40 protein-coding genes and 1 pseudogene are annotated in these 57,671 nt (G+C 71.1%); 17 read left to right on the top strand and 24 right to left on the bottom strand.

What is annotated here, in order from left to right; all coding sequences use genetic code 11:
• Positions 1-87: 87 nt before the first annotated feature.
• On the bottom strand, positions 88-1,392 hold the full coding sequence (locus tag LNK82_RS21925) for an ABC transporter substrate-binding protein (RefSeq protein WP_230568909.1): 1,305 nt from the start codon (positions 1,390-1,392) through the stop codon (positions 88-90).
• A gap of 62 nt (positions 1,393-1,454) precedes the next feature.
• Complete coding sequence (locus tag LNK82_RS21930; RefSeq protein ID WP_230568910.1) at positions 1,455-3,416, bottom strand: DUF2264 domain-containing protein; 1,962 nt, start codon at positions 3,414-3,416, stop codon at positions 1,455-1,457.
• Positions 3,417-3,778: 362 nt separating this feature from the next.
• On the opposite strand from LNK82_RS21930, the gene LNK82_RS21935 reads away from it, so the two are divergent.
• Complete coding sequence (locus LNK82_RS21935) at positions 3,779-4,888, top strand: substrate-binding domain-containing protein (protein ID WP_230568911.1); 1,110 nt, start codon at positions 3,779-3,781, stop codon at positions 4,886-4,888.
• Between the two features lie 6 nt (positions 4,889-4,894).
• On the opposite strand, the gene LNK82_RS21940 is transcribed toward LNK82_RS21935, so the two are convergent.
• Both LNK82_RS21940 and kduI read right to left on the bottom strand, forming a co-directional pair.
• On the bottom strand, positions 4,895-5,665 hold the full coding sequence (locus LNK82_RS21940) for an SDR family oxidoreductase (RefSeq protein ID WP_230568912.1): 771 nt from the start codon (positions 5,663-5,665) through the stop codon (positions 4,895-4,897).
• Positions 5,662-6,492, bottom strand: coding sequence for a 5-dehydro-4-deoxy-D-glucuronate isomerase (gene kduI / locus LNK82_RS21945; protein WP_230568913.1), 831 nt, complete (start codon positions 6,490-6,492; stop codon positions 5,662-5,664). Before kduI ends, LNK82_RS21940 begins: the two co-directional genes overlap by 4 nt.
• A gap of 139 nt (positions 6,493-6,631) precedes the next feature.
• Between kduI and LNK82_RS21950 the strand changes: the two genes are divergently transcribed.
• A complete protein-coding gene (locus LNK82_RS21950) occupies positions 6,632-7,753 on the top strand; it encodes a LacI family DNA-binding transcriptional regulator (RefSeq protein ID WP_230568914.1) in 1,122 nt (373 codons plus the stop codon).
• 185 nt (positions 7,754-7,938) lie between these two features.
• Here LNK82_RS21950 and LNK82_RS21955 read toward each other — a convergent pair whose 3' ends face one another.
• The gene (locus LNK82_RS21955; RefSeq protein WP_308257250.1) at positions 7,939-8,889 is read right to left on the bottom strand and encodes a sugar kinase; all 951 of its coding nucleotides are present in this window, start codon (positions 8,887-8,889) and stop codon (positions 7,939-7,941) included.
• 164 nt (positions 8,890-9,053) lie between these two features.
• Between LNK82_RS21955 and LNK82_RS21960 the strand changes: the two genes are divergently transcribed.
• Positions 9,054-10,397: a BNR repeat-containing protein gene (locus LNK82_RS21960; protein ID WP_230568915.1), complete on the top strand. Its 1,344-nt coding sequence runs from the start codon at positions 9,054-9,056 to the stop codon at positions 10,395-10,397.
• Positions 10,398-10,433: 36 nt separating this feature from the next.
• Here LNK82_RS21960 and LNK82_RS21965 read toward each other — a convergent pair whose 3' ends face one another.
• On the bottom strand, positions 10,434-11,846 hold the full coding sequence (locus tag LNK82_RS21965) for a ricin-type beta-trefoil lectin domain protein (RefSeq protein WP_230568916.1): 1,413 nt from the start codon (positions 11,844-11,846) through the stop codon (positions 10,434-10,436).
• A gap of 243 nt (positions 11,847-12,089) precedes the next feature.
• On the opposite strand from LNK82_RS21965, the gene LNK82_RS21970 reads away from it, so the two are divergent.
• From LNK82_RS21970 to LNK82_RS21990, 5 genes are all read left to right on the top strand, one after another.
• Positions 12,090-13,028 carry a carbohydrate ABC transporter permease gene (locus tag LNK82_RS21970; RefSeq protein ID WP_230568917.1) on the top strand — a complete coding sequence of 313 codons (939 nt, stop codon included), beginning with the start codon at positions 12,090-12,092 and terminating at the stop codon, positions 13,026-13,028.
• Between the two features lie 56 nt (positions 13,029-13,084).
• Positions 13,085-13,894, top strand: a complete 810-nt coding sequence (locus tag LNK82_RS21975) for a carbohydrate ABC transporter permease (protein ID WP_230568953.1) — start codon at positions 13,085-13,087, stop codon at positions 13,892-13,894.
• Positions 13,895-13,927: 33 nt separating this feature from the next.
• Complete coding sequence (locus tag LNK82_RS21980) at positions 13,928-15,274, top strand: ABC transporter substrate-binding protein (RefSeq protein WP_230568918.1); 1,347 nt, start codon at positions 13,928-13,930, stop codon at positions 15,272-15,274.
• 82 nt (positions 15,275-15,356) lie between these two features.
• Positions 15,357-17,117 carry a glycoside hydrolase family 35 protein gene (locus LNK82_RS21985; RefSeq protein ID WP_230568919.1) on the top strand — a complete coding sequence of 587 codons (1,761 nt, stop codon included), beginning with the start codon at positions 15,357-15,359 and terminating at the stop codon, positions 17,115-17,117.
• Between the two features lie 92 nt (positions 17,118-17,209).
• Complete coding sequence (locus tag LNK82_RS21990; protein ID WP_230568920.1) at positions 17,210-18,259, top strand: LacI family DNA-binding transcriptional regulator; 1,050 nt, start codon at positions 17,210-17,212, stop codon at positions 18,257-18,259.
• Between the two features lie 9 nt (positions 18,260-18,268).
• On the opposite strand, the gene LNK82_RS21995 is transcribed toward LNK82_RS21990, so the two are convergent.
• Genes LNK82_RS21995 through LNK82_RS22005 form a run of 3 tightly spaced genes read right to left on the bottom strand, consistent with a single transcriptional unit; the run spans position 18,269 to position 22,784 of the window.
• A complete protein-coding gene (locus LNK82_RS21995; protein ID WP_230568921.1) occupies positions 18,269-19,981 on the bottom strand; it encodes an ABC transporter ATP-binding protein in 1,713 nt (570 codons plus the stop codon).
• On the bottom strand, positions 19,978-21,780 hold the full coding sequence (locus LNK82_RS22000; protein WP_230568922.1) for an ABC transporter ATP-binding protein: 1,803 nt from the start codon (positions 21,778-21,780) through the stop codon (positions 19,978-19,980). Before LNK82_RS22000 ends, LNK82_RS21995 begins: the two co-directional genes overlap by 4 nt.
• On the bottom strand, positions 21,777-22,784 hold the full coding sequence (locus tag LNK82_RS22005) for an alpha/beta hydrolase (protein ID WP_230568923.1): 1,008 nt from the start codon (positions 22,782-22,784) through the stop codon (positions 21,777-21,779). Before LNK82_RS22005 ends, LNK82_RS22000 begins: the two co-directional genes overlap by 4 nt.
• Positions 22,785-22,861: 77 nt before the next feature.
• On the opposite strand from LNK82_RS22005, the gene LNK82_RS22010 reads away from it, so the two are divergent.
• On the top strand, positions 22,862-23,434 hold the full coding sequence (locus LNK82_RS22010) for a TetR/AcrR family transcriptional regulator (protein ID WP_230568924.1): 573 nt from the start codon (positions 22,862-22,864) through the stop codon (positions 23,432-23,434).
• Positions 23,435-23,598: 164 nt separating this feature from the next.
• Positions 23,599-26,757 (top strand): S8 family serine peptidase, encoded by a 3,159-nt coding sequence (locus LNK82_RS22015; protein ID WP_230568925.1) that lies wholly within the window; start codon positions 23,599-23,601, stop codon positions 26,755-26,757.
• Positions 26,758-26,806: 49 nt separating this feature from the next.
• Here LNK82_RS22015 and LNK82_RS22020 read toward each other — a convergent pair whose 3' ends face one another.
• A complete protein-coding gene (locus LNK82_RS22020; protein WP_230568926.1) occupies positions 26,807-29,491 on the bottom strand; it encodes an nSTAND1 domain-containing NTPase in 2,685 nt (894 codons plus the stop codon).
• Positions 29,492-29,858: 367 nt separating this feature from the next.
• Here LNK82_RS22020 and LNK82_RS47830 point away from each other — a divergent pair, with 367 nt between their 5' ends.
• Positions 29,859-30,905, top strand: coding sequence for a lytic polysaccharide monooxygenase auxiliary activity family 9 protein (locus LNK82_RS47830; protein WP_308257248.1), 1,047 nt, complete (start codon positions 29,859-29,861; stop codon positions 30,903-30,905).
• 155 nt (positions 30,906-31,060) lie between these two features.
• Here the strand turns inward: LNK82_RS47830 and LNK82_RS22035 are convergent, their stop codons facing one another.
• The gene (locus LNK82_RS22035; protein ID WP_230568927.1) at positions 31,061-31,885 is read right to left on the bottom strand and encodes an SDR family NAD(P)-dependent oxidoreductase; all 825 of its coding nucleotides are present in this window, start codon (positions 31,883-31,885) and stop codon (positions 31,061-31,063) included.
• Positions 31,886-31,995: 110 nt separating this feature from the next.
• Between LNK82_RS22035 and LNK82_RS22040 the strand changes: the two genes are divergently transcribed.
• The 3 genes from LNK82_RS22040 (at position 31,996) to LNK82_RS22050 (ending at position 34,047) form a co-directional block, all read left to right on the top strand.
• On the top strand, positions 31,996-32,595 hold the full coding sequence (locus LNK82_RS22040; protein WP_230568928.1) for a TetR/AcrR family transcriptional regulator: 600 nt from the start codon (positions 31,996-31,998) through the stop codon (positions 32,593-32,595).
• 559 nt (positions 32,596-33,154) lie between these two features.
• Positions 33,155-33,484 (top strand): hypothetical protein, encoded by a 330-nt coding sequence (locus tag LNK82_RS22045; protein ID WP_230568929.1) that lies wholly within the window; start codon positions 33,155-33,157, stop codon positions 33,482-33,484.
• A 227-nt stretch (positions 33,485-33,711) separates the two neighbouring features.
• Positions 33,712-34,047, top strand: coding sequence for a hypothetical protein (locus LNK82_RS22050; RefSeq protein WP_230568930.1), 336 nt, complete (start codon positions 33,712-33,714; stop codon positions 34,045-34,047).
• Between the two features lie 519 nt (positions 34,048-34,566).
• Here LNK82_RS22050 and LNK82_RS22055 read toward each other — a convergent pair.
• The 3 genes and pseudogenes from LNK82_RS22055 to LNK82_RS22065 form a co-directional block, all read right to left on the bottom strand.
• Positions 34,567-34,784, bottom strand: a pseudogene (locus tag LNK82_RS22055) (transposase family protein); the annotation flags it as partial.
• A gap of 573 nt (positions 34,785-35,357) precedes the next feature.
• Positions 35,358-37,787 carry a type 1 periplasmic-binding domain-containing protein gene (locus LNK82_RS22060; protein ID WP_230568931.1) on the bottom strand — a complete coding sequence of 810 codons (2,430 nt, stop codon included), beginning with the start codon at positions 37,785-37,787 and terminating at the stop codon, positions 35,358-35,360.
• Positions 37,788-39,195: 1,408 nt separating this feature from the next.
• Positions 39,196-39,459, bottom strand: a complete 264-nt coding sequence (locus tag LNK82_RS22065; RefSeq protein ID WP_230568932.1) for a hypothetical protein — start codon at positions 39,457-39,459, stop codon at positions 39,196-39,198.
• Positions 39,460-40,514: 1,055 nt separating this feature from the next.
• On the opposite strand from LNK82_RS22065, the gene LNK82_RS22070 reads away from it, so the two are divergent.
• Positions 40,515-40,718 carry a hypothetical protein gene (locus tag LNK82_RS22070; RefSeq protein WP_230568933.1) on the top strand — a complete coding sequence of 68 codons (204 nt, stop codon included), beginning with the start codon at positions 40,515-40,517 and terminating at the stop codon, positions 40,716-40,718.
• 163 nt (positions 40,719-40,881) lie between these two features.
• Here LNK82_RS22070 and LNK82_RS22075 read toward each other — a convergent pair whose 3' ends face one another.
• The 5 genes from LNK82_RS22075 to LNK82_RS22095 form a co-directional block, all read right to left on the bottom strand.
• The gene (locus LNK82_RS22075) at positions 40,882-43,530 is read right to left on the bottom strand and encodes an ATP-binding protein (RefSeq protein ID WP_308257249.1); all 2,649 of its coding nucleotides are present in this window, start codon (positions 43,528-43,530) and stop codon (positions 40,882-40,884) included.
• Between the two features lie 333 nt (positions 43,531-43,863).
• Positions 43,864-44,256 carry a hypothetical protein gene (locus LNK82_RS22080; RefSeq protein ID WP_230568935.1) on the bottom strand — a complete coding sequence of 131 codons (393 nt, stop codon included), beginning with the start codon at positions 44,254-44,256 and terminating at the stop codon, positions 43,864-43,866.
• 112 nt (positions 44,257-44,368) lie between these two features.
• On the bottom strand, positions 44,369-44,875 hold the full coding sequence (locus tag LNK82_RS22085) for a hypothetical protein (RefSeq protein ID WP_230568936.1): 507 nt from the start codon (positions 44,873-44,875) through the stop codon (positions 44,369-44,371).
• Positions 44,872-45,042 (bottom strand): hypothetical protein, encoded by a 171-nt coding sequence (locus LNK82_RS22090; RefSeq protein ID WP_230568937.1) that lies wholly within the window; start codon positions 45,040-45,042, stop codon positions 44,872-44,874. The genes LNK82_RS22085 and LNK82_RS22090 overlap by 4 nt, the downstream gene beginning before the upstream one ends.
• A 623-nt stretch (positions 45,043-45,665) precedes the next feature.
• Positions 45,666-46,295, bottom strand: a complete 630-nt coding sequence (locus LNK82_RS22095) for a hypothetical protein (RefSeq protein WP_230568938.1) — start codon at positions 46,293-46,295, stop codon at positions 45,666-45,668.
• Positions 46,296-46,613: 318 nt separating this feature from the next.
• Between LNK82_RS22095 and LNK82_RS22100 the strand changes: the two genes are divergently transcribed.
• A complete protein-coding gene (locus LNK82_RS22100; RefSeq protein ID WP_230568939.1) occupies positions 46,614-47,852 on the top strand; it encodes a hypothetical protein in 1,239 nt (412 codons plus the stop codon).
• Between the two features lie 616 nt (positions 47,853-48,468).
• Positions 48,469-48,894, top strand: a complete 426-nt coding sequence (locus tag LNK82_RS22105; protein WP_230568940.1) for a hypothetical protein — start codon at positions 48,469-48,471, stop codon at positions 48,892-48,894.
• A 540-nt stretch (positions 48,895-49,434) separates the two neighbouring features.
• Here the strand turns inward: LNK82_RS22105 and LNK82_RS22110 are convergent.
• The 5 genes from LNK82_RS22110 to LNK82_RS22130 form a co-directional block, all read right to left on the bottom strand.
• Positions 49,435-53,937, bottom strand: a complete 4,503-nt coding sequence (locus LNK82_RS22110) for a P-loop NTPase family protein (protein ID WP_230568941.1) — start codon at positions 53,935-53,937, stop codon at positions 49,435-49,437.
• Positions 53,938-54,691: 754 nt separating this feature from the next.
• The gene (locus tag LNK82_RS22115) at positions 54,692-55,063 is read right to left on the bottom strand and encodes a hypothetical protein (RefSeq protein ID WP_230568942.1); all 372 of its coding nucleotides are present in this window, start codon (positions 55,061-55,063) and stop codon (positions 54,692-54,694) included.
• A 191-nt stretch (positions 55,064-55,254) separates the two neighbouring features.
• A complete protein-coding gene (locus LNK82_RS22120; protein ID WP_230568943.1) occupies positions 55,255-55,500 on the bottom strand; it encodes a hypothetical protein in 246 nt (81 codons plus the stop codon).
• 246 nt (positions 55,501-55,746) lie between these two features.
• Positions 55,747-56,997 carry a sensor histidine kinase gene (locus LNK82_RS22125; RefSeq protein WP_230568944.1) on the bottom strand — a complete coding sequence of 417 codons (1,251 nt, stop codon included), beginning with the start codon at positions 56,995-56,997 and terminating at the stop codon, positions 55,747-55,749.
• A 13-nt stretch (positions 56,998-57,010) separates the two neighbouring features.
• Entirely contained in the window at positions 57,011-57,559 is a 549-nt protein-coding gene (locus LNK82_RS22130; protein WP_230568945.1) for a hypothetical protein, read from the bottom strand.
• Positions 57,560-57,671: the final 112 nt, after the last annotated feature.

Here is a 57,671-nt window from a genome sequence, read left to right on the forward strand (position 1 = left end):
GGGCCTCTGGGGGTGTCTGGGGGGGGGGGGGGGTGGGGGGGGGGGCGGGGGGGGGCCCCCCCCCCCCCCCCCCCCCCCCCCGGGCCGTCACTTGGACTCGAGGACCTCGCTGCGGGCCCGTTCGCCCGCCTTGGTCAGCGCCTCGTCCACCGGCGTGCTCCCGGACATGATCGCCGAGTGGGTCTCCTGCAGGATGTTCTGCAACGCGGCGGTCTGCGCCGAGACGGGGTTCTCCGCACGGGTGTCGTGCGTGGTGAAGGTGAACTTGGACAGCTCGTCCGACGGCATGCCCTGCACGCCGAAGTACGCCTGGACCACCGGGTCGGTCAGCGTCGCGGGCGTGATGCCGATGGACGCGAGCGCGGTGGCCGCGCCCTCGCCCGCGGCGAAGGTAAGGAACGCCTTGGCCGCCTTGGTCTTGCCCTCGTCGATGGCGGCGTTGACGCCGATGCCGGTGGGGTCGCCGAACGTGATCGGCTTGTCCTTGGCGCCCGCGTCGGCCTGGGGCGCCGGCGCGAAGCCCCACTGGAACGACTGCGCGGCACCGGACTTCTGCTGCGCGAGCAGGGTCGCGACGTACCAGCTGCCCATCAGCATCATCGCGGCCTGCTGGGTGCCGAACTGCGCCTGGTACTGGAGGGTGTTGGTGGTGGCCGTGCCGTAGTCCACCTGCGCGCCGGCCTGCTGCTGCTCCAGCGCGCGCTTGTAGTAGGGCGCCAGGTAGCCGTAGTCACCGCTGCCCAGGTCGGCGCCCGACGTCTGGGCCAGCGCGAGGCCCTGCACCGTCGACTGCCAGACGTGTTGGTAGGCCGCCTTGGCCGGGGAACCCGCGGCCTTCAGGCCCGCCGCCAGGTCCGCCGAGGCCTTCTCGTACTCCGCCCACGTCCAGGTCTCGTCGGGCGGCGTCACGCCCGCCGCGGTGAAGAGGTCCTTGTTGTAGTAGAGGTACCAGGAGTCCTGGCGGTAGGGCACGGCGTAGGTGACGCCGTCCACCTTGTAGTTGCCGAGGCCGTTGACCTTGTCGCCGAGGCCGCCGGCCACGTCCGACACGTCGAGCAGCTGCTCGCCGGCCTGGTAGGTGATGAAGTTCTTGAGGTTCTTGAGGATGTAGAGGTCGGGCCCGCTGCCGGCGGCCAGGTCCGCGGTCAGCTGCGTGTCGTAGTTGGTGGCGTCGTACTCCTTGAACTCGATCTTCACGTCCGGGTTCTGCGCCTGGAACGACTCGGCGAGCTTCTTGAACTCGGGGGTGGAGTTCAGGCTCCACGCGCTCATCGTCAGCGTGACCGGGCCGCCGGTGTCGGCGGGTTCGTCGGCGCCGCAGGCGGTGGCGGTGAGCGAGAGGGCGGTGACGGCGGCCGCGATGGCGGTCCACTTGGGATGGCGGTGTCGCATGGTCCTTCACTTCCTGGTCGAGCCACGGGGAGAACGGGGAGCGCGGGTGGGGTGCCCGCCGGTCAGGACAGCGCGACGCGGGTGCGCGCGCCGTCGGGCCACCGGGTGGTGACCCAGGTCGTCGGCCCGGGGTCGAGCCGGACCTCGGGTTCGACGGGCCGGGAGCCGGCGCCGCGCGCCAGGTCCAGCAGGACGGCGAACCACTCGCCGGGCACGACCGGGAACTGGGCCCACGGGACCGCGGCGACCGGTCCCAGGGGGCTCGCGTCCTCGTGCGCGGACACACCCGAGTCGGTGGCCTGTCCCAAGAGGACGGTCAGCGTCGAGCGCGTGCCGTCGGCGCCTTGGACGCACGGCGGTTCGGTGGACCGGGTGTCGACGGCCCCACCCGTGACGGCCCACCCGGACAGCCGCAGGGCGACCGGCGGGCGGTCCTCGGCGACGGCGTCCACGCGGACCAGGCGGACCTCCCACGGACCGCGGACGAACGAGCGCACGGTGACGGTGCCCGCGTCGTGGTGGCGGCCCGACCAGCCGGATCCGTGGCCCTGCTGCGCCTGGTCGGGCTCCAACCAGCGCACGACACCGGACGAGGACCCGACGCCCACGACGAGGCCGTGCGCGTCGATCACCTCGATGGCGCCGACCGCCATGCCGGACCGGTGGGACGTCCGGCCTTCGGCGTCGACCAGCACGACGGCCTGGTCGTGCGGGTCGGTCCAGCTGTCGCGGTCGAGCAACGGGCTGGTCGCGGTGGAGTAGCCGAAGCGGGCGTAGAGCGGGGAGTCGCCCCTGGTGTCGCCGGGGACCGCGTGGTCCGTGCCGTGGTTGACGACCCGCACCACGCCGTCCGCGACCGTGCCGCTCACCAGCCAGCCCGGGGCCTTGATCGCCCGCACGTAGTCGCCGCGCTCGACCGGCAGCGGCAGCTCCTCGGCCAGCCACACCGGGTGGTCGGCGGGCAGGGCCAACCCGAGCATGCCCTTCACCGCCCAGTACGGCGAGCCCGGGCCCGAGTACGCCTGCGCGATGCGCGGCCACCGCCCGTGCCAGCCGAGGGACAGCAGGCCGTGCTCGTCGAGCGCGCCCCGGTCGACGAAGTGGCGCACGACGCTCGTCGCGGCCCGGCGCAGCACCCCGGGCGGCGTGGACGGCACCTCGGCGAGGGCGCCCGCCCAGAAGGGGGCGGCGGCGGCGAACCGGTAGGTCAGGCTGCGGCCCTGCACGAGCGGCGATCCGTCCGCGCCGACCAGGCTGACGGCGTCGATCAGGAAGCGGTCGAGCAGCGCCGTGTCCCGTTCACGGCGGGCCTCGGCGAAGCCGGCCGCGCCGGGCATCCGCGACCACAGCAGCGGGTAGACGTGCAGCGCCCAGCCGACGTAGTGGTCGAACGCGCGCTCGTGGCCGTCCGCCATCCAGGCGTCCTCGCGGAGGAAGCCGTCGTGGGTGGCGAGGTCCTCGGCGACGTCCTCGGGCGACCACGGACCGCCGACCGACCGCAGGAACGCCTGCACCACCAGCCGGAACCACACCCAGTTGATGCGCGGGTAGGTCGGGTCGCCCACGGCGGGCGCGAGGTAGGCGACGACCCGCTCCTGGACGGCCGGGTCGAGGCGGTCCCACAGCCACGGGCGGGTCAGGTCCAGCGCGAGCGCCAGCGAGGCGGCTTCGACCTTGGCCTGCGGGTGCTCGTCCAGGCGCACCCAGCGGTCCGGGGACGACGGGTCGGTGCCCGCCGCGATGCCCTCGGCGTAGAACTCGGCGAGGTTGCCCTGGTCGGCCCCGCGTTCGCCCGCGATCCGGAAAGCCGCGAGCAGGAACGTGCGGGCGAAGCCCTCCAGGCCGTCCACGTCGGTCCCGTAGCCGCCGGCCGGGCCGGGCAGGGTGATCCGCGCGTGACCGGGCGAGGCGAAGGGCCGGACGGCGCGCAGCATGGCGTCGGCCGTGCCCGCCCAGTCCTCGCGGGTCCACCCCGCGACCGGGGTCGGTGGTGCGGCGGCCCTCAACAGGGGTTCCGGCGGCATGTGACTCGTCCTTCAGCGTCGAAGGCGTTCGATCAAACGGTGCACAGTTACTTTCGTTTTTGATCGCTTTGCCTGTTAAGCAGTAAATATGTTCAGGAGCGATCGTGTCAAGACTCACATGAACGCTCTTCGCACGCATCCGCGCGGGCGCGTCGCGCGCGGACCGGCCGGTCGCCGTGGGGTGTCACGGCGAGCCGCCCACATAATTGGGGGTCACGATCAACGACGAGAGGACCTGCGGTGACGAAAGCGCGGATGGGGGACGGTGCGACCGGCGGGAAGCGGGTGACGGCCCGGCCGACCACAGGACGCGGGCTCCACGCCACGGCGCCGTCGCCACGCGCCACCGCGGCGGACGCGTCGTGAACCCCGAGGCCCGCACGCTCGCCGCCAAGAGGCACGCGTCGATCCTGGAGGCGCTGCGCCGCGACGGCGTGGTCCGGATCTCCGACCTCAGCGAGAAGATGGGCGTCACCGCCGTGACGCTGCGCCGCGACATCGCCCACCTCGACGGCGAGGGCCTCCTGCGCCGGGTGCACGGCGGGGCCACGCTCCCCACCGCCGAACTCCTGCCGCCCGCGGCCCAGCCGTCGGACGCCCCGGCCGAGCCCGCGCACTTCGGCGCCGCGGGGATGCTGGTCCCCTCGCTCGACTACTACTGGCCGGAGGTGGTCCGCGGCGCGGAGGAGGAGGCGTCCGCGAACGGGCTGCGGATCCTGCTCCGGGGCTCTTCCTACGAGAGCGCCGACGACCGACCCCAGCTGGAGCGGCTGCTGGACCACGAGGACGTGTGCGGGCTGATCGCCGCGCCCAGCCTGACCGCGCCGTCGGCCGCGGCCACGATCGAGTGGCTGAGCACCATCGACACCCCGGTCGTGCTCGTCGAGCGCGTCGCGACGGTCGGCCCGCGCCAGGCCGTCGTGGAGTCGGTGGTGTCCGACCACGCCCTGGGCGCGGCCATGGCCGTGCACCACCTCGTGTCCTTGGGCCATCGCAAGGTCGGCCTGGTGACCAGCAAGAACAGCCCGACCTCCCCGCACGTGCGCCGGGGCTGGCTCGACGCGTGCGCCGAGACCGACCTCGACCCGGCGTCCACCGTGGACACCTCGATCCCGGCGCCCGGCACGGCCGGGTGGGACACCGCGCTGGACGAGGTGCTCGACGGGGTGGCCGCGACCGGCACCACGGCGGTGCTCGTGCACGCCGACACCGAGGCGATGGCCCTGGTCCAGCGCGCCGAGCAGCGCGGCGTTCAGGTGCCGTCCGGGTTGTCGGTGGTGGCCTACGACGACGAAGTGGCGGCGCTGTTCACGCCGGCGCTCACCGCCGTGCGCCCGGCGCGGCGCTCCATCGGCCGGGCGGCCGTGTCGCTGCTGGCCGCACGGCTGCAGGACCCGGACCGACCGTCGCACCGGGTGGTGATCACCCCGTCCCTGCGCGTGCGCGGCTCGTCGGTCCCGCCACCCGGCTGACCGCACCTACCGCGCCAGCCAGCCGCCGTCGACCGGGAGGACGACGCCGTGGACGTAGTCGGCCGCGCGGGAGCACAGGAACAGCACCGCGCCCGCGATGTCCTCCGGTTCGGCCCAGCGGCCCGCCGGTATGCGTTCGAGGATGGACCGGTTGCGGTCCGGGTCCGAGCGCAGGGCGCCGGTGTTGTCGGTGGCGACGTAGCCCGGCGCGACGGCGTTGACGTTGACACCGCGCTGCGCCCACTCGTTGGCCAGGGCCTTGGTCAGGCCGGCCACCGCGGACTTCGACGCCGTGTAGCCGGGCACGGTGACACCGCCCTGGAAGCTCAGCATCGACGCGATGTTGACGATCCGGCCCGAGCCGCGGGCCAGCATCGCGCGGCCGACGTCCCGCGACAGCGTCCACGTGGCGCGCAGGTTGACGTCGATCACGTGGTCGAAGTCGGCGTCGCTGTGCTCGGCGGCGGGCGCGCGACGGATCGTGCCGCCGTTGTTGACCAGCACGTCCACGCCCCGGCCGGCCAGCAGCACGCCCAGCTCCGCCACCTGCGCGTGGTCGGCGAAGTCGGTCCGCACGGGGGTGAACACCCGGCCCTCGCCCTCGACCGCGGCCCGTGCCGGGCTGTCGCCCTCGGGCATGGACGCGCTGATGCCGATCACGTCCGCGCCCGCGGCGGCCAGCAGCCGTGCGACGGCGAGCCCGATGCCGCGCGTCGCACCGGTGACGGCGGCGGTCTTGCCGGTCAGGTCGAGCAGGCCGGCCACCTCCGGCGTCATCGCAGTGCCGCCGCGGGGTGCGGGTCCATGTCGTCGAACGCCTGGTTCTCGCCCGCCATGGCCCAGACGAAGCTGTACGCGGCGGTGCCGACCCCGCTGTGCACGGACCACGGCGGCGAGATCACCGCCTGGCGGTCGGCCACGACCAGGTGGCGGGTCTCGCTCGGCTCGCCGAGCAGGTGCACGACGCGGGCGTCCTCGGGCAGGCCGAAGTAGAGGTACACCTCCATGCGGCGTTCGTGCGTGTGCGCGGGCATGGTGTTCCACATGCTGCCGGGGTGCAGCGTCGTCACGCCCATCACGACCTGGCAGCTGCGGACGCCGTTCTCGTGGATGTACTGGGTCAGCGTCCGGCGGTTCGACGTCAGCGGGTCGCCCAGCTCGCGCACGGTGCCGGCGCCCGGCTCCACCAGCACGGTCGGGTAGGCCGTGTGCGCGGGCGCGGAGAACAGGTAGAAGACGGCGGGCGCGTCGGCGTCGTCGGAGGCGAACGACACCTCCTCGGCACCTCGGCCGACGTACAGGCAGGCGGTCGGCGCGAGCCGGTGCTCCTCGCCGTCGACGGTCACCGTGCCCGATCCGCCCACGTTGACGATCCCGGCTTCGCGGCGATCGAAGAACCGCTCCGACTTCAGCTCCGGGAACGCCGGCAGGTGCAACGGGCCGCCGCGCGGCAGCGCGCCCACCAGCACCACCCGGTCGTGGTGGCTGTAGACCGCGCGCACCTCGCCGTCGGCGAACAGGTCTTCGACCAGGTAGTGCCGCCGCAGGTCGTCCGTGGTCATGGCCGGGACCTGCTGCGGCGCGGTCGCGTAGCGCTGCTCCACGTTGCGTTGCCTTCCTTCGGATCGTTTCAGCCGGGTGAGGATCGGAAACAGTCAATCTCAGACACAAAGGAAGGGCAAGACTGTACAGTTTGCTTGTTACGATCAGTTTCGATCAGGACGACGAGGCGAGCAGGCGGTCATGGCGGACAAACCGGGTGCGGAGGCCAAGGGCGCGATGCTGCCCGCCGCCCGACGGCAGTGGCTGCTGGAGCACTTGGCGGGCCGGGGCGTCGTGCGCATCACGCACATCGCGCAGGCCATGGGCGTCACGCCGGTCACCGTGCGGCGGGACGTGAACGACCTGGCCGCCGAAGGCCTGGTGGAACGCGTGCACGGCGGCGTGAGGCTGGTCGCCGTGCGGGCTGAGGCGTCCGGCGAGGACCCGACGCCGGCGATCGGGATGGTCGTGCCGTCGCTGGACTACTACTGGCCCGAGGTCATCCGCGGCGCGCAGGAGACCGCCCACCAGAAGTGCGCGCGGCTTGTGCTGCGCGGGGCGTCCTACCAGGTCGACGACGTGCGGCACCAGGTCGAGTGGATGATCGGCAGCGGTGCGGTCGACGCGTTGCTCGTCGCACCGCCGACCCTGGGTCCCGGGGCCGAGGAGCTGATCGCGTGGCTGACGGCCCTGCCCGTGCCGGTGGTCCTGGTGGAGCGGTCGGCGGTGTCCGGCCCGTACCGGCAGCACGTCGAGTCCGTGCGCACCGATCACGCGGCCGGTGCGGAGCTCGCCGTCCGCCACCTGCACGGCCAGGGGCATCGCGGCATCGGGCTCGCGATCAGCGCGACCAGCCCGACGTCCGGCCAGGTCCGCGACGGCTGGCGCCACGCGATGACCGACCTCGGGCTGCGGCCGGCGCCGGAGGTCAGCGTCGCCGCCTACTACGAGCCGGGCTGGGCGGTCGACGTCGACCGGGTCCTGGACCTGTGCGCCGAGCACGGGGCCACCGCGCTGGTCGTGCACTCCGACCGCGAGGCGGTGTCGCTGGTGCAGCGCGCCGAGGAGCGCGGCGTCCGGGTGCCCGCCGACCTGTCAGTGGTCGCCTACGACGACGAGGTCGCCAGGTTCGCCCACCCACCGCTGACCGCGATGCGCCCGCCGAAGTACGCCGTGGGCAGCACCGCCGTGCACTTGGCGCTGGAACGCCTGGCCCAAGGCCCCGACCGGCCGGTGCGCCGGGTCGTCCTCAGTTCCGAACTGCGTGAGCGCGCGTCGACCGGGGCACGCACGGAAGCCGTACGCACGGAAGCACTGCACTGATCACCGCCCGCGGGCGGCGCTGACCCGCCCGCCCGGCTCACGGCACACCGGCCGGACGCCGACCCAACCGGCTCACCGCAGGCCGACCCCGCTGACGCGCGCGGTGCCACCCCAGCGAAGATCACCGCCCACCGGCTGCGCCGAACCCACCCGGCAAGCGCACCGAACACCAGCCGGGCGCCGGCTCACCGCACGCCGGCCGCGCTGACGCGCGCGGCGGCCCACGTGGCCGGATCGGCGACGAGCAGCCGGGCCACGTCGGCCGGCGGCAGCGGCACGGCGACGTCGGACATCGTGCACAGCGCTCCGGCCGCCGCCAGGTGACCGGACCGGAGGCAGCGCGCAGGCGGGCCGCCTGCCAGGCGGCCCGCCAGGTAACCCGCGGCGAAGGCGTCGCCCGCGCCCACCGGTTCGACGACCTCCACGCGCAACGCGGGCTCGAACACCGGCTCCGCACCCACCGCCAGCACGGACGCGCCGGCCGCGCCCTGCTTGACGACCACCGAGCCGGGCTCGGGCAGCAGCTCGCGGACGGCGGCCGGCGTGGACACGCCCCACAACGCCTCGGCCTCGTCGTCGCCGACCAGGACGAGGTCCGCCTTCGCGGCCAGCGAGCGCAGCACGTCCGGCCCCGACGGACCCCACAGGGCCGGCCGCCAGTTGACGTCGAACGACGTCGTCACGCCGGGGTGGTCCAGCAGGGCGTGCACCAGTGCCAGGCACGACGGCGAGAGCGCGGCGGTGATGCCGGTCAGGTGCACGTGCGACACCGCGCCCAGGTCCAGCCGATCGACCACCTCCGGCCCGAGCGCGGACGCCGCCGAGCCCGCCCGGTAGTAGCGCACGGCGCTGCCGGTCCGGCCCGCCTCCTTGATGTAGAGGCCCGTGGGCCGGGTCGGGTCGACCGCCACGTGCGAGACGTCCACCCCCGCCCGCGCCACGGACGCGACGACCGCCCGGCCGAACGGGTCGTCGCCCACCGCGCTCACCCAGCCGACGGGAACGCCGAGCGCGGCCAGGGCGCAGGCCACGTTGGACTCCGCGCCGCCCGTGCCCCGCGTCCAAGCGCGCACCTCCTCCGGAGGCCCCGCTTCGGCGGGGGTGAACACGGCCATCGTCTCTCCAACGCACAGCACCGCGACCACGTCGACTCCTCCGGTCTCAGACGCGAACAAAACGATCGTAAACGATCAAATAGTGCTTGACTCGACTTAAACGATCGCACATGCTCGTCCCGCAGTGGACCACCGAGCACCGGACTCCACGCACGAGCTGACAAGCGACGACGAGAGGACCGGCCATGGTGTCGGGCACCGGGCGAGCGATCGCACCGCGGGCGACCTTGGTGTCCGACACCCTGCTGGACCCGGCCGCCCTGTTCTTCGTGTCGTACGACGGCGTGGTCAACAACAACTCCTTCCAGCGCGACGCGATCGTCACCCACGCCGGTCACCAGTACGCGACCTGGTACACCGCCGGCCGCAACGCCGTCGTGGCACGCAGGCGGCTCGGCGGCGCGTGGGAGCAGGTCGTGCTGCCGCACCGGCTGAGCATCGACGACTCGCACAACGTGATCTCGCTCGGCATCTCCCCGCGGGACGGCACGCTGCACGTCGCGATGGACACCCACGACAACCGCGTCTTCTACGTGAAGTCGATCCCCGGCCTCACCACGCAAGCACTCCGCTGGGACGCTTCGGCGTTCGGCGCGGTGCAGCGGACGCTCGACGGCGTCGACCTGGGCGACCTGTCCTACCCCCAGTTCGTGGTGACCCCGGAAGGGGTTCTCCAGCTGAGCTACCGCACCGGCAGGTCGGGCAACGGCGTCAACGAGTTGGCCGAGTACGACGACGGGACCTGGCGGCGGTTGGGCGCCTGGAGTTCGGCCACCGGCGAGTACACCGGGCCGAACGGCGTCGTGTCCACGAGGCGCAACATGTACCTGCACGGGCTGGACTACGACCGCAGCGGACGCCTGCACGCCGCCTTCACCTGGCGCGAGGACGGCAGCGGCGTCCTCCACTCCCCCGGCGGCTTGGCCAACCACGACACGGGTTACGTCCACAGCGACGACCGGGGCCGCACCTGGCGCAACGACGCGGGGACCGTCGTGGGCACGACCGGCGGGACGAGGGTGGCCGTCTCCTCCCCCGGCATCCTCGTCGACCGCCTCGGCCCCGACCACGCGCTCATGAACCAGGAGAGCCAGGCCGTCGACTCGACCGGCGCGCCGCACGTGGTGATCAGCTACGTGCCGGAGCGGTTCACCCCGTACGTCTCGGACTACGCGGCACAACGGGCACGGCACGCCCGCACCTTCCACCTCACCCGCTCGGGCGGCACGTGGACCAAGCGCGAGGTCCCCGTGCCGCCGAACAGCACCCAGCGCACGAAACTGGTCCTCGACCACGCCGACAACGCCTACCTGGTGATGCCGCGCGGCCGGATCGTGGCGGCGACGAAGGCCTCCGGGTGGACCGACTGGGCCGTGCTCTTCGACCGGCCGGCGATGAACGCGTTCGGCGAGGTCAACGTCGACCCGACGCGCGTCGCGGTCGACGGCGTCCTGTCCGTGCAGTACCAACAGGCCTCGTCGGGAACCACGCCGTCGCCGATCCGGGTCGCGGACTTCCGGTTGCCCTGACCGGGTTCCCGCGTCGACGGGAACCCGGTCACCCCCTCAGCTGCGCCGCCACACCTGGTTGGGCTTGCCGTTGCAGTGCCAGAACCCGACCGCGCTGCCGTTCGCGGTGGCCTCACCGGTGACGTCGAGGCACAGGCCGGACTGGTTGTTGGTCACCGTGCCGTTCGCCTGGAGGGTCCACTTCTGGTTCGCGCCGCCGTGGCAGTCCCAGATGATCAGCCGGGCTTCGGTGCCGCCACCGCCTTCGGCGTCGAGGCACTTGGCGCCGTAGACGCGCAGCTCCTGGGCGGCGGTGTGGGCCCACTGCTGGTTCGCGCCACCGTTGCAGTCCCAGAGCGCGGGTGCGGTGCCGTTGGTCCGGCTCGCGCCCGGGACGTCGAGGCACCGGTTGGACCCGGCCCCGCGCAGGACGCCGTTGGTCGGCGTCGTGGCACCGCCGCCCCACGCCCACCGCAGCCGGTCGGCCCCGCTGGGGTTGGTGACGTTCAGGGTGAGGTCGGCGCCGCTGCCACTCAGGGTCGTCAACGAGTAGCTGTCACCGGTGCGCAGGCCCGGCCAGTACACCGAACCCATGCGCAGCGAGCGCAGGGTGTCGGTCGCGGCCTGGATGTAGGCGACCTCGTAGGAGCCGTTGACCGGGCCGTTGTAGTTCAGGCCCGAGGTCATCTCGGCGCCGAACTCGTCCAGGACGGTGCGCGAGGCGCAGGTGCCGATGCGCGCCCGCAGGTCGTCGGCCCACTGCTGCGGGCTGGTCCAGTCCTTGTGCCAGAAACCGTACTGGTGCAGCGCGAGGTAGGTGCCGTCGAGCCGGCTGTCCGCGCACACCGGCTTGACGTCCTCGCTGTAGCCCGTGCCGCCGATGAACACGCGGCCGCGCGGCACGGACGGCCGGGCGGTCAACCAGGCCGCGGCGACGTCGCGCCACTCCTGGCTGCTGTAGCCGAACGGCTCGTTCATCGGCTCGAAGTACACCGCGGCGTTGGCCGCGTACTTCGTGGTGATCCGGTTCCACATGGTGTCGAACGCGGCGGTGTCGTCGATGCGGCCGTCCTTGGCCGTCGAGGACTCCCAGTAGCCCAGGACGACCTTGAACCCCTTGGCCGCGGCGGCGTCGATCGCACCGGTGTAGGAGTCCCAGAACGGGCCGTTGACGGTGGCCGGGTTCACCGGCAGGCGCACGGTGTTGGCGCCGAGCTCGGCCTGGAACTGCCCGATGACCGCCGTCGCCTTGGCGTGGGTGGTGGCGTAGCTGTCCGACTTGGACAACCCCGAGGGCACGACCTCGTCGGCGGCGTAGTTGTCGCGCGGGTCGGCCCAGTTCACCCCCTTGAACTGGCTGGTGTCCGCGCCGGCGGGCGAGGCGGTCGCGGTCAGCAGGCCGGCCACGCCCAAGGCGCAGCCGACCGCCGCCGCGACGCGGGAGAAGCGTCGGGTGGGCGAAGAGTTCATCGTTGATCTCCTCAGGAGTGGTGCCCAGTGGAGGGGACCTTGCGGAACACGTCATGTTTGCGCAAACATGACCGGCGGCCGCGCCAGTGTGTGACCCGGGCGACAGCCTGTCAAGGGGAGTCGGTCGGGAAACCCTCACCCGGCCCCGAGCCGCCCGCCCCCTGGACAGGCCCGAGTCGACGAGCTAGCGTCGGCCGCCAAATGTTTGCGTAAACATCTTCGCCGTGGTCAACAGGAGAGACGATGACGTCCATCTCGGCGCCGGTCGAGGAGCCACCGGCACGTCCGGCCCGGCCGGCGCGCAACGTCGGCCGCCTGCGCGTCGACCGGAGGGGTTGGCTGTTCGTCGCGCCGTTCCTGGCCGTGTTCGCGCTGGTGTTCCTGGCGCCGATCGTCTACGCGGTGTGGTTGAGCCTGTTCCGCGAGCAGGTGTTCTTCGGCGGCACGGAGTTCGTGGGGCTGGAGAACTACGCGGCGGTGCTCGGGGACGGGAAGTTCTGGGAGTCGTTCCTGCGGGTGCTGCTGTTCCTGGTCGTCCAGGTGCCGATCATGCTGGGGTTGGCGCTGGTCGCGGCGTTGGCGATCGACAGCGCCCGGCTGCACGCGGCGGGGTTCTTCCGGATCGTGGTGTTCCTGCCCTACGCGGTGCCCGCGGTGGTGGCGACGCTGATGTGGGGCTTCATCTACGGCGACAGCTTCGGCCTCGTCGCGGACCTGAACGGGTTGCTGGGTGACAAGGTCCTCGCGCCGCTGTCCGGCGACTGGGTCCTGCTGTCGATCGGCAACATCGTGACGTGGGAGTTCGTCGGCTACAACATGCTGATCCTCTACTCGGCGCTCAAGGTCGTGCCGCACGACCTGTACGAGGCCGCGGCCATCGACGGGGCCGGCACGTTCCGGACGATCGCGAGCGTGAAGCTCCCGGCGATCCGGGGCGCGGTGATGATCGCGACGATCTTCTCGATCATCGGCAGCTTCCAGCTGTTCAACGAGCCGAACATCCTGCGGGCGTTGGCGCCCAACGCGATCAGCACCTTCTACACGCCGAACATGTACGCCTACACGTTGTCCTTCGGCGGTCAGCAGTACAACTACTCGGCCACGGTGGCGATCGTCATGGGCGTCATCACCGCGATCATCGCCTACGTCGTGCAGCTGCGCGGCTCCCGGAAGGGTGCGTGAGGACCGTGGCACTGTCCCCTCTCCGGCCCCGCAAGTCCCGCCTGCTGACCACCGTCATGGCGGTGTACCTGGTCTACACCCTCGTGCCGCTGGCGTGGCTGCTGATCAGCGCCACCAAGACCCAGCAGGACCTGCTGTCCACGTCGGGCCTGGCGTTCGGCGGCACGTTCGCGCTGTTCGACAACATCGGACAGACGTTCACCCACGACAACGGGATCTTCCTGCGCTGGCTGGGCAACACGCTGCTCTACGTCGTCGTGGGCGCGGGCGGCGCGACCGCGTTGGCCACCGCGGCCGGCTACGGGCTGGCCAAGTACCGCTTCCGCGGCCGACGCGCCGTGTTCGCCGTGCTGCTCGGCGCGATCGCGATCCCCGGCACCGCGCTGGCGGTGCCGACGTTCCTGATGTTCAGCAACCTGGGCCTGACCAACACGCCGTGGGCCATCATCATCCCGTCGCTGGTCAGCCCGTTCGGCCTGTACCTGGTGTGGACCTACACCACCGAGGCCGTGCCCGACGAGCTGCTGGAGGCCGCCCGCATCGACGGCGCGGGCGAGCTGCGGATCTTCTTCACCGTCACGCTGCGCCTGCTCGCCCCCGGGGTGGTGACGGTGGCGCTGTTCGCGGTGGTGTCGACGTGGAACAACTACTTCTTGCCGCTGATCATGCTCAGCAAACCCGAGTGGTACCCGCTCACGGTGGGCCTCAACCAGTGGAGCGCGCAGGCCTCCGGTGTCGGCGCGCAGCCGATCTACCACCTCGTGATCACCGGCTCGGTCATCACCATCGTCCCGCTCGTCATCGCTTTCCTGCTGCTCCAACGCTTCTGGCAGTCAGGCCTGACCGCGGGCAGCGTCAAGCAGTAACCCTCTCCCACCGCCGCGAAAGGACCCCCAACCATGTCACCCACCAGGCGCAGCCGGGTGGCCATAGTCCTGGCCACCGCCCTCGCCACCGCGCTCACCGCCTGCTCCTCCGGCGGCGACGGCGGCGGCACGACGCCGGGCGGCGCGACCGGCACCCAGGACGCGGTCGACGCCGCCCTGCGCGACGGCGGCGAGATCACCTACTGGAGCTGGACCCCGTCCGCCAAGGCGCAGGTCGAGGCGTTCCAGAAGGAATTCCCCAACGTCAAGGTCAACTACGTCAACGCGGGCACCGGCAACGACCACTACACCAAGCTCCAGAACGCCATCAAGGCAGGCTCCGGCGCGCCCGACGTCGCCCAGGTCGAGTACCAGGCACTCCCCCAGTTCGCGCTGACCGGTTCGCTGGTCGACCTCGGCCAGTACGGCTTCCAGGCGTTCGAGGGCGACTACACCCCATCGACGTGGAACTCGGTCAAGGTCGGCGGCGGCCTGTTCGGCCTGCCCCAGGACTCCGGCCCCATGGCCCTGTTCTACAACAAGGCGCTCTTCGACCAGCACGGCATCACCGTCCCCAAGACCTGGGACGAGTACGTCGAAGCGGCCAGGAAGCTGCACGCCGCCGACCCGACCAAGTACATCACCAACGACACCGGTGACGCGGGCTTCGCGACCAGCATGATCTGGCAGGCGGGCGGCAAGCCGTTCACCACCGACGGCAAGTCCGTGAAGATCGACCTCCAGGACGAGGGCGCGAAGAAGTGGACCTCCGCGTGGGACCACCTCGTCGAGGAGAAGCTCGTCTCCTCGATCCCCGGCTGGACCGACGCCTGGTACAAGGCGCTGGGTGACGGCACGATCGCCACGCTGCCGACCGGCGCGTGGATGCCGGGCGTGATGGAGTCCTCGGTGCCGGGCGGCGCCGGCAAGTGGGCCGTAGCCCCGATGCCGACCTACGACGGCGGCAAGCCGGTGACCGCGGAGAACGGCGGCAGCACGCAGTCGGTGCTCAAGCAGAGCGCCAAGCCCGCGCTCGCGGCGGCCTTCGTGCGCTGGCTCAACAACGGCAACGGGATCAAGCCGTTCCTGGCCAGCGGCGGCTTCCCCGCCACGAAGGCCGACCTCGACTCCACCGCCTTCAAGGACAAGGCCTCGCCCTACTTCGGCGGGCAGCAGATCAACCAGGTCCTGACCGCCGCCGCCGGCCAGGTCGTGCCGGGCTGGAGCTACCTGCCCTACCAGCTCTACGCCAACACCGTCTTCAACGACACCGTCGGCAAGTCCTACACCCAGGCCACCGGCCTGGACCCGGGCCTCACCGACTGGCAGAAGGCGCTCGTCGACTACGGCAACCAGCAGGGCTTCACCGTCAACGGCTGACTCGACGGCGGGACGGCCCACGACCGGCCGTCCCGCCCACCGCGCACACCCGCGCCACACCCGGAAGGAACACCCGATCCCCGTGCCCGACTTCAGCATCGGCGAGCGCGACTTCCTGCTCGACGGCAGGCCGTTCCGCATCCTGTCCGGGGCCCTGCACTACTTCCGCGTGCACCCCGACCAGTGGGCCGACCGCATCGACAAGGCCCGGCGCATGGGTTTGAACACCATCGAGACCTACGTCGCCTGGAACGCGCACGCGCCCGCACCGGACACGTTCGACCTCACCGGCGGGCTCGACCTCGGTCGGTTCCTGCGCCTGGTCGCCGACGCCGGCATGCACGCGATCGTCCGCCCCGGCCCCTACATCTGCGCCGAGTGGGACAACGGCGGCCTGCCCGCCTGGCTGTTCCGCGACCCCGAGGTGGGGGTCCGCCGCGCCGAACCCCGTTACCTGGCGGCCGTCAAGTCCTACCTCGACCGCGTCTACGACGTCGTCGCCCCGCTCCAGGTCCAGCACGGCGGCCCCGTCATCCTCGTGCAGATCGAGAACGAGTACGGCGCGTTCGGCGACGACAAGACCTACCTCAAGACCTTGGCGGAGCACACCCGCGACGCCGGCATCACCGTGCCGCTGACCACCATCGACCAGCCGACCGACGAGATGCTGGCGGCGGGCAGCCTGGAGGGCCTGCACCGCACCGCGTCCTTCGGCTCACGGGCGGTCGAGCGACTGGCCGCGCTGCGCCGCCACCAGCCGACCGGTCCGCTGATGTGCGCCGAGTTCTGGAACGGCTGGTTCGACCACTGGGGCAGCCACCACCACACCACCTCGGCCGCGGACAGCGCCGCCGAACTCGACGCGCTGCTCTCCGCCGGCGCCTCGGTCAACGTCTACATGTTCCACGGCGGCACCAACTTCGGCTTCACCAGCGGCGCCAACGACAAGGGCCGCTACCAGCCGACCACCACCTCCTACGACTACGACGCGCCGCTGGACGAAGCCGGCAACCCCACCGCCAAGTACCACGCGTTCCGCGAGGTCATCGCCCGCCACCACGACGTGCCCGACGAACCGCCGCCCCCCGCGCGACCGACACCGCGGCTCACGGTGGCGTTGACCGATCCCGTACCCCTGCTCGACCTGGCCGAGCGGTCGACCGCCTGGCAGCGCCACGACACCGTGCCCGCCCTCGACGACCTGGACGGCGCGCCGCGGCTGGCGCTGGCGACCACGCGGGTCGACGCCTCGGACCCCGCCGTGCTGTGCTTCGGCGAGGTGCGCGACCACGCCTCGGTGTTCCTGGACGGCCGACCGGTCGGCGCCCTGCTGCGCGAGCACCACCAACGCGCCCTCGGGCTGCCGCGCGCGGCCGGCGAGTTGGCGGTCCTGGTCGAGGACCACGGGCGGGTCAACTACGGGCCGCGCATCGGGGAACCCAAGGGGCTCATCGGCGGCGCGACCCTCGACGGCCGTCCCCTGACCGGCTGGAACGTGCTCCCGCTCGCCCTCGACGCGCCGCCGGCGGCGTGGACGGACGGGGACGAGCGCAGACCCGTGCCCGCAGCGGTGCCGGGTCCGGTGCTCCTGCGCGCCCGGTTCGACCTCGACCGGCCCGCCGACCTCCACCTGGACACCGGCGGCTGGGGTCGGGGCGTGGTGTGGGTCAACGGCTTCTGCCTCGGCCGGTACTGGTCGCGCGGCCCGCAGCGCACCCTGTACGTGCCCGAGCCGGTGGTGCGCGCCGAGGGCAACGAGCTGGTCGTCCTCGAACTCGCCGCGCTGACCGATCCCACGGCCCGGTTCGTGCCGGAACCGCTGCTCGGCCACACCGAGGCGTGATCGATGTTTGCGCAAACAATCCGCGCCGGGCACCGGCTATAGTGGCGACGCGCCACACGGCGTCGACGCTGCCGCCGGAGAGGAGCCCAGACGTGACAGGGGAATCCGCGTCCGGGCAGCCCGCCGTGCGGCGCGCGCCCGCCCGCCGGGTGTCCATGGCCGACGTCGCCCGGCTGGCCGGTGTGTCGGCGCAGACGGTGTCGCGGGTGTCCAACGGGCACCCCAGCGTCGTCGGCTCGACGCGCGAGCAGGTGCTGGACGCCATGCGGCGCCTCGGCTACCGGCCCAACAGCGCGGCCCGCGCTCTCAAGTACGGCGAGTTCCGCACCATCGGCGTCATCCTGTTCACCCTCTCCTCGGTCGGCAACAGCCGCACCCTGGAGGCCATAGTGGACCACGCCGCGCACGAGGGTTACGCCATCACGTTGATCCCCGTGGCCGTGCCCACCCAGGACGGCGTGCTCGGTGCGTTCACCCGGTTGGGCGAGCTGGCCGTCGACGCGGTCATCGTGATCATGGAGGTCCACCTCCTCGACGCGGCCACGATGACGCTCCCGCTCGGCATCCCGGCCGTGATCGTCGACTCCAACGGCGGGGACCGCTACACCGTCGTCGACACCGACCAGGCCGACGGCACCCGCCAGGCGGTGCGCCACCTGCTCGAACTGGGCCACCGCACCGTGTGGCACGTCGCCGGCCCCGAGGACTCCTACGCCGCCGAACGCCGGGCCGAGACGTGGCGCGCCACCCTGGCCGAAGCCGGCCTGCCCGTGCCCGCGATGGCGCGCGGCGACTGGTCGGCCGACTCCGGCTACCGGGCGGGGCTGGCGCTCGCCGACGAGCCCGGCTGCACGGCGGTGTTCGCCGCCAACGACCAGATGGCGCTCGGCCTGCTGCGCGCGTTCCACGAGAAGGGGAAGGTGGTGCCGCGCGACGTCAGCGTGGTCGGGTTCGACGACATCACCGACGCCACCTCCTTCATCCCGCCCCTGACCACCGTGCACCAGGACTTCACCGAGGTCGGCCGCCACTGCGTCGAACGCGTCCTGCGCCAGGTGCACCACCGCCGCACCAAGCCCGGCACCACGCTGGTCCCGACCCGCCTGGTGGTCCGCTCCAGCACCGCGCCGCCCCCGGCCTGACCGGACGGCTCACGAGACCGGCGTCGGCTCGGACAGGCGCCAGAACTCGGCGTAGCGGCCACCGAGGCGCAGCAGCTCGTCGTGGGAGCCCTCCTCCACGATCCGGCCGCCGTCCAGGAAGGCGATCCGGTCGGCACGTCGCACGGTCCGCACCCGGTGCGCCACCATCACCACCGTCCGGCCCGCCATCAGGCGCTCGACGCCGTCGTGGACGGCCGCCTCGTTCACCGGGTCGAGGGCGGAGGTCACCTCGTCCAGCAGGACGATCGGCGCGTCCTTCAGCAGCGCCCGCGCGATCGAGACGCGCTGGCGCTCTCCGCCCGAGAGCCGCGCGCCGCCCTCGCCGACGTTCGTCGCCCAACCGCCGGGCAGCCGCTCGACCACCTCGTCCAACCGGGCCGCCGCCGCTGCCTCGCGCACCTCGGCGGCGCTCGCGCCGGGACGGCCGAGGCGCACGTTCTCCTCGATCGTGCCGTCGAAGAGGTAGACGTCCTGGAACACGAACGCGATCCGCGCCATCAGCTCCTCGGTGTCGATGGCGCGCACGTCCACACCTCCCACGCGCACCGCGCCCGTGTCCACGTCGTAGAACCGCGCGAGCAGCTGGAGCACCGTGCTCTTGCCCGCGCCCGACGGGCCGACCACGGCGAGCCGCTGCCCCTCCGGCACGGTCAACGACACGTCGTCGACCACCGTGCGGTCGCCGTGCCGGAAGGTGGCGGAGTCCAGTTCCAGCCCGTGGTGCCGCGGCCGGACCGGCTCACGCGGTTGCGGCAACGGCTCGGCGCGCAGCACCGCGTCGAGCCGCGCCAGCTCGAAACGCGCGCCGCGCAGCTTGCCGCCGATATCCGACAGCGACAGCAGCGGGTCCGCGCACCGGGCGGCCAGCACCAGGATCGCCACGACCTCGGCCGCGCCGATCTGCCCGCCGAGCGCGAGGTACGCGCCCAGGACCAGCAGCACCGTGAACATCGCCTGCACCGCCAGCGTCAGGCCCACCGCGCCGGGCAACGCCGACCGCACGGACCGGCGTGACGCGCGCTCGACGTCCCGCAGCGAGTCGTCCAGCGACCGGAAGCGCTCGGCGGTCCGGCCCCCGGCCCGCAGCACCGGCTGCGCCTGGAGGTACTCGATGACCCGCCCGGCGGCCTCGTGGTCGCGTTCGGCGCGCTCGGCGTCGGTGGCGGCGGCCGAGCGTCCCGTCCAGGACTGGACCGCCGCCACGACGGGTGCGGCGGCCAGCGCGGCCAGCCCCAACCGCCAGTCGAAGCCGAGCATCACGACCACGATCGTCAGCGGGGTCACGGCGGCGGAGACGAACGGCGCCAACAGGTGCGCGATCACGCCCATGGCCTGCAACACCCCGGTGCCGGCCAGGACGGACAGCTCCCCGACCCGGCCGCCGTCGTACCAGCCGATGGGCAGGCGGGCCAGGTGGTCGCCGAGCCGGTGGTACATGCCGCGCAGCAACGTCGTACCGGCGCGGAACCCCGAGAGGTCGCTGCGGTAGCGCAGCACCGCGTAGACCGCGACGGCGGCGCCGAACGCGATCAGCGGCGGCCAGACGTCTCCGGGCGTGTGCCCGAGCAGTGCCCGCAGCACGGGGACCAGCAGCGCGTAGGACAGGCCTTCGGCTATCGCGGTGACCGTCATCAGGGTCACGGTGCGGCGCACCGGCCGGGCGTACTCGTTCCCCAGCACCCGCAGCAGCATCCGGATCATCGGGGTTCGCCTCCTCGTCGGACGGGGGTCTCGTCGGCCGTCGCCGCTCGGTGCGATTGCCAGAACGCGGCGAACTTCCCGTCGCGCGCCAGCAGTTCGGTGGGTGCGCCGCGTTCCACGATCACCCCGTCCTCCAGCACCACGACGGTGTCGGCGTCGGCGATCGTCTCCAGCCGGTGGGCGATCACGAGGGTCGTCCGCTCGCCCGCCGACGACGCCAGGGCCCGGCGCACCGCCTGTTCGGTCCGCGGGTCGGCCAAGGCGGTCGCCTCGTCCAGCACCAGCACGGGCGCGTCGGCGAGCAGCGCGCGGGCGAGCGAGATCCGCTGCGCCTCGCCGCCCGACAGCCCGGCGTCCTCGCCGATCACCGACTCGTACCCGCGCGGCAGTTCGAGGATCCGGTCGTGGACGTCCGCCAGCCGGGCGGCGCGGACCACGTCGTCGCGGTCGGCGCGCGGCACCGCCAGCGCGATGTTGTCCGCGACCGACGCGCGCAGCAGTGACGTGGACTGGAAGACGAACGAGACCCTCCGGTAGAGCTCGCGGCTGCCGAGGTCGCGCAGGTCGACACCGCCGAGGAGGACCGAGCCGTGCGTCGGGTCGAAGAACCGCGGCAACAGCTGGACCAGCGTGGACTTCCCGCTGCCCGACGGGCCGACGACCGCGGTGGTCGTGCCCGGTTCGAGCACGAGGTCGATCCCGCGCAACACCTCGTGACCCGGCTCGTAGCCGAACCGGACGTCACGCAGCTCCACCCGGTGCCCGCGCGGCGCGACCGGGTGCGCGGGCTCCGGCAGCGACCGCACCGCCAGCACGTCCCGGATCCGGTCGAGCGCGCGTCGTGCGGCCTGGAGGTCGTCGAAGCCGTGGCCGAGGGCCGCCACCGGAGCCGTCAGGCCGAGCCCGAGCAGCACGAACGGCAGCAGGTCGGCCGGCGCCAGGCCGCCGGAGGTGATCAGGGCCGCGCCGCCGACCAGCACGACCAGCAGCACGAACGGCGGCGACAGCGCCAGCTGCATCCCGGCGGCGATCCCGGCCATGCCGTGCACCCATCGGTTGAACGCGCCGACGAAGTCGTCCACCGCCGTGCGGAACCGGCGATGGGCGCGCTCGCCCCCGCCGAACGCCTTCACCACCGAGATGCCCCGCACGAACTCGACCACCGAGCTCGCGATCCGACCCATGGCGCCGTCGAACTCCTCCTGCTCGCGCAGCCGGGCCGGCGTCATCATCAGCGGGACCAGCGCCACCGCCAGCGCCACCGGTACGACCGTGATCAGCGTGAGCCGCCAGTCGACGGTGACCAGGTAGGCCAACGACACCAGCGGCACCACGAACGCGGCGACGAGCTCGCCGGGGGCGTGGGCGATGACCGGGTGCACCGCGCTCACGTCCTCCCCCACGACCTTCGCCAGCTCGCCGGTCCGGCGGCCGGAGAGCCAGCCGATCGGCGCACGCCCCAGCCGTGCGGCCAGCGCCCGTCGGAACGACAGCTGCACCCGGCCGTCGAGGAGGTGCCCCACCGCCGCCGACGCGGACGTGAACAGCAGCCGGACCACCAGGCCGACCGCGCCCGCGACCACGACGAACCACACGTGGCCGTGGTCGACCGGACCGGGCGACAGCAGCGCACGGCCCAGTTCGACCACCGCCAGCAACGGCGCCAGCCCCGCGACCGCGCCGACCACCTGGAGCACGACGACGACGGCGAAGGTCCACTGGTGAGGGCGCAGCAGCGCGGCCAGGCCCGGTCCCGCCGGGTCGACTTCGGGCGGCGCGATCGCCTCCGTGACGGTCATCGTTCTCCCACCTTCGTCGATCTCGCCGCGAGGCGGTCCCGGAGGAACCCGGCGACCTCCGCCCGCGCGGCCTTCGCCTGCCGCACCACGCCCGGCATGCTGAGGAACCCGTGCGTCGCCCCGGGGTGTTCGGTGAGCCGCGCGGGCGTCCCCGCCTCGCGCAGCCGTTCGGCGTAACGGCGGCCGTGATCGGCCAGCGGGTCGACGGTCGGCACCACCACGAGCGCCGGGGCCAGCCCGCTCAGGTCGTCCGCGCGCAGCGGCGACAGCGCACGGGCATCCGTGCCCGGCGGAACGGCCAACCGCCGGTACAGCAGCAAGTGCGCCATGGTCAGGGTCGGGCTGTTCGCGTGCCGGGTCATCGACGTGTGGTCGAACGCCGCCTCGGTCAGGTCGAGCGCGGGGTTGACCAACACCTGCGCCCGCAGCGGCAGCCCGGACTCCCTGGCCCGGATCGCGGCCAGCGCGGCGATCACCCCGCCGTTGCTCTCGCCGAAGACCGCGGTCCGCGCCGGGTCGATCCCCCAGTCCCCGGCGTACCGCACCACGTGCCGCAGCACGTCCCAACCGTCGTCGACGGCCGCCGGCAGCGGGGTCCCCGGAGCGAGGAGCCGGTGCTCGACCGAGACGACGACCGCGGGCAGCCGTGCGGCGAGGTGGCTGTTCACCCAGTCGCTCTGCGCCGCCGTGCCGACGAACCCGCCGCCGTGCACGTGGAGCACGAGCGGCAGGTCGACGTCCCCGCCGCGGTCCGGCGACGGCCGGTACACCCGGACCCGGACCTCGCGGTCGGCCAACGCCACCTCCCGCCACCTGATCCCGGCGCCGCGATCCGGCAGCCCGGTGACCACCCGGACCAGGCGGGACGCCCGCCTGCGGTTCTCCGCGTCGCGGTAGGCGATCAACTCCTCCGTCGTCATCGCCGACCAGTCCGGCTCCTTCCTCAGGGCGTGCAGCAGCCGGATCCCCACCGACGGGCGTTCGACGCCGATGACGTCGTCCATGTCTCCTCCTCGACCACCGTAGTTTCGCTACCGATGGTATCGATACCGATCGTAGCGCAATTGGTTATCGTGGGGTCATGACCCGAGCGACCCCGTCCGGCAGGCCGCCCGGCCGCCCGCGCGCCGGCATCGACGCGGTGGTCTTCGCCGCGACGCTGGGCACCATCCACGAGCTCGGCTACGCGGGCGCGACGATGGACCGCATCGCGGCGGCGGCGGGGGTCGCGAAGACGACGCTCTACCGGCGGTGGGAGTCGAAGGGCGCGCTGATCGTGGACTGCATCCTCGACGCGTTCGGCCCGCTGCGGCCGGAGAGCGCCGACCGGGTCGAGATCCTGACCTCGGCCATCCGGTTGGCCGCGGCGAAGATCGGCGAGCCGGGGCTCGCCGCGGCGTTCGCGGGCGTGTTCGTGGACGCCATCGGCGACCCGGCCCTGCGCGAAGTCCTGTCGACGCGGTTGCAGGCCCCGTACCTCGCCGTGCTCCAGGACGCGCTGGGCGAGCCGGAGGACCGGGTCCTGCTCTTCATCGACGTCGTCGTCGGGACCCTGCTGCACCGGATGGGCATGACCGGCGTGCCGATGGTCGACGCCGACGTCGACGCGCTGATCGCGATGATCCTGCGCGACTTCGCCGACTCCGAGCGGTGATCACGCCGGCCACGACCGCGCCGCCGGTGTTCACAACTCGTTGTTCAGCCCGCTCCGGGCGAACCTGAACACCCTCCGCACCGCTTCACTCGGGACCGATGACGGAGCCCGTGCCGCGTCCACGTCCGCGGCACGGGCTCCCCCCCTACGGACAGGGAGGTCCCGTGGCGCGAAGAGCAGTGGCGTTGGCGCTGGCCGCCGCACTGGCGGGAACGGCGGCGCCCGCCCACGCCGCACCCGACAGCACACCACCGGACACGACCGCGCCCGGCAGCGCGCGGGGCGCGACGTCGCCGAACGACCGCAAGACCGTCACCCTCGTCACCGGCGACCGGGTCGTCCTCGACGGCGACCGGGTCGTCTCCGTCACGCCCGGCGCGCACCGGCAGGACGTCTCGTTCCAGGTCACCCGGCACGCGGGCCGCCTGCGCGTGGTCCCGGCCGACGTGGCCGGACCGCTGGCCGAGGGCCGGGTGGACCAACGGCTGTTCGACGTCACCGGGCTGGTCGAGGCCGGGTACGACGACGCGCGGCGCGACACCGTGCCGGTGATCGTCTCCGGGGGCCGCCCGCCGTCGGGCGCACGGGTGGCCGGCGCGCTGCCCGCCGTCGACGCGGTGGCGGCCGAGGTCCCGAAGTCGACCGGGTGGCTCGACCTGCCCGAGGGCCCCGGCAAGGTGTGGCTGGACGGGATGGCCCGCCCGCTGCTGGACCGCAGCACCACGCAGGTCGGCGCGCCGGCGGCGTGGGCGGCCGGGCTGACCGGCGCGGGCGTGACCGTCGCGGTCGTCGACACGGGCGTGGAGGGCGATCACCCCGACCTGGTCGGGCGGGAGGTCGCCGGGCGCGACTTCAGCCACGAGCAGGACGGCGTCGACCACTTCGGCCACGGCACGCACGTCGCCGCCACGATCGCCGGTCACCGCGCGCCCTACCGGGGAGTCGCGCCGGACGCGCGGCTGCTCGACGCGAAGGTGTGCGACCGCGAGGGGTTCTGCCCGGAGTCGGCGATCGTCGAGGGGATGCGCTGGGCCGCGGAGCAGGGCGCGGACGTGGTGAACATCAGCCTCGGCCTGCCGCCCAGCGACGACGTCGACCCGGTCGAGGCCGCCGTGGACGCCCTGTCGGCGAGCCACGGCACGCTGTTCGTGGTCTCGGCGGGCAACTCCGGTGACGCGCCGGGCACCCTGCTCTCACCGGGCACCGCCGACGCCGCGCTGACCGTCGGCGCGGTGGCGCGCGACGACTCGATCGCCGAGTTCTCCAGCCGGGGACCGAGGGCCGCCGACGGCGCGGTCAAGCCCGACATCACCGCGCCGGGCGTGGACGTCGTCGCGGCGAGGGCGAGCACCGGCGGAGCCCTCGGCACGCCCGTCGGCGAGCACCACATGGCCCTGTCCGGCACCTCGATGGCCTCGCCGCACGTCGCCGGCGCGGCGGCGCTGCTGGCCCAGCGGCACCCGGACTGGGACGGCGCGCGGCTCAAGGCGGCGCTGACCGCCTCGGCGCGGCCGAACCCGGCGCTGGGCGTGCACGACCAGGGCTCGGGCCGCCTGGACATCGCCGCGGCGCTGTCCACGACGATCACCAGCCAACCCACGTCGGTCGTCCTCGGCAGGCACGAGTGGCCGCACGACGACGACCGGCCCACCACGAAACCCCTGGCCTACCGCAACGACGGCGCGCAGCCGGTCACGCTGGACCTGGCAGTGCGGGCGGACGGGCCCGGCGTGTTCTCGGTGTCCCCGACGAGCGTCACCGTCCCGGCGGGCGGCACCGCCGAGGTCGCCGTCACGGGTGACGCGCGGCAGGCGGCCGCGGACGGCGCGCACTCGGGGACGGTGGTGGCGACCGCCGGCGGCACGGAGGTGCTGCGGACGCCGGTCGGCCTCAACCGCGAGGCGGAGAGCCACCCGGTCACCTTCGACTACCCCGGCGCACCCGAGGGCAGGGCGTTCACGCTCTTGGTGCACCTGGCGACCGGCGCGCACACCTACGTGCGCGACGGCACCGCGCGGCTGGCCAAGGGCGACTACCTGGTACAGACGCTGCTGGGCCCGGAGGAGGGCCCGCACACGATCGTCACCCGGCCGGACCTCCGGGTCGAGGGAGCGGCGCACGTCGTCCTCGACGCCCGCGCGACGGGACCGCTGGAGGTCGTCGCGCCCGATCCGGCCGCGACGGCGGGCGAGCACCACGTGGTGGTCGAGCGCCGGCTCGGCGAGCACGCCGTGAGCGTGGGGGTGTACCACCCCGGCGGTTTCCGGGCCGGGACGCGGATCGGTCACGCCGGGCCGTCACTGCCGGCCGGCGAGCTGGACGTCTTCGTCTCCGCGCAGTCCGCGAGCCCGTCGGCGGCCTACTGGCTGGAGTGGGTCGAGCACGGCCGGGTGCCCGACGGGTTCGTGCGGCGGCCGCGTGAGTCGGACCTGGCGAAGGTGCGCACCACGTTCGCACCGAAGAGCACGGGCGGGTACCGGGAGTTGGGCGGCTACGTGGTCGCGCCGTCCGGTGCGACCGGGCCGGCCTTGTTCACGGACGTGGCTTCCTCGCCCGTCTTCACGCGCTACACGACACCGGATGTCGTCTGGCAGGCGCTCTACGTCGACGAAGGAGCTCTGATGACCGCGAAGCAGGAGCGGTACGGCGCGGGCCGGACCTACGACCGGTCGTTCGGCGCGCCCGTCATCGGTCCGGTGATGTACTCCGGCGACTACCCGAACCTGGCGCGCACCGGGAACGACGTGGCGATCTCCCTGTCGCTGTTCGGCGACCGCGAGGGCAACGAGGGCTACTCCAGGACCGCCTCCGCGCGCACCGCGCTGTACCGCGACGGGCAACTGGTCGGCGAGAACGACAGCAGCGGCCACGGGGTGTTCGCGGTGCCGCCGGGGCCCGCGGTGTTCCGGGCGCTGACCGAGGTGACGCGCGCGCCGGAGGTCTCGGACTTCAGCACGCGCATCGAGGTCGACTGGACGTTCCGCTCCGACACCACCAACCGCGAACGGCGGCTGCCGATGTCGGTGGTGCGGTTCACCCCGGAGCTGGACCACACGGGCAGCGCGCCCGCGTACCGGCCGCTGACCGTGCCGCTGGTGGTGGACCAGCAGCGCGGCGTGGACAACGCGCCGCTGCGCCACTTCCACGTGGAGGTGTCCTACGACGACGGCGCGAGCTGGGTGAGCCTCCCGGTGCTGGGCCGCGCGGCGCTGGTGGGCAACCGGGCGAAGCCGGGCACGTTCGCCTCGCTGCGCGTGCACGCCACCGACGGCCGGGGCGGCGAGCTGAGCCAGACCGTGATCCGGGCCTACCGGCTCGGCTGACGGTCCGGGGCAGGCGCCGGGCGGGTGTCCGCCCTCCCGCCCGGCGCCGTCACGGGCACAGCGGTCGTTCCGCCACACCGGGGAAGTGCGCCGCCCAGTCGACGTCCACCAGTTCGAGGCACACGTCGCCGATCACCTGGTCGACGTCCACCGCGAGCCGCCACAGCGCGCCGCGGGTGTCCACCATCAGCAATTCGCCGTGCTCGTAGCGCACGAAGCTGAACTCCACGCCCGGTGCGCGCAGCGAGAGCGGTTCCCCACCGGTCAGGTCCCACAGCCACACCGAGTCGCGGTGCACCGCCATGACGGCGTGGCCGTTGCGGGAGAACTCGACCACGGCCGCCTCCGGGATCCCGTCCGCCTCCAGCAGCGTCCTGGACCCGTCCAGCACGGTGAGGTGCGCGTCGTCCCGGTCGGAGACGGCGAGCAGGGAGCCCGGACCCGTCACGAGCGACAGCCGCGCGTCACGGCTGAACACGGGGGTGACCCGGCCGTCCAGCGACCACACCTCCACGTGCCGCAGGTCGTCGTCGCGGCGGGCCAGGACCACGCCGTCGCCGTCGTCCAACGGCATGGCGTACTCGACACCGTCGACGGGCAAACGGGTGCGGGTGGTGTCGCCGGGGCGCCAGTGGACCGCGCCGCCGTCCTCGACGGCGGTCATGAGGGTGCCCGCCGCGTCGATGCCGAGGGGGAACGGCCAGTCGGTCATGGTGCCGGCGATGCGCGGTGCGCCGGGATCCCTCAGGTCCCACAGCTGGAACTCGTCGCGGTCGACCACCATGACCGCGGTGCGCTCGTCGGCGCTGATCAGGTTGAGGAAGCCGTCGGGCGGCACCGGCATCCCACCGCCCCGCTGCTGCTCGGGTCCTGCCCAGAGCCGGATGTTGCCCGGCAACCCGGGTTCGGGGCCGAACTCCTGGGTCACCGCGATGCTGCCGGGCACGCGCAGGTAACCACTGCCCAGGGTGGTGGCGGTACCCGCCGCGCGGGCGAGCAGCAGCGCGTCGCGGGACTGGGTGGTGGGTGCGACGCGGTAGGCGGCCAGGGCGAGCGCCGCCGCTTCGCGCGGGCGGGTCAGCAGGTCCAGGGCGCTGTCGGCGGCGCGCATCGACAGCGTCTGGTTGCGCTCGCGGGTGGCGGCGCGCTGGGCGGTGACGGCGTAGACGGCGGTGGCGGTGAGCAGCAGGACGAGCGCGGCGAGGCAGGCGACGAGTCGCCGCAGCCTGCGCACGCCCCGCCGGCGCACCGCCTCGCGGTCGCGTTCGGCGGCCAGGCCCGCGTCGACGAACTCCCGCTCGGCCGCGTTGAGGCGGGGCGCCAGGCGGCGTGCCTGTTCGAGGTGGACGCCGCGGTAGAGCACGTCGGGGTCGCGGTCGTGGGCGCGCCACGCGTCCGCGGCGCTGGTGAGCCTGCGGTGGGCGCGCAGCGCCTCGCGGTCCTCGTCCAGCCAGCCGACCAGCCTCGGCCACGCGCGCAGCAGCGCCTCGTGGGTCAGCTCGACGGTGTCGCGGTCGAGGGTGATCAGCCTGGCCGCGGCGAGCCGGTCGAGGAGCGCGTCGCGCGCGTCGAGTTCGGCCCGGGCGACGCGGCGGCGGGTGTCCTCGGTGCCGTCACCGGGCGCGACCAGGCGTTGGAACACCTGCCGTGCCGCCTCCCGGTCCGGCCCGGGTAACGCGTCGTAGACCTGTTCGGCGGTGCGGGCCAGGGCGTGCTCGACGCCGCCCGCGTCCTCGTAGCCCGCCAACGTGAGCACCGCGCCGCGGCGCCGTCGCCACGTCTCGACCAGCACGTGCGAGGCCAGCGGCAGCGCGCCCGACTGGGCGGCGACGTCCGCGATCAGCCGTGCCACCAAGGCGTTCTCCAGCGAGGCACCCCGGCGGGCGGCGGGTTCGACGACCGCGCGGCGGAACTGCTCGGCGTTCATCGGGCCGACGAGCGACTGCGAGCGGTGCAGCGCGTCGAGCAGCTCGGGGTGGCGGGCGCAGTGGCCGTAGAAGTCGGCGCGCACGCCGATGACGACCCGGGCGGCGCCGGCGGCGTGGGTGAGCGCGTGCACCAGCCAGCGGCGGTCGACCTCCTGGCAGAGGGTGAAGACCTCTTCGAACTGGTCGACCACGAGCAGCAGGTCGTCGGCGGCCCGGCGCAGCAGCACGCGCAGGTGCTCGGGGTCGGCGGCGAGTTCGGCGCGCACCTCGACCGCGGACCGGTCGTCGGCGAGCGCCGCGGCCAGCTCGGTGATCGGGTCCGAACCGGGCGTGATGACCAGGTGCGCGCCCCACCGGGCGGCCAGTCCCGCGCGCAGCAACGACGACTTGCCCGCGCCGGACGCGCCGAACACCCCGACGAAGGGCCGTTCGCGCACCAGCGCCAGCAGTCGGCCCACCTCGGCCTCGCGACCGAAGAACCGGTCGGCGTCGCCCACCTGGTAGGCGGCCAGCCCCACGTAGGGCGCGTCGCCGTCGTCCGGTCCCTCGGCGGCCAGCTCGCGCCAGCGGGCCGTCCACTGATCGACGTCTCCCCCGCACGCGCGGACGAACGCCTTGGTGACCGCGAGGCTGGGCAACCTCCGCCCCGACACCGCCTCGGACAGCGCGGCGGGCGAGTAGTTCGCCAGGCGGCCCAGCTCGCGGTAGGACGGCAGCCCGGCGACGCGACGCAACCGCCGCAGGTCACCGGCGAACTTCAGCACCGGCGTGTCCTCTTCGACCAGCGGACGTTCCGTGCGCGGCACCCTGATCCCCCTTCGACGCCTCGAATTCTCCCGGCGAAGACCACCGGCGGGCACCACCGAGGGGCGTCCTTTCCCACATTGCGCAACGTTGCGCAAGGCCCCGAGCGGCCTCAACCGGGACGGCCGATTCGCCTTCCACCCCCTGGTCCACCTGGCCGCTTTGCGAACTCGTAACCCGAATGGCGGATGCCGACCCAGTGGCACGACCTGACACTAACACCGCTCTGGGAGCGCTCCCAGGTGCAAGCGGAGGCACCCGCGCACGTCCGCGTCGTCGATCAACGAAGATTTGGCGGTACACATGCTTCGCTCCTCCCAAGACGTCCCCGACCGACGCCGCCGGGCGCCGGGAACCACGACGGAGGTCGTGCCGACCCGCGGCAAGGCCGCCGTGTGGCGGGCGTCCGCGATCCTCGGGGCCTGCCTGACCCTGCTGGCGACCGTGCTGGTCACCTTCGGCGCGGGCAACGCCGCCGCGCACGGCGCGGTCAGCGACCCGCCCTCGCGCCACTACGGCTGCTACCACCGCTGGCCCAACGGCCCGTCGCAGCAGATGGCCACCGAAGACCCCATGTGCTACCAGGCGTGGCAGGCCGACCCGTCCGCGATGTACAACTGGAACGGCCTGTTCCGCGAGGGCGTCGCCGGCAACCACCAGGGCGCCATCCCCGACGGGCAGCTGTGCAGCGGCGGCCTGACCTTCAACGGCCGCTACGCCGCGATGGACAAGATCGGCGCGTGGGTCGCCCCGAGCAAGCCCAGCCGGTTCACCCTCAACCTGAACGACACGTCCTCGCACGGCGCCGACTACATCCGCGTCTACGCCACCAAGCAGGGCTTCAACCCCAAGACCCAGGCCGTGAAGTGGAGCGACCTGGAACTGGTCGGCCAGACCGGCAGGATCCCCACGGGCAACCGCACGCCCGTCGAGATCAACGCGCCCGGCCGCAGCGGCCACCACGTCCTCTTCACCGTGTGGCAGGCCAGCCACCTGGACCAGAGCTACTACGCGTGCAGCGACGTGAACTTCACCGACGGTGGCACCACGACCACCACCACCCCGACCAGCACCACGACCACGACGACCACCACCACCACGACGACGACCGGGAACCCCTCGGCGGGCTGCTCGGCCACCTTCCGGGTGACCTCGCAGTGGTCCGGCGGCTTCCAGGTCGAGGCGCGCGTGACCGCCGGCGCGTCGGCGATCTCCGGCTGGACGGTCAGCTGGACGTTCACCAACGGTGAGCGGATCAACTCCTCGTGGAGCGCGGCCGTGACCACCAGCGGGTCCTCGGTCACCGCCCGCAACGCCGCTTACAACGGCTCGGTGGGCGCGGGCGCGAGCGCCACCTTCGGGTTCGTCGCCTCCGGCACCGCCGGGACGCCGACCCTCACCTGCACCGCGTCCTGATCCCGTCGGGGCGCCCCCCGCCCCGCCCGCGGCGGGGCGCGCCCCCGGCGGAAACCCCCCCCCCGCCGCGGGGGGGGGGGGGGGCGGCCCGCGGGGGGGGGGCCCCCCCCCCGGGGGGGGGGGCCCCCCGGGGGGGGGGGCCCCCCCGACGTGCTTCAGCCCGCCTGCCGGCTGAGGTGCTCCCACTTGGCGAGCTCGGCCGTGCGCGCCCGCGCCATCTCCTCGACCATGCCGTAGGCCGCACCTCCCAGGACCAGCCGCTTCGGCGGCTCGGGCAGGTCCACGACCTGCATGAGGACCGACGCGGCCAGGCCCGGGTCGAAGTCCTCCGACTCGCCCCACAGCTCGTTCAGCCAGGCACGCAGCGGCGCATAGGCGGAGTCCTCCTCGGTCATCGTGAGCCCGAGGGTGAACAGGTCCGTCCGGTAGCCGCCGGGCTGCAGGATGGTCACCTTGATCCCGAAGCGCTCGACCTCCATCGCCAGCGCTTCGCTCATCGCGTCGAGCGCGGCCTTGCCCGCGCTGTACAGGCCGGTCGCCGCGAAGCCACCGGCGGAGCCCATCGACGAGACCTGCACGACGTGGCCCGAGCCCTGCGACCGCAGGAGCGGGACGACCGCCTGGTTCACCCAGAGCGCGCCGAAGAAGTTCGTGTCGAGGTGGGCGCGGGCCTGCTCCTCGGTGACCTCCTCGACCATGCCGAGCAGCGCGCCACCGGCGTTGTTGACCACGACGTCCAGCCGGCCGAACGCCGCGAACGCCCGCTGCACCCCGGCGACGACCGCCTGCCGATCGGACACGTCCAGCGGGAAGGCGACCAGCCTGCCCCCGCTACCGGCGACGAGGTCGTCCAACGGCGTGACGTCGCGGGCGACGCCGACGACCTGATCCCCCGCCGCGAGCGCGGCCTCCGTGAACGCACGCCCCAGACCACGCGAGGCGCCCGTGATGAACCAGGTACGAGTGTGTTCGCGCGTCATGGCGTCTCCCCAACTTGTGAGACGATACGTCCCGTCTCGATGCACGGAACCCTGACAGACACCGGGGCACAAGTCAAGACGGACCGTCTCGTTCCGAGTACAGTGCCGCCATGGCCACCAGCACCACGCCGAACAGCACCCGTCGCAGCGAGCGGTCCCGACTGGCAATCCTCACCGCGACGCGCGAGCTCATCGGCGACCTCGGGTACGCCAAGTTGACGATCGAGGCCATCGCCGCCCGCGCGGGCGTCGGCAAGCAGACGATCTACCGCTGGTGGCCGTCGAAGGGCGCGGTCGTCTTCGACTCCCTGCTGGCGTTGAGCGAACGACCGGACGGCGGCGGCATCGAACTGCCGGACACCGGGGACGTCGAGCGGGACCTGAAGACGGTGCTGCGCGCAACGGCGGCCGAGTTCGCCGATCCCGGCTTCGAGGCCCCGATCCGGGCACTGAACACGGAGATCATCAACGACCCCGACCTCGCCGCCGCTTACCGGGAGAAGATGGAACGGCCGATGCGCGAGGCGAAGCGCCGACGGCTGCGCAGCGCCCAGGAGGCCGGCCAACTGTCCCCCGACGCCGACCTCGACCTCGTCATCGACCTGCTGTACGCGCCACTGGCCCAACGCTGGCTGCTGCGCTCCGGCCCACTGGACGACGCGTTCGCCGACGCCCTGGTCACCGCCACCCTCCGCGCCTTCCGCCCGTGAAGCCCGATACCGCCACCTGCGTTCGCCGGTATTCCATCAAGTGGTCGTGACGAATCGTCACATGTGGCTTGACCGGTAATTGGGCCGCTCATGCACGCGAGCACCCACGACCTCCAGGCCGCAACCCGCGATAGGGCGGTGAAGGGCGGGCGCATCGCTCATACATTCAGGGTGCCCTGCCGGCGGATCGAAGTGGCCGCGAACCCGACTTGCCGCGGCGGCTTCACCCTCACCACACCCTGGAGTGCCATGACCGAGCCGCCAAGGTCTTGAACGCACGCACCGCGCGACGTCTGCGCCGCCGACCGACGCCGAAGCGGTCGCGCTGCCGCGGTGCCCCGTCACCGAACTGAAGGCGCCGGGCGAACTGGCCGAGTTCGACGAGGACGAAGGTCAGGCCCGGCTCGGCATCGTGCTCCAGGCCCCGGCTCGGCGCACCACCACGCACCTCCGTCATCGTCACCACCGGCGAACCGGATGGGGATGACCGACCGGGTCGGACCAAGACCGAAAACCACTGGAGGTGCCTCATCGGCGACACACGAAAGGACGTGGATCAGTGCCGACGTTAACAATCAATTTCGATTCCTACCGGATCCGGCATGACGCAGGACCGCTCGCCTCGCAGAACTACGTGGCCGTGATCGAATGCCTGGCCGGCCTCGCAGAAGTAGTCAACCTTATTTTCATGAAAGAAGGGATCACCCCTCCCCAGAACGTCAAGGCCGCCAACGGCGTCGTCCTCTTGTATTTCCCGGTCTCCCGGTTCAACGACATCTTGAACACCATCCGCTACGAAAAGCCACTGCGCTGCGTCTTCAACTCGGACAGTTTCTGGGGCTATCTGGAGACGAACAGCAGCGAACCGACCGGCGAGCAAGAAGGCTGAACCGGCCTGTTGAACCAACATGGCCGTGCCTGATCACCTGACGAAGGGCGCGGTGCGACCGGACACACGCGAGTTGCACCGCGCCCTGTCCGCCGGAGAGGGCGGTCGTTCGATCGGCTTGTTTCCGACCCACACCGGGTGACGCCACGGCACGCATCTTGCGCAGCCTCATGCCGTACTGCTGCTCTTGACCCAAGGGTGCGCACCAACCGGAGAAAGGAACTCACATGCCGCGGCGATCGACATCCGCAGGCCTGGTAGTCCTCTACCTGGCGTCCCTCCTCTGGCCATCCCCCGCCACGGCCGTAACGAGCGACGACCTGGAGGGCTGGTTCACGGACGATGACGTCGCCATCCGCTCGGAACCCCGTCTCTCCGCACGCATCCACGGACGAGGCTATCGGGATCACAAAGTCACCTTGCACTGCTTCACCGTCGGGGATGACGTCGACGGGATCAAAGACTGGCTGAAGCTGACCGACCGGACCACTAACGTCCACGGGTTCTCCTCAGCGAAATATGTCAGCTTCGACTGGCACCACGAAGCTCCATCGAAGTGCTGAGGGCCAGCCGTCGACCGCACGGCTGGTCGACCTGCCCACGGCACGCCGACTCGCCGTGCTGGGGCGCGAGCCGCCGGCGAAGGTCTGGCAGGTAATCGACGAGGTCGCGCTGCGGCGCATTGCCACTGGTGCCGATGGCACCTTCGCCCCGCGCTTCGCTGAAGTCCCGCCCTGCGTAGGACATCCGGTTCTCACGCCCCACCTCGATGTGTCTGCCTAGGGCGGTCGTGTCATGACGCTGGTGCGGGAACCGATCCACCCGAACTGGCCGGTATCGCCGCGGCAGCCGGGTTGATCGTCAAGGGTGCATCCGGGCGCCCTTGAGCGCCTTCTCCAACACGCAGATGTGGGATCCATCCCACCGCATCCGACGGCACGGCACACCCCCGCAAACGCGCCGCGACCGGTGCCGTCAGCATCTCCCCCGTGGGACACTAACCCCTGAGGGCGGTCACCATGGGTAACCGAATCGTCCCCAGCCTCGTGTTCGGCGGCCACCCCGAGCCGAGGACTTTCCCACCGGATGTCCGCTGCGGTGAGGGCGTCGATGATGCCGTAGGCGCGGGCTGCGGTCAGGTACTGGGCCAAGCCGGGCAATGCGGGCGACGTCCAGAGCAAGCGCCTGACTGGGTCGGCGACGACCTGGACATTCATGCCGTGGCGCTTGCGCTTTCCGGAGTAGTACGCCGGTCGGTTGCGATGCGGTCGATGCGCAGCAGGGTGCCGTCGAGGACGACGTGGATGTAGCGGCAGACGGTGGCCAGGCTGAACAACAAGCCCGCAACCTGCTCATGGATTTGGGCGACCGGGCCGACGCTTCCGGTTCCTCATCCCCGACCGGGCCGGCCAGTTCACCGCCTCGTTCGACGCGGTCTTCTCCGGTACAGGCATCCGGGTTGTGAAGACCCCATCAAGGTGTCCACGAGCCACCGCCGACCACACCAAGCCCTCCAACTCACACCACCACGGCAGGACCATCCGACCGCAGAGCCCAATTGAACCTCAATACGCCGACGACCAGTCCTTGGCGGTCTGATCAATGAGTACGAACCCACAGCAGCATAAGCGTAAGTCAGAGCACGTGGCCTACTGTCGAAATTGGTTCACCGATCGACACGAACACGTACGGGTTGTGGTGACCCCGCAGCCACACGGCGCACTCGAGTGGCTGCGGGACTCTACCCACGTCGTGTTTCGTTTACCCGAACAGGCGACGATTGCAGAGTGGTCGCCCACAGGGGGAAGCGCGAACCGCCTGACAGCCTGTCGAGGCTGGACGTTTCAAGACGATGAGACGCTCTTACGTCAGTTCACAACGGCTCGATGATGTGCACGCGGCCCTCACCGACACCGGGGACGTTGGGCCTGAGACCATCGTAGTTGAACTCCGGGTCCCGCAGACAGGCCAGGACCTGGGAGACGTCCCAACCAGGGAACTGCGTGGTGGCCTGATGGGCATCGGCGGCGCCCTGGGCAGCCATCCCGAAGGCGTTGGCACCCGCGACCCCTTCGCTCCGCTCGGCCGTACCGGCCAGCCCGGTCACCCACACCTTCACCCACGGGTAGTTGGACAGGACGCCCGATGCCGCCACCACCACCCCGCCCGGCCCGGAGATCATCCGGATCGGACGGTCCACGCGGTCCTTGCACGCCTTCACGTCCGCACCGATGGAGAGCAGCTTGAGCAGCTGGTCGCCGCGGCTGGCGACGACCGGCACGACGGTGTCGGCTTCGGTGCACAGCCTCTCCACGTCCTCTCTCTTCAGGGTGGGCTCGGCTGTGCCGTTGTTGGCGGGCACCTCTTTCGCCACGACGTCCTTCTCCTCCGAGCCGATGTTGCGCTCGTTCAGGTCGGCCCGGAGTTCGTTGCTGAAGTAGGTGTCGTCGGGGTCGTAGACGACCGCGGCGCCCAAGTTGCCGGGTTGTGCTCGCACCCATTTCGCGATCTCCTCCGCGAACGCCGCGTTGAACGGGGAGGAGAGGAACATGTTGGGGTTGGCGGTCATGCCGCTGCCGTACATCGCCGCGCCGATCACCGGGATGCCGGTGAGGCCGCCGATGGCGTCGAGCGCCTGTGGCCTGCTCTGCGAGATGCCGATGACGGCCGCCAGTTCGCCGCGCCCTGCCCGCTTGCGCGCCGCGATCCGCTCGGCGACCCACTGCCCGTCGGCGAACCGGTCGCCGCTGTTGGCCAAGACCAGCTTCACCGGCACCTTGCCATCGTCGCTGTCGGCCAGCTGGTTGTGCTCCTTCTGCTTGCCCACCACACCTTTCAGCTGCCAGATGGCGTTCGGCGGCGCCGTGCTCTCGGCCTGGTCGGCTCGGGTCAGCGGGCCGAAGAAGACCACGGTCCGGTAGTAGCGCGGATTGCCCTGTCGGTCTTTGAGCCTGTCCACGGCATCGTTGTTCTCGGCCGTCTGCCGTTCGAGGGCCGCGAGGTCGGGCACGAGATCGTTGTCGATGATCTTGCCGCTGACGAAGCTGCACCCGCTGTCGATGACACCGACCCGCTCACCGGTGCCATTGATCTTCGTCTCCGAGCAGCCACCCAGCAGGTACTGATAGGCCCCGAAACCGGCCGCACCCGCCAGCAGTGCGATCACGACGGCCAACGGCGCGACCGCCGACAGACCCGGTACCCGCGGTGTGACGTGGCGGTGGGACCCGATCCATATCCCGACAGCGGGGTTCTCCTCCGCGGCCTTCTCACCGGCAACCGGCAGGCGGGCCGCCAGGTACGGCGGCTTGGGCAGTGCCGTCCGTTCGCCGTTGACGAACCGATTCAACGTGGCCGCCGCGTCCGGCACGCTGTGGGTGGTCGTGGCCACGCGAGCCGCGTGATCCGGGTTCAGGGCGCCGACGATCAGCAACGGCGCGGGATTGAGATCCTTCATCTGCTCGGCGAACTCGTCGAGCAGGGCCGCGACGTGCGGCTGGGCACCGTCCAACAGCAGCATCGGTGTCCACCGGCGTCGCCGACGGCGCGGCGATATCCGGCCGGGCCGCATCAGGTCGGACAGATCCTCCAGCAAGGCTTTGACGAGGACCTGGCGGCGCAGGTTGTCGAGACGCCCGGTCTTCAGCTCACCGATGGACAGCAATGACAACGCTTGGGAGGCGAAATCACCCGGGTTGCCGGTCGCGCTCTTCACCAGGTCGCGGAGCCAGCGTGTCGAGCGACCGTTGAGGATCCTGGTGTACAGCCACTTCAGCGGGCCGCTCAGAATCGCGGTGAGCAACGTCCCGATCAGATGGACCGGTAAGTCCGCTTGGCTCATCTCACGAGCCCAACCGAGCACAGGCTTGCGGCTCTCCCAACGCTGGTACAGCAGGGCGAGGAGCCTCGCTCTCTGCGTAGCGCGTCCTGCCGCGCCGACCTCTCCGTCGGCATCGAGGATGTCCTGGGCCAGTTGGAACCGCCGGGGTCTCCAGTTCTTGCCGGCGGTGCGGGGGATGCGATCTCGCAGCTTCTGCACGAGCAAGTCCAGCAGCGCCACATACGGCGGCAACCCCGTCGTGGCGGCTGACTCGACGAGATCCTTGTCCGCGTACGCGTGCGGCACCAGAGCGCTGTCCCCCAAACCGGACAGCCGGTCCTTGAGGTCGGAGAGGAACTGCGCGTTCAAATCCGGATCGGACGAGGTCGCCACGACCACCAGGGAAGGCAGCTTGGGGCTGTGGCACGTGACGTCGTCGAGCAGGGAAACCAGCCTGTCCATGCCATCGACCGGTTTGAGCATTTAGACCTCCACTATGTTTCCACAAAGTCCCTACATCGATCAAGTCACAGTCAGCGCCGAGACGTACCCGCATGCGATGCGCAGTTTACGAACCGATAATCACGAGGTAGGCACGTGCATACCACCCGGCTTCATCGGCCACGAGTAGCAGCCGTTCGACTCTCCGTCGGCACGCCGCTAAAACATGTCACGTCTAATCAGTTACAAACGTGACGGCGTACGCCGCCCGGACGGGCATCCCCTAACCGTTGCACTCGCGGCATGACATCGGCCTGCCGACCCGAACTTCATCATGACAATCGCCACGACGACATGGCGATACGTTATGCAGCTAACTCGTCACGCGTCTCCTACCAAGAGAAAGGCAGGCCAAGAAGCGACGACCTCCGATCATCGCGGTAGCGACACCTTACGGCTCGCCCGTGCGACTGGATCCGCAATTTTCGGTAGTTACCCGATTCGTGATCTCACGGGCTCACGACACCAAGAGAGCAGCGCCACATAGGGCATCCCGTACGGCCAGTCGGTCGAAGGCCGCAGAGGTAGTACCTCTGATGCGACGCGCGGGTAGATACATGCCGGACACCGCCCAGCGCCGAGCGGTCTGCCAATCGCGCCAAGCGGCTGAACGCAAGGACGAGCGACACGGCGGGCAGATCACCCGAACCGGAATGAGCTTCCACGTCTGAACGTGCGCCGCACATAGCGGCAATCGCGGCTGCGGGGTTCCAGAACTCTGCGACTGAGCGCTGAACTGCGGGATCGCGCACCATGAGCCGTCGAGGCATGATCGCGAGGCGCGGCGCTACGACTGCTCTACCTGATCTTCGTCCGGCTCGTTGGCCGGCCAGTCCTGCCCGGCCGGTCATCGGCGGCCAAAGACGTGGAGCTGCTGGTGCTGCGGCACGAGATCGCCGTCCTGGTACGCCAACTCGGTGACGCCCGTCCGCAGTTTTCCCGCCGACCGGGCGTTCCTCGCGGCACTACCGCCCTGCCTCCCAACCGCCACGCGTTATCGGCTCCCAACTGCTGGTCCGTCCGGAGACGGTACTGCGGTGGCACCGCGACCTCCTCGCGCGCCACCACTCCCCCAGGTCCCACGCCAATCGGCCCGACCGACCACGAACCATCCGCTCGATCCGACTCCTGGCGCTGTGCCTGGCGCAGGAGAACCCCGCCTGGGGCTACCGCCGCATCCACGGCGAACTCCTGGTACTCGGCATCGACGTCGCCGCGTCGACGGCGTGGCAGATCCTCCCGGCCGCACCCTCATCTGGAACCAACAGCACCTGCTCCAGCGCCCTGCGCGAGTACGAGAAGTCCTACAACACCCACCGACCCCACCAAGGCATCGGCAACGCACGACTGCTACGCGCTCTTACACGAGTCGTCACCGATCAAGCAGCGATCATCCGACTCGACATCCACCGACGGCAACGACTGGGCGGCATCCTCGACGAGTACCACCACGCCGCCTGACCTGCACGGACGACATTTTCGGCGAGCACAACGTCAGGAGGATCTCTTCGTCGGACCGGTCGGTGACGTCGACGTCCAACCGCACCCGGCCCGGCTCGACGCCGTCGCGGCGCAGATCGGCGATCAGGCCGGCGAACACCGCCGTCATGTACTCGGCGAAAGGCTGCCCCGGTCGACGGACGACGAAGTTCATCCGCCTACGGTAACCAGCACCCGGTCACCACGAACGGGTGACGGCACGCGACCGCCGAGGTACGCGGCGGCCAGCCTGGGGTGAACGCGGTGATCGAGGCCGGGGCCGAGCTCCAGGCGATGGCCGAGGCCGCCACCTCGACCAGCACCACGTCCCCCGAGCACCAGGACGTCAACCCGCTGCCGCTCTGTCGGCAATGACCGGGGTTCCTGGTCCGTGCGCCCGACCCGACCGAGACGCACGCGGTGCCCGACAACGGCCGCCGAGGTCGAGGCGATGACCAGCACCCGCGGCGACGCAAGCCCACCTCCGGCAACACGTCACCAGGCTGACCCTGCGCGCGTCGACCAACTCGACCCGGTCTTCGAACCACCAAGCCGTTGTCGCCGAAGCTTCGTCGCGTGCACGATCGGGGAAGGGATCCTCCGCAGCGGGCGGTGCGCGGCGGTCCACTGGCTAGGGGGACCTGCTGCGCTCGGGCGCTCGTCCGGCCTAGGGAAGAGAGGTGCCCGGTCGGGAGCAGGCCAAGAAGTCCACCCTCGACGCCTACCTGCGCGGCTGCGGTGTCACCGGCGACACCGAGCGACAGCTCTGGCTGCTCAAGTGGGACAAGCTGCTCGCCGACACCACGGCCCCCGCCCCACGCCCGGCGCCACCGCCCACGCCGGTCCCCGTCCAGACCGCGCTGCCCGATTGGCTGCTACCCCCACCGGCGCGACCGGCCCACCCACAGCCGAACTACCGGCACCTGCCCCACCCACAGCCCTCCACCCGACCCGAAGGGACCGAACACCCCCCGCACCAGCCGGCTCCCGCTGCCCGCACAACCAACCACCAAGGAGAAGCTCGGCAGAACCGGCCGAGAGGATGTCCGGATCAGAACCGCCGCTCTGCACAGGCGCACGGAGCCGCCGTGGAGGTCGCCGTGGTGGCGTACGGCGTGGGCCGAGTTCAACCGCGTCAGACCCGACCCGAGCCGCCGCAGCCGCTACGGCGACGTCGAGCCAATCAACGCTCTCCAGGACAACGGTCCCGCCGTCGACGTCCTAGCCGCCATGCAACCCGACATCGCCGCCGCGCTGTTGAGCAGCCTGCTCGACATGACCGCGGCGGACATCCTCAGCCGCATGACGGGGCAGGAGGCCAAGGAGATCATCGAGGCGACGGAGGCGCTGCACGGCGACGTCCAGCCCACACCGTCCGACCGGCGCCCCACGCCCGTCGTCCCGACAGATCCCCGCCGACCACGGGCGTCGTGACCGACGAGGAGAGCCGCGTCAGCATCGGAACTCCGCTGATCGGCCACAGCTGATCAGCACGCCGCAGCGCGGGAGCGGAACCAGCCAAACTCGCCGAGGACGGGCTGACGACGAAATCCGTTGTTCAGTGGCTTTGACGATGTCGCCTGGCGCTGTTCCCGAGTTACCGGTGATCGTTTCCCGCCTGGGATGCGGTCCGTGAACGGTCAGTGGCTCCGCCCGGACTGCCGTCGGTGGCGTGGTCGTCGAGTTGTTGTTGGACGCGTTGGGCGTCGGTATCGCGGCCTTGGTCGCGATAGAGCTGTATCGCCTCCTGCCACACCGTGCGGGCTTGGTCGTGTTGCCCAAGGGTGATGTGGGAGTGGCCGATGCTGTCGAGGGTGCTCGCGATCTGGTAGGTGTAGCCGAGTGCGCGGAACAGGGTGAGGGCCTGGTGATAGTGGTCGACGGCCTGTCGGTGGTCGCCGGTCCGGTGGGCGATAAACCCGAGGCTGTCCAGGGCTTCTGCTTCGCCGTCGGGGTAGTGGTGGTGTCGGAACAGGGTGAGGGCGGCGAGGCAGTGGTCGCGGGCGGTGTCGAACTCGCCCAGACGCGCGGCGAACCAGCCCACCGCGTTGAGCGCGGTGCCCTCCCACTCAGGATGGTCCGGTCGGTCGATGGTGCGGTACAGGTCCAGGGCGTGTCGGGCGTGGTCCAGTGCCCGTCGGTCGTCCCCCTGGCTCCCCCAGGTGAACGCGAGCACCTGATGGGTGTGTGCCTGTTCAGTGGGGTTGCGGTCACGCATGGCCAGGTCGAGGGCCTTGTCCAGGTGCCCGGTGGCCTGCTTGTGCAGGCGCAGCCGGGAACAGGCGTGACCGAGGAATCGATGGGCCCGGCTGCGTGCGGCGGGGTCGGACAGGCGTTCGGCGGCCTCAAGAGCCGCCTGCCATACGGCGAGCGCGTCGCGCCCGTGTCCGCGCCGGAAGAGGAAGGTCTCCAATGCCCAGGCGAGGTGCCAGACGACCTGGTGGCGGCCGAGGCGGGCGGCGGCGCGCTGAGTGGCCAGCAGGGTTGCATGCTCGGCCTCCAGCCAAGCCTCCGCGCCTGTCGTGTCGGGCAGTGGGTGGGGGTGGGCGCCGGGCACGGGCGGATGGAGGTGCAGAAGCAGGCGGTGAGGGTTCAAGAGGCGGTCGGCGGCGAAAGCGGTGTGCAGGTGGAAGTCCGTTATCCGGACCAGGGCCGCCTTCCGCACGTCATCGGGCAGGTCGTGGGCGGTGGTGACGGCGTAGTCGCGGACCAGGTCGTGCATCGCGTACCGCCCGCCTGGTCGCCGCTCGAGCAGGGACGCGTCTTCCAGCACCGTCAGCGCCTTGCGCGTGCGGGCGGGTGGAAGGCCGGCGAGGCAGGCGGCGGCGGGCAGGGTGGAGTCGGGGCCGGGAGCGATGCCCAGCAGCCCGAAGACGGTGCGGTGCTCGTCGGTAAGCCTGCGCAGGGACCAGGACAGCACGGTGGACAGGCTGGTGGCTGGATCGTCGTCGTCGAGCATGTCCAGGCCCAGCTCGCGCAGTTCGGTGGCGAACTCGGCCAACGGGATCTTCGGGCGTAGGGAGGCGTGGCGGGCCGTGATCGACAGGGCCAGCGGGTAGCGCCCGCATAGTGCGATCAGGTCGTCGGTGGCCTCGGGTTCTGCGGCCACTCGTGCGTTACCGAGGCGTTCGGTCAACAGGACACGGGCTTCGTCCCGGGAGAGAATGCCGAGTTGCACGTGGCGGGCGCCGTGCCGGTCGATCAGCGAGGCGAGTTTGGCTCGGCTGGTGACCAGTACGGTGCAGGTCGGGGTACCGGGCAACAGTGGGACGACCTGGTCGGCGGTGGCGGCGTTGTCCAGCACGATCAGCATCCGTCTGCCCGCTACCAGGCTGCGGTACAGCGCCGCCTGGGCGTCGAGGGCGGTCGGCAGGCGGCCGGGGTCGACGCCGAGCGCGTCGAGGAAGCCGCGCACCGCCGCCGCCGGGTGGAGGGGGTGGTCGTCGGGGCTGAAACCGCGCAGGTCGACGAACAACTGCCCGTCCGGGAAGCGGTCGGCATGGTGGTGCGCCCAGTGCAGCGCCAACCAGGTCTTGCCGATACCGCCGGCCCCGCCCAGCGCGGAGATCACCACCGCCGCCCCCGCGGCGGGGTCGATGCCGACGGGCGTCAGGACGCGGTCCAGCTCTGACAGGTGGTCGTCGCGGCCGACGAACGACGCCGGCGCCCCCGGTAACTGTCGGGGTGTCGCGCCATCGTCGTGGGGTGTGACCGGGTTCGCCAGCCGGTCGAGTACGGCCGGGTCGGAGGGGTAGGGGTGGTCGGGCAGGGCGATCCAGGCGGTGTCGCGGACCTCCTTCACCCGTACCGGCACCGGCCGGAAGGTCGCGGGGTCGAGCCCGGCGCAGTGGCGGACGACCTCGTCGAACAGCCAGCGTGACACGACCAGCGCGACAAGGCCCGGTGAGTCGGCGAGCGCCTGGCGCAACGGGGGCGCGTCCAGCAGCCGGAAGGCCGTGGTCACCGCGGTCGAGGTGACGCCGTGGCCGTCGAAGACCACTTCGCCACCGTGTACCGCTACCCGCAGCCGAGTGCGCTGGGCGGCCGGGCTGGTGTCGTTGTGCCCGCGCAACGCCTCCGCCAACGCCCCCGGTAACACCTCCACCAGCGGAGCCTTGGTGTAGCCCGGCGGGACCAGCACGAACACGCTGTCGCCGCGGTCCTCGTGGTAGCAGTCGTCCCACGGCACCCCGGCCGCGCGCAGGGCGTCGGCGATCACCCGGTACAGACCGGCCCGGGTGCCCACCTGGTGAGGCAGCGTCCGACGCGGATCCCCGAAACCCTCCACGTCCACCACGACGATCGTGCGATGGACGGCTTGACCGGAACCCGTCATCCCCACCCTCCAGACAGCATGCCGAGTTCGCCTGCCCGAGCTTGGTCTACCGCACGGCCGATTGCAGCCCTCTCCGGCCCGACACGCTTATCGCCCGGACGGCCGCACAGATCCACTCGCCCGGCCGAGCCCTCCCCTTCCGCATCAGGTCCCGCGGCTGGCTGCCTCGACACACTCAGGCCGTCTGCGCCGGCACCCAGCGTCGCCGGGCATACCGTCGGTTGAACCGGACCGATTCCGTCGTCAGTCCAGGACGCCCACGCGGTGGCCGGGCAGCACCATGTCGAGAACCACCCCGCCACCTGTCGCGCCGCCGCCCGGAACGAGGTGCACCGGCGTCCGCCGGACAGAACCTGTGCCGGTGTCACCGGTGGTCGACCGGCCGGACGCCGCGCGGTGCACGCGGTGGCCGAGGACGAACACCAGCGGCCGAGCCCGCAGGCCGAGGACGACGTCGACCACACGCGACCGCCGCCGTGCCCCGACCCGGCCGAGGCGCACGCGGCGCACGCGGCGCCCGACAACAGCCGCGCGGTGCACGCGGTGGCCGAGGCGCACCGGCGCGGGGCGGGCGCTGAGCCCGACCCTGCTGAGGCGCACGGTGGCAGCGGCGAACGGTGCGGTGCACGCGGCCACCAGCGCAGAGCGTGCCGTCCTATCTGCAACCGGCCCCGCGATCACCTAGGGTCGCCGCCCACCGAGCCCACGACGAACGCGGTGCACCCGAACACCGACACACCGGCGTGGATCAGCGGTGGACAAGACGTAGTGCCGGCCGCATCACGCGGTCCTCGTCGGTGAAGCTCACGCGGGCCCGAACGTCGACCAGACCGGCCAGCGCCGCATCCAGCCGCGCCAGCACGGCCGCAGTCTGTACAGTGCCACCACTCCCGATACCGTCATCGGCCGCCGCCCACCGCTTCAAAACCGCGCCGGCGTCGTCGATCACGGACGCCACCGCCTGGTAGCGGTGCACCAGCTCGGGCCGAGTCTCCGGGATCTCGCCCCCAGCCAGCGCGGCAAGACCACGGGCGGTGATCACCGCCACCGCCGGACGCACCGTGGAGTCCAACGCGACCAGTCCACGCCTGACGAACTCCGCCACGCACACCGACACGTCGACCTCACCGTCGGCGGCGGGTTTCCTGGCACGCAGCTCGGCACATGACACCGGTCGACCAAGATCGGTCAGCAAGTCCAGTACGGCACGATGCCTGGAGCCGAAACGGACACGTTCGGGGAGTACCGGAGTCACCCGCGTGATTGTCCACGACCGAGGACGACGTCGCCCGCCACCAGAACGGCGGCCGCCGTGCGCGGCCGCCGCGCACGGGCGCGGGCGCCGAGGACGTCGATCAGGACGACCTCGATCACGCGGCCGCCGAGGTCGAGGTGGACGCCCGTCGACCAGCACCAGCGCACGCCGAACACCAGGCCGCCGGCACACCGGTGTGGACCGAACGTGGACTTATGGTGGAGGGTCTGGAGTGTTCGGTGTTCGTCCTGACGGCTCTGCCTGCGGGGTCGGCCTGGTAGTCCCTCCCGGCCGAGGACAGGCCGAGATCCTGCTGCGTGTCCACCGCGACCAGGACGAGTTCCCCGTCGAACGAGCCGACGCGTGGTACGCCGAGCAGCTGCGCATCCGCACCCCGGGCTGCGCGGCGGTGCTGTGGCCCCACGCCTGCCTGCTCTACCTGCCCACCGGCCGGCGCGTCCGGGTGTCCCTGCCGCGCGGCAGGGGCGAGACCGCCTCGATGGTGCCCACCGTGCTGGTCGACTCCGTCCGCGACCCCGACATCCCCCGCGGCAGCGCCCCGCCGCCGGCGATCCCGCTGCGCCGCTTCGGCACCGACGACGTGCACTGGATCTACCCGGCCGCAGATCACGTCACCCCCGCCACCGCCTTCGACCAGACTGGCTGGCCCTACCCCGTCCGACCGCACCGTTCGTCGACACGTCCCGTCCGCAGCGAGGACCGACCTCGACCACGAGCTCGGCCGACGGCACGCCGACCGGATCCCCGCCCGCGTCCGCGGCCCGGGTGGTCAGGCGACCAGGCGGTCGGTGAGGTCCTGGGAGAAGTCGCTGAGCCCCAGGTTGTCGAGGGTGCCCTTGTGGCTGGTCATGTCGAGCCTAAGTCGGATGACCTTGTCGCCCTCGGCCAGCAGCGCGGTGCACACGTGGTGATCGCTCGCGGGGCGGATCAGGCAGTAGCCGTAGCGGTCGTCCACGAACGGCTTGGTGGGCCCCAGGTCCTGGCTGCTGTGGAAGAACTCGTCGGTCGCCTGCTGGCCGGGCTGGTACGCGACCTCGATGTCGCGGTGGCACGTGGAGACGGCGCGGGCCTGCTTGATCACATCCCTGCCGGAGATGCCCTGGTACACAACGCTGTACTGGGTGACCGTGACCTGCTGGGTGGGCGTGGAGCGGGTCCAGGTCGCGGTGATCCCGGCGAGCGCCTGACCGGCCGAGGCCAGCTCCGGGCACTCGACCAGCGCGGTCACGCCCTCCACCGGCGCGCCGCCGGACACCAGACCCTTGGCGGCGGTGACGTCCTCCGGCAACACCAACGGACGCGCCAGCGTCATCGGGTCCGGCGCGGCGCTGGAGGGCGGAGGCGTCTGCGCCCCAGCCGAACAGCCACCGACCAGCATCACGACGGCAGCGCAGAACATCACGAACCTCACAGAAACCCCCAAGCAGGCGAAGGGAGCGATCGTAGACGAGACGCTGCGCCGGATGCCCGAGGAGGGACGAGTCCGGCAACGCTTGGCCGAGGTGCTGGGCGCAGCCGAGCGGTGGGACGAAGCGCTGGAGGTCGTTCGCGACAGCAGGCGACGCTCGGACGAGTGGGGCGACGGCTGGCTGGCGGAGCGGTGTGCGGACGTGGGCGACATCGAGCAGTTGCGCGAGCTCGCGGCGAGCGGGATGCCCGAAGCCGTCTGCAACCTCGCCGCTCACACCATCGCCGCCGCGACCGCGCCGAGGCGGCCGTGGCGGCACTGGTGGCGTCCGGACACACACCGACCGAACGCCTGCTCGGCGTCCTGCTCGACCGGGGCGAGGTCGAGTTGGCGATCGAACTGGCCGGCTACGCCTTCACAGTCCGACCGATGGTGCGCATGTTGGTCTCGAGGAACAGGCAGGCCAGGGCTATCCGGTTCCTCCACGACGTCGCCACCAAGCCCCGGCTGCGGCCCGTGCACGTGGAGCACCGGATGCCGGTGGCAAACCTGCTGGCCGATGAAGGTCGCTGGCAGGAGGCCCTCGATCTGGCACGCGGCAAGTCCTGGGCCAAGGAGTGGATTCCGCGGCGGTTGGCCAAGGCGGGCAACGTGACGGTGCTGCGGAGAATGGCCGACACCGGACAGGTCGACGCCCGACGGGAGCTGTGTCCGTCGGCGGCGCGGGAGCGCGACCGCCGGGCGCCCCGGCCCGCACACTGGGGCACGGAACAGCGCGGCACGGACGCGCGGCGCGGGCGGGGAGGACGTCGTGGTCGATGCGTGGGTGGTCGTCGGCGCGGTGACCGGGTGCGTGGGCGCGGTGACCGGGATCGCGGCGTTGGGCGTCGGCCTGAAGTCCGCGCGGCCGCGCGGCGCGCGGCCGACAGCGCCGCCGAGGTCGCCCGGATCGCGAGCGACCTCGAACACCGCCAGCTGCGCCCCGAACTGCGTTGCACGTTCACCGTGCAGCACGGCGGACCGGGACGGCCCGGCTCCACCGCCCGCCTGGTCGTCGTGCTGGACGGGCCGCCCGACCTCGACGGGGTCGCCGTGGCGATCCGCGACGACCGGCCCGACCGCGCGCCGGTCACCGCGGGCGCGCCCACCGCCGCGGACATCGCCGCCACCGCCTGGGGACCGTGGCGGTTCCGGCCCGGCGTCGACGGCGCCACCCGGGACGGGCGCGTCGTGCCCGCCCGGCCGTTGCGCCACCGCGAGCCGCTCGCGTTCACGCTGGAGACCACGCCCGTCCCCCACTGGATGACCCCCAGGGACTGGGCGGACGCCCACGCCGACGCGCCACTGCGCCTGACCTTCACCTGTACCCGCGACGGCTACCGCCCGTGGGAACTGCACGAGGACGTCGACCCGCGACACACCACACCGACTGACCCACGTCGCCCACGTCCGGGCCCCGCCGCAACCGCGCGGTGGCGTGCCGGCGACCGGGGCGCACCGACGACGCCGAGTCCCGCCGGTGCGCCGGGTCGGGTTCAGGCGGTGTAGCGGGCAAGAGGATCGGGGTCGTCCAACACATTTTGTAGGGCCTCGCCGCGCGTGACATATGGATCTTGTGTGACCAGCGGATCTCCTCGTGTCTCACGACGGTGGCACCGTGATCAGGCTCGGTTCCCCGTGGCACTTCATCGGGCCGGTGTCCGAGTCCGCAGCGAATGGGGAGCGGGTCCGGCTCGATCGAAGACCGACAACTCACGTCGCGGCGCGTCCCGGCCCCGTAGGTGAGAACCGTGTGCTGGTGCTGAGGTGCAGTCCGCTGTTTTCAGCAGTGAGTCTCGGCCCCGTCCGGGCAGCGGGAGTTGGCTCCGAGTGCTGGGTGTCGGGGCTGAGCGTGCTGACCGGCTTGCAGGTTGGGCAGCGTGTTTTGGCCCCACCCTGGATGGGTGAACGGGTGTGCCGTCGGGCGCGGGTTGGGTGGCGGCAGGGTTAGCGTGTTTGGGCCCGGGTGTTCACGGCCCTCGCCCCCGACAGACGCGAGGACTCCGTGAGCAGCCGCGCCCTTTGCTGTCCGGGGTTGGCCGGTTGGTGTAGATGCCCGGTGCGGTGAGAAACGTCCGCTTGTGCCGGTGTGCGCTGGTCGCGGACCGGCTGGAACTATGAGTGCGTGACTGCGAGTGAGCCCGTCTCCGTTGATCTTGATGTCGATGAGGGGGCGGTCCTGCGTGCCGGACTGCTCGACTGGGGCGGTCCAGCGGCCCCTACTGACGCGCTTGCAGTGGCCATGGGTTTCTCGGACGCGGCGCGGCTGTCAACCGAGGCTTCGGCGCTGTGGCAGCAGTTCGAACGCACTGGGTCGTTGACCGTCGAGGATTGGCGCCGAGCGCTGCTGGCCGTCGAGATCGTGTTCGTCAGCGATGTCGTTGGCTCGGGGCTGGACTGGCGGTTCACCTCCGGTTTCAGTGACGCGCAGACGATTGAGATCGTGCGGCGTCTGCAACGCAAACTGCCGCGGTGGCGGGGCAGCGCCCAGTTCACACAAGGCGATGACGGACAGGTCAGCATCCTCGATCCCCACCGGCCACACCTCTGAGAACGTCCGCTCGAACCGGCAGGCCGTGCCCGGTGATGCAGGCTGCATCACCGGGCGAGAGGGTCAGGCGCCGAGGCGTTGCTGGGGCCTCCGAACCAAGATTCAGAGCTACACCACGCAACACTCATCTACGCAGCCTGGCCACCGGCCATGACGGAGGCGCACACGTGCACCGCGAAGAAGTCCGGACATGGCAAGAGCTCCATCGCGTCGACTTTCGAAGAGCGAGCGACACAGCGACTGAAACCGTTGTCGGGCTGGCCAAGCCGCGCACGCTTGCGCCGACACTGCGGTCCAGGACCGTTCGGATGGTATCGAACGAGACTGCGTGGCGGGGTCCGCCGTCCGGATCCACCGCAGACGACTTGCCGCCTTCTCGGACGTAGCGATGATCAACGCACGCAGGGCTCCAGCCGCAGTGCACGTCGAGCCTGACTGAAGCGGTCATACCTACGAGACTGGAGAGGATCGCAACATCGCCCCGAAGGGCGGTGTTTCAACTCGCTTGCCGGTTGAGGTTTCGGATGTAGCAACGTGGAGTCATGTCGTACCGGTGGCCGCCTCCAGTACCGCCAGCAAGACGTCTGCCGACAAGAGCCGCATGCTGCGAGCTGTGGCGAGCCAATGTGTTCGTTGGAGCGCCGCCGCCACCAACGGTACTGCGCCGTCCAAGTCGCCAGTGGCAGCTTTGGCCGCCGCCACGAAGCTCAGTTCCCAGCCCTGGGTGCCATCGGTGAGATGTTCGATAGCCTTGATCGCCGCGCCGAAGCGACCGCTCGCCACCAACGACCGCACGACGACTTTGACCATCTGATTTCGGTGATCGACGTCGCCTGCGGACCGGGCTATCTCCAGAGCTTCTTCGATCAAGTCCTCAGACGGTCGGTCTTCGGTTTCGGAACGGGCCAACCACAATGCAACGGTGTTTCGGCACCGTCGCATCGGGTCCGAGATCGCCCGGGTCGCAGCAGCGGCCCGCGTATGACGACCGGCCTTCGTCGACGCTACTGCCACGCTCCAGAGGGCTGAATCCCGCCGAGGGGCATCGGTCACCGAACGGGCGGCGTCGTCCGCTCTTGCGAGAAACGCGTCCGCATGGGCCGGATCGTCGGCTGCAATCGCTGCGTTCGCTGCAGCGAGAAAGGCCTCACAGCGCCGGTGGCGTTGCGTGATCAAGTTAAGCGTCGCGTTGGCGTCATCGGTTCTGCCTGCTTCGGCCATTGCTGCGAAGACCGACAGCAGGGCATCTTCGCCGGCATCGGGGTCAGTGGCGGATACGGATCGCGCGACGGCGGCGGCCTGGTCGAGCAGGTCGGAGCCGCGGTTCGCGTGTCCTGCCGCGATCATGGACCGGGCCACCGATACGAGTGCGCCGGCTTGTGCTCCCGGTGCGATGACGGCGTTCGCGACGGACAAGGCCTTATCATGAGCACCGGTCGCTACCAGCGCTCTGACAGTCGACACCAGGGCATGGTCGCGGCGGGTGACGTTGCCGATGGATTGGGCTGCGGCCAGCGCTTCAGTATGTTGTCCGGCATTGCCGAAGCCGCGCACCACGCTGGTCAACGCTCTGTCGCGCTGCGCCCTCGACACGATGTCGCGGGCAACGGACTCGGCTTCATCCAGCTGGCCCACGTGGACGAGCGACTCGACGAACACGTCGTCTTCGCTCCACCGAGAAGCGATCAAACGAGCAGTGGCCGCGGCTCGGCCCTGTTCACCGACCTCCGCCCATCGTTCGGCGATCTGGAGCAACGCCTCGTACTCCAGGTAGGACGCACCAATCAGACGGGTTACGGATTCTCCCATGTCAAGCAATCGCTTGGTCACGTCGTCGTCGGTTGCACCCACAAGCGTGTGCACGACGGCCGCCAAGGCGTCGTCGCGCTGTTCATCGTCGTCGATGGAGCGCGCCACGCCGATCGCCCGGTCGAGCACAGCGGTCGACCCGGGATGGCGAGCCAGGTCGAGTTCGCGTCCCACCTGGGCGAGTGCCTGGCTTTGCTTCGCCAGGTCGACGACGGATCGCGCCACGTCAACCGCCTCGTCGAGCAGCAGTTCCGCCGGTGTCCGGTTTCCGGAGCCGATCAGCGCTTCGGCCACCACAGCCAGGTTCCTGCTTCGCAGGTCCGGATCGGTGATCGACCGGACAACGGCGATCGACGATGCATGCTCCGAGGTCGTTTCCACCAAGTCCCGAACCAACGCGGAAAGGGCACGGTCACGCGCTCCCGTCTCGACGATCCGACCGATGACGTCGGTTGCCCGGCGATGATGCCCGGCCTGTTGCAGCACCATCGCGATCGATGAGTAGCCGTCGTCTCTCACACCCTGATCGTCGATCATATCGGCCACCTCGAGAGCATCGTCGTGATGACCTGCTCGCGCGGCGAGAAGCGCCACTGATGCCGACAGTATGTCCCGACGGTCGGCGCTCCGCTCCATTCTGATCAAAGCGATGGCCTCGGCGCGGCGTCCGGCCAACACGAACGATCTCGTCACCAAAGCGATGGCTTCACGACCGCGTTCCTCATCGAGAATCCCCAGGGCGGTTTCGCGTGCCTGCTCCAGCAACTCGTGGGCCGTCGTGGGCGTTGTGGATCTGATCAAAATGTCGGCGACCGCGGTCAACGCCGCTACCGCATGGTCGCTGCCGCGGGCCGATCGGGCCAGTCGCACTGCTTGATCGACGAAACCGGCTTCGGCCGCCGCAGTGGCGATCGACCGTTCCACCCTGCTGCGCAGAACAGGATCGTCGACCGAGCGTGCCAGCCCAACGGCCTGTTCGATGCGCCCGACTCTCGCGCAGGAGGCGGCCACCGTGGTGATCGCGACGAGCCGCCTCGCACTATCCACCACACCCAGAGCAAGGTGAGCTGCCTGGTCGACCACTTCATCACGTCGAACTGGTTGTCCTGTAAGGGCCTGTGCGACAGAGACCGCCGCCTCGATCCGCTCGTTGACGGCGGGAACCGACCAGACGAGCTCTACCGCGTCGTCCACGAGACCTTCTGCCAAGAGGACTTCCACGATCGATCGCGCTAGGCGACTCCGTTCAACGGCACCGCTCTCCGCGTGCATCAGTGCGACGGCATCGCGGTGTCGGCCTGTGGCGACCAGCACCTTCGCCACAGCCGTCAGCCCTGCGATTCGGCTGGTCGCGCCGACGATCGAGCGTGCCGCTTCGACAGCCTCGGTGACTCTGTTGGCGTTCGCCATCACGTCCACCACGGCGCCCAGTCCCCAATCCCGCTGATCGGCATCGGGCACCGCATCGAGAACCTCGCGCGCCTGCGCATAGTGGCCGATCTCTGCCAACGCCACCGCGACCGCCTCCAACGCCCAGCCGCGACCGTCGACGGCTACGTTCACGAACCGTGTCGCCTCGTCGAGCACGTCCAGCGCCCGATCGTGATCGCCCGCGTCGGTGAACGCCATGGCCACCAGGATCAACGCTGAGTTGCGCCGGTCCCCGTCGAGAACGGTCCGGCTAATCGTGAGGGCTTCCTCGATCAGGTCGACAGGTCGGTCGGCACCGGTCGCGGCCTGCACGCCCGCCAGTGACAGCAAAGCCTCGGCCCGCCGATCCGGCTCGGCCACCGACCGGGCCACCTCAACGGCCTGCCCGTAACGTCCTTCCTCAGCGAGGGCAAGGGCGAGGATTTGCAGTGCCCGTCCCCGCATCCCGGAAGTGCTGATCGACTGCGCGAGCGCGAGCGCGCGCTGGTCGTGCCCGAGTCTGGCCCACAGTGCCGGGACCAGCACCGGAATCCGTGTGTTCAGGTCGGCCAGACGATCGCGGTGCGCGGCCAGGCGACCCACCGCAGCCAGGTCGACCGGGCCGCGAGCCAGGTGCGCATCGATGGCAGCCGCAATCTGGGACACCGCGGTGTTGTCGCTGCCGGTGACAGCATGCAGGCGACGGTGACGTCGAGGATCCACACCCAGCGCCATCACGCGTTCGAGGTCGTCCGTGCCCAGCAGCATCGTCGGGTAACCGCGCAGCAGGTACTGAGGTGTGTCGGAAGGCCAGCCGCGGTCGCGGTAATCCTGCGCCCAGGCGTGCAGCCGCCCACGATAGGAATGCAACCGGCCGGGACCGAGCATGTCCACCGCGGTCACCTGCAGTTGCTCATGACCCAGGACGTACACCTCGGGCACGGGAGCAGACGATGGCGAACCGGGGCGTCGAGCGAAACTACGTCCCGCGACTGTCCGCAACCGCCGCCGCACCTGCCAAGGCTCCTGGTCGGTCAACGCGGCCAGGTCCACCGCCGTCAACCCGCCGCCCGCCGCAGTCAACAACCCCAGCACGTCCCGATCCGGCCCGGCGCCGTCCAACAGCCGCAGCAACTCATTCTCCATCTCGTCGCGCAGGACCCGAGCCCGCGCGGAGACGTCCAACACGCGCACGGTCCCCGGATCGCGCAACAAGTGCGAGGGATGGACGTCACCCGGTATCGGTGGATCCGGGCGACCGGCGACGATCACCCGCATCCCCGCAGGCAGTCGCAACGGCAAGAGACCCGCGATGCTGTGGGCGTCGGGCCCGGTCGTGACACCGCGGTCCTCGTCCAACCCGTCCACCACCAGCAGAAGACTCTCCCCGCGGGCATGCGAGGCATGAGCGGCTTCGTCGAGGAGCCCCAGAAGGTGGGGCTCGCGCGTCGCAGGTGTCAAGAACGGCGGCAGATCCTCGCCCAGAATCGTCAGCAACTGTTCCAGCACGTTGTCCACGAACGCGGTCCGATCGGACTGGCCCGCCAACCGTGCGGTCACGAAGAACGACACGACCCGCACACACGGTGGCGGGTGCAGCACGAACCACGACAACAAGGCGGACTTACCCGCCCACGGCCCTGCCTGCCACCACCGATACCCACCCGCCGTCGCCGGGTCGAGACAGAACGCCGCCAACTCGGCGAGTTCCTCCTCACGACCCTCCAGCCTGACCGGGGCGATGCGCTCCACCTGAAACCGATACCGAGTCCGCACCCGCGCCCCGGTACGCAGATTCACGTCACCGCCCGCCTGCACCACCACGCCGCCACCGACAACAGCCGCCGACTGCCCCATCACCCCCGCAACACCGGGACCGGGCACAGACAGCGAATCACCACACATTCCGCGATCCTGCACCCTCAGCCGTGAGGGCGTCACGCCACCACATCGACTGCCTGCCGAACCGGCCGCTCGGCGTACCGCATCAACTACGGCGAACATCGCAGCCGACCTGGCCGTCTCGCCACTGGGAAGGACTATTTGCACCCGGACGCACGACTGCCGTCCCAGACCAGGCTGCGGGAGGTATACGGCGCGGCGGCGGGCACCGCCAACGCGGCCACTGCCAAGCTGATCGCGGTCGGCTTGGCCTACGCAGAGCCCAGGGGCGGTCGCAGTGCCGCGCCGGACCAACCCTCGCCCGCCGCTGGACTGGGCCGATCGCGTGGTACTCGCCGCATTGGTGCGCCGACTGCCACGACTGCTGCGCGAGCACCGGTTGGTGACGCCGGGCACCATCCTGCGATGGCACCGACGCCTGGTCGCAAAGAAATGGACCTACCCCACCGGACCGGACACCCACCGGTCGACGGCACCGTCGTGGTGTTGATCGAGCGGATGGCGCGGGAGAACACCGGCTGGGGCTACCGCCGCATCCAGGGCGAGCTGCTCGAGCTCGGCCATCGGGTCGCCGCTTCGACCGTCCGCCGCGTGCTCAAGCGCCTGCGGATCCCACACACCCCGGCGCAACACCGACATCTCCTGGCGACGGTTCCTCCGCGCCCAGGCAGCCAGCTTATTGGCCTGCGACTTCTTCCAGGTCGACTGCGCCCTCACCCTCAAACGCGTGTACGTCTTCTTCCTGATGGAAGTCGCCACCCACTACGTCCACATCCTCGGCATCAGCACCAAACCCGACGGACCCTGAACCACCCAACAAGCCCGCAACCTGTTGCTGGACCTCGGCGACCGGGCAGACGGCTTCCGGTTCCTCATCCGCGACCGGGCCGGTCAGTTCACCGCCTCGTTCGACGCGGCCTTCTCCGACACCGGCATCCAGGTCGTGAAGATCCCACCACGGCGTCCGCGAACCAACGTCCAAGCCGAGCGGTTCGTCGGCACCGTCAGGCGAGAAGTCACCGACCGCCTGCTCATCATCACCGAACACCCACCTGCGGACAGTGCTGGACCGCTACGCCGCCCACTACACCACTGCCGCCCAACCGCAGGTCAAGACCGTGTGGCCGACTATTGGCACCCCACAGGTGCAGCGACCTTCGTACGTCCGCGAAGCCTACCCCGATGCTGCTTCCGAACCGGCGCATCGGCTCTGCGGGGTCGAAATGGGATCAGGCGTTCCTAGGCGATCAGGCTGAAACGGCCGTCGTCATGGCGCTGAAAGTACGCGGTGTAGCCGCCGGGGTTGCCTACGCGGTGCTTCGGCAGGAACACGCCGTAAGTCGCTGCCGCCCAGCCTGGGCATGCCTTCCGCACGTCGGAAGGACGAAAGCGTTCCGGTAGAAGTCCTTCAACCCTGGCTCGACGGATGTCTTCGACGAAGCGACTCACGACCGCAGAGTGGCACACCGTGGCGTCGGCGGCCATGCAGGGCACCGAGAGCAGTCCAGTCGACGACGGGGGCCGGAAGGCCGGTGCTGCGGGCGTCGTCAATGTTTGAGGTGATCACCGCCCGGCAGCGGTCACCGGCGCGAATCCCATACCGCCCGGATGGTTCGACACGCGGACTGACCGTCAATTCGACCAACGTGTTACGGAGTGTAAGGGCAATTGTTTCCAGGTAGGTCGACCGTCAAAATATGGGCCTGGTCCGGGGAGGTTTCCATCGCCTCATTATGGAGGAAGTCGATCAGCGCGTGCCGGCCCCGTCGTGGCGTCGGACGGCTCGGCGTCGTATCGGCCGGCCGCTGCGGGGAGCGGGTCGTGGACCGGGAGGACCGCGTGCAGGCAGAAGCCGCCTCCGGGTACGGGGCCGGCGGTGAACTGCCCGCCCAGGACGGCGAGGCGTTCACGCAAGCCGGTGAGCCCGTGGCCGGTCGACAGGTCGCGGCGGGGCGGGGAGGCGTCACGACCGTCGTCGGTGACCACGATCTCGATCCGGTCGGCGGTCCAGGTGAGGCGGACGTCCGCGGTCGTGCGGGGGCCGGAGTGCTTGGCGACGTTGGTCAGTGCCTCCTGCACCACCCGGTACACCGCGAGGCCCACGCTCGGCGCCACCGGCCGCGGCTCGCCGACCACGTGCAGCCGCACCGCAGGCCCCGTCGCGCCCACCGACTCGACCAGGTGCGGCACGCTGTCCACGCCCGGCAGGCGCTCGAACGCCTGGTCGGCGTTGTCGGTGCGCAGCACGTCGAGCATCCGGCGCAGCTCGCTCATCGCCTGCTCGCCGACCTCCTCGATGGTGCCGAACGCCCGCTCGGCCCGCACCGGGTCGTGCCCGAACATCCGCCGCCCGCCCGCCGCCTGCAGCACCATCACGGTGACCGAGTGCGACACGACGTCGTGCAGCTCGCGGGCGATCCGCGCGCGCTCCTCCGCCACGGCCTGCCGCGCCTCCCACTCACGTCGGGCCTCCAGCATCCCCGCATGCTCGCGGCTGGTGCGGATCCACCGACCGGCCGCCCACACCGCGAACGACTGCACCGCCATGTACGTGAACACGGCCGCCACCACCAGCACGGGCCGCGGGTTGGCGGAAGCGAGGTCGAGCACGGCTATCCAGGCCGCGTGGGCCTGTGCGGCGACCAGCACCACGACCGCGACCCTGGTCGGACGGTGCACGGCGACGGTGAACAGCGCCAGGTACAGCCCCACCATGGGCCAGAAGTCGAAGCCGCTCAGGAACTTGGCCAGAACTGAGTGCGCGAAGGCCACCGCGAACACGGTCGCCGGGGCCCGCCGCCGCAACAGGAGCACCACGAACTCGATCGCCACGTACGCGATCGAGAACCGCATCTGCTCCGGCGCGCGGTCCCCGGAGACCGCGTCCGAGTACAAGAGCACGTCCAGCGCGCAGGCCGACGCCGCCAGGGCGACATCGGTCACCACCGGCGGGATCGACCGCGCACCGGACGTCGCGCTCATCGCCTTCGGCTCATCACTTGCAGACCGGCACACCAGGCGGGCACACCTTCGACCGGAAGATCGTCTCCTCCGCGTCGTCCTGCTCGTAGCGGGGGTCGCTCTGCTGCTCGATCCACCAGGCCGAGTCGTCGAGCAGCTCGGGCGTGATGTCGACGTGCGCGCTCGACCCCGTCACGCCCACCGCCTCCAGCGCCGCCCACGCACGTCCCCCGTGCGCGGCGACCGCGTTCCGCACCGCACCGCTGGCAAGGCCGTTGCGCTGGTAGCTCGGGGCGTGTCTCGACGGGAACTCCAGATCGAGCGCGACCATCGTGGTGTCGTGCAGCTTCACGACGGTCACCCGGGTGGGCGCGATACGCTCGATCCTGCTACGGCCCAGCGGCAGCGGGAGCACCAGGACCTCGACCCGCGTGGTCCCGTCGACGAGGCCCGCCGGCGGTTCCGGAACCACGACGTAGCTCGGGGCCATCAGCAACCCTGGCGTCAGGTGGCCGTGCCGCGGCTCCTTGCGGAAGCCCGCGGCCTGGATCGACACGGCGAGGCCGGTAGGTGAAATGGGCATCGGATTTCTCCGTTGTCGGTTGGTTTCTGACACCGCCAAGGGAAGCCCTCTTCGGCCGCTACATCGTCCACCGCAGAACGGATGTCGAGCGTCCCCTCAGAGGTTTACCACT

It is taken from the genome of Saccharothrix luteola, from assembly GCF_020859565.1.
GTDB lineage: Bacteria > Actinomycetota > Actinomycetes > Mycobacteriales > Pseudonocardiaceae > Actinosynnema > Actinosynnema luteola.

Bases quoted from the DNA above. Each gene is read 5' to 3' on its own strand.
- LNK82_RS22130 (WP_230568945.1), bottom strand. From the start codon at position 57,559: ATGCCCATTTCACCTACCGGCCTCGCCGTGTCGATCCAGGCCGCGGGC.
- LNK82_RS22035 (WP_230568927.1), bottom strand. From the start codon at position 31,885: ATGACGCGCGAACACACTCGTACCTGGTTCATCACGGGCGCCTCGCGT.
- LNK82_RS22065 (WP_230568932.1), bottom strand. From the start codon at position 39,459: ATGAACTTCGTCGTCCGTCGACCGGGGCAGCCTTTCGCCGAGTACATG.
- LNK82_RS22060 (WP_230568931.1), bottom strand. From the start codon at position 37,787: ATGCTCAAACCGGTCGATGGCATGGACAGGCTGGTTTCCCTGCTCGAC.
- LNK82_RS21960 (WP_230568915.1), top strand. From the start codon at position 9,054: ATGGTGTCGGGCACCGGGCGAGCGATCGCACCGCGGGCGACCTTGGTG.
- LNK82_RS21995 (WP_230568921.1), bottom strand. From the start codon at position 19,981: ATGATCCGGATGCTGCTGCGGGTGCTGGGGAACGAGTACGCCCGGCCG.
- LNK82_RS22005 (WP_230568923.1), bottom strand. From the start codon at position 22,784: ATGGACGACGTCATCGGCGTCGAACGCCCGTCGGTGGGGATCCGGCTG.
- LNK82_RS21940 (WP_230568912.1), bottom strand. From the start codon at position 5,665: ATGACGCCGGAGGTGGCCGGCCTGCTCGACCTGACCGGCAAGACCGCC.
- LNK82_RS21965 (WP_230568916.1), bottom strand. From the start codon at position 11,846: ATGAACTCTTCGCCCACCCGACGCTTCTCCCGCGTCGCGGCGGCGGTC.
- LNK82_RS21925 (WP_230568909.1), bottom strand. From the start codon at position 1,392: ATGCGACACCGCCATCCCAAGTGGACCGCCATCGCGGCCGCCGTCACC.
- LNK82_RS22050 (WP_230568930.1), top strand. From the start codon at position 33,712: ATGCCGCGGCGATCGACATCCGCAGGCCTGGTAGTCCTCTACCTGGCG.
- LNK82_RS21980 (WP_230568918.1), top strand. From the start codon at position 13,928: ATGTCACCCACCAGGCGCAGCCGGGTGGCCATAGTCCTGGCCACCGCC.
- LNK82_RS21930 (WP_230568910.1), bottom strand. From the start codon at position 3,416: ATGCCGCCGGAACCCCTGTTGAGGGCCGCCGCACCACCGACCCCGGTC.
- LNK82_RS21970 (WP_230568917.1), top strand. From the start codon at position 12,090: ATGACGTCCATCTCGGCGCCGGTCGAGGAGCCACCGGCACGTCCGGCC.
- LNK82_RS22095 (WP_230568938.1), bottom strand. From the start codon at position 46,295: ATGTTCTGCGCTGCCGTCGTGATGCTGGTCGGTGGCTGTTCGGCTGGG.
- LNK82_RS22000 (WP_230568922.1), bottom strand. From the start codon at position 21,780: ATGACCGTCACGGAGGCGATCGCGCCGCCCGAAGTCGACCCGGCGGGA.
- LNK82_RS21975 (WP_230568953.1), top strand. From the start codon at position 13,085: ATGGCGGTGTACCTGGTCTACACCCTCGTGCCGCTGGCGTGGCTGCTG.
- LNK82_RS22010 (WP_230568924.1), top strand. From the start codon at position 22,862: ATGACCCGAGCGACCCCGTCCGGCAGGCCGCCCGGCCGCCCGCGCGCC.
- LNK82_RS22120 (WP_230568943.1), bottom strand. From the start codon at position 55,500: ATGGCCGCCGACGCCACGGTGTGCCACTCTGCGGTCGTGAGTCGCTTC.
- LNK82_RS22040 (WP_230568928.1), top strand. From the start codon at position 31,996: ATGGCCACCAGCACCACGCCGAACAGCACCCGTCGCAGCGAGCGGTCC.
- LNK82_RS21950 (WP_230568914.1), top strand. From the start codon at position 6,632: ATGGCGGACAAACCGGGTGCGGAGGCCAAGGGCGCGATGCTGCCCGCC.
- LNK82_RS22125 (WP_230568944.1), bottom strand. From the start codon at position 56,997: ATGAGCGCGACGTCCGGTGCGCGGTCGATCCCGCCGGTGGTGACCGAT.
- LNK82_RS22070 (WP_230568933.1), top strand. From the start codon at position 40,515: ATGCAACCCGACATCGCCGCCGCGCTGTTGAGCAGCCTGCTCGACATG.